This window comes from Treponema primitia (assembly GCF_046533075.1).
GTDB classification, from domain to species: Bacteria; Spirochaetota; Spirochaetia; order Treponematales; family Breznakiellaceae; genus Termitinema; species Termitinema primitia_B.
On sequence record NZ_JAJQRB010000089.1, the window covers coordinates 1 to 47,178 of the forward strand.

The following is a 47,178-nucleotide window of genomic DNA, read 5'->3' on the forward strand; positions in this document are numbered from 1 at the left end:
TTTTATCGGCTCCCTTCTCCTTCTTCTTGAGATTTTAGTAAATGCTTTTGCCCTGTCACTTCTCCTCGGGCCGTGGCGGGAATGGTAGGTTTGTGGTATAGTTGAGGATATGGGTTTGAAAATAATTGATTCGGCGCGGAAGCATGGGGTCAGTGATGCGGACATCATCTATGTTATTGAGCATGCCATTGAGGTCATCGAGCTTGAGGATGAACCGCAGAAGCTCCTTTACATAGGCTTTGACCGATCCTTGCGGGCGCTGGAAGTGGTTACCGTAGTAAAGATTAACGGCGAGGAGATTGTCATCCACGCCATGAAAGCGACTAAGAAAGTTATCGACATACTGAAAAAATTGCAACGGGCCGATTGGTCCGAGGGAGGTCCGGATGAACACGATTAAAACACTGGATGATGGCACGCCGATTACCGACGAGGTGGCCGATAAGCTGGTGGCCGATGTGTATGCCGCGCTGGATCGAGGGGCGTACCGGGCCATCCCAAACCCCCATGGGCAACGCGGCGGTACAAAACCCCGGAAGCTGGACGCTTCGGCGCGGTCTGCGTTACAAGCGGCGTTGGACGCTGCGGATGTATGACGTAGCTAATGCGGAGTGAGGAACCATCCCCAAATTCCTCCGTCCTCTCCCCTTGCAACTCCCCTTTATATGGCGTACTATAAATATTGATACGCTATATGTATGGCATAAAGGATGGGGTTATGAAAATCCAACGCTTGTTTACGGATCCGCAAAGCGGACCTTATAAAGATATTCAGTGGGAAAAACGGCGCAGCGAAATCCGTAACCCCGATGGGAAGGCTATTTTTGAAGAGGATACGGTGATCGTCCCCTCTTTTTGGAGCCAGATCGCTACGGATATCATAGCCCAGAAGTACTTTCGCAAAGCCGGGGTCCCGGTGGACAAGGGGGCGGAGTGGAAAAAGTGGGCCGCAGGCGGCGCAGCTAAAAAAATCGCCGAATTTCCCCTGCCCGAAGACGGCGCGGAGCACGACAGCCGCCAGGTTTTCCACCGCCTGGCCTATACCTGGATGGACTGGGGCCGGAAAAGCCGCTACTTCGACAGCGAGGAGGATGCCCGGGCCTTCTACGACGAGACCTGTTACATGCTGGCCCGTCAGATTGCCGCCCCCAACAGCCCCCAATGGTTCAATACCGGGCTTTACGCCGTGTATGGTATAGACGGCCCCGCCCAAGGGCACTACTACTTCGACCCTGAAGACAATAAACTCAAGCAATCCGACAGCGCCTATAAACGGCCCCAGGTACACGCCTGTTACATCCTTTCGGTGGAGGACGACCTGGTGAACGACGGGGGTATCATGGACCTGGTTACCCGGGAGGCGCGGCTCTTCAAGTACGGCTCCGGTACGGGGTCCAACTTTTCCCGGATTCGGGCGGCGGCGGAGGGACTCTCCGGAGGGGGCGTTTCCTCGGGGCTCCTGTCATTTCTCAGGATTGGGGATAGGTCCGCTTCGGCGATTAAGTCCGGGGGTACTACCCGGCGGGCGGCCAAGATGGTCACCCTGGATATAGACCACCCGGATGTGGTGAAGTACATAGACTGGAAGGCTGGGGAGGAACATAAGGTAGCTTCCATGGTAACCGGTTCGGCGGTGGTGAAAAAAAACCTGGACGCCCTTAAGAAGGCCCTGGCGGATTGGCGGGGACCCGAGGAGGATAAGTTTAACGCCGAAAAAAACCACGAGCTTGCCGCAGCCCTGGGGAATTCCCTGAAGGAGAAGGTACCCCCCACCTACCTCTACCAACTCTTGCGCCGGCTGGAGCAGGGTGATAGCGATGTGAACCCTCGGCTCTTTACCACCGCTTGGGACGACGAGGCGTACAATACCGTTTCCGGGCAGTCCTCAAACAACAGCCTGCGGGTGAGCGACGGATTTATGCGGGCGGTGCTGGACAACGAGGACTGGGAGCTTTCAAACCGGATTGACCATACGACCGCCCGAACCGTGAAGGCCCGGGATCTTTGGGCCCAGCTTGCCCGTTCCGCCTGGCAATGCGCGGACCCGGGGCTCCAGTACCATACTACAATCAATGACTGGCATACCTGTCCCGCGGGCGGGGAAATCCGGGCTTCCAACCCCTGCTCGGAGTATATGTTCCTGGATGATACGGCCTGTAACCTCGCTTCGATAAACCTGGCCGCCCTTTACGACAAACAGGGTAAAACCTTCAATATAGAAGGTTATCTCCACGCCATCCAAATCTGGACCACCATCCTGGAAATATCCGTGGTCATGGCCCAGTTCCCGGCGCCGAAGATTGCCCAGCTTTCCTACGAGTACCGTACCCTGGGCCTGGGTTACGCTAACCTGGGTACCCTGCTCATGCTCATGGGCCTGGCCTATGACTCCGCCGAAGGCCGGGCCGTGGCGGCATCCCTTTCCGCCCTGCTTTCCGGTGAAGCCTATGCCCAGTCCGCCCGCATGGCCGCCGGTCTCGGCCCCTTCCTCCGCTACGGCGAAAACCGGGAGGCCATGCTCCGGGTGATCCGTAACCACCGCCGGGCGGCCCACAATGCCCCTGCGGCGGAGTACGAGCAGGTGCACACCCCGCCCAAGGGTATAGAGGCTGAAGCCTGTCCCGCCTACCTTTTGGAGGCGGCCCGGGCTGCCTGGGATCGCGCCCTGGACCTGGGGAACGCCCACGGCTACCGGAACGCCCAGGTCAGCGCCATAGCCCCCACGGGAACCATAGGCCTGTTGATGGACTGCGATACCACCGGTGTGGAGCCCGATTTTGCCCTGGTTAAGTTTAAGAAACTCGCCGGCGGCGGGTATTTCAAGATCATCAACCAGTCGGTTCCCCCGGCCCTGGAAGCCCTGGGCTATACCCCGGAGCAGATCGACGGGATCATCGCCTACGCCACGGGCCGGAAAACCCTGGCCGGGGCGCCGAAGATTTCCCTGGAGGACCTGGAAGCCAAGGGCTTTAGCCCCGCCGCCCTGGCTGCCGTGGAGGATGCGGTAAAGACTGCTACCGGCTTGGAGGGGGTCTTTAACCCCTGGATTTTAGGCAAAGCTTTTGTAGAAGAAACCCTCCGGGTGCCGGAATCCACCTGGTCCCTGCCGGGGTTTAGCCTGTTGAAGCACCTGGGTTACAGCCCCGCCGATATTGACGAGGCGGAAGTCTACGCCTGCGGAACCATGGGGCTGGAAGGGGCGCCCTATCTTAAAAAGGAGCATTTAGAGGTCTTTGACACCGCCAACCCCTCGGGGAAAAATGGCAAACGTTCCATAGCCTGGACCGCCCATATCAGCATGATGGCCGCGGCGCAGCCCTTTATTTCCGGGGCCATTTCCAAGACCATCAATATGCCCAACGACGCGGGCTATGAGGATGTGAAGGGCGCCTATATGCTTTCCTGGAAGAGCGCCCTCAAGGCGGTAGCCCTTTACCGGGACGGTTCCAAACTTTCCCAGCCCCTGTCCGCCCTTGCCCCCGGTACGGATCCCCTGGCAGATACCATCCTGGCCCTGGAGCGGGGACTGGAAAGCCCGAACCACGCCATCGAAAGCCGGGCCGACTACAAGACCGTTGCCCCAACCGATGTCCGGGGCCGCCGCCGTTCCCTGCCGAACCGCCGGGTGGGGTATACCCAGAAGGCCAAGCTGGGGGGGCACTCCATCTTTATCCGCACCGGGGAATACGCCGACGGTTCCCTGGGGGAGATCTTCCTGGATATGCACAAGGAAGGGGCCGCCTTCCGGAGCCTTCTCAACAGTTTTGCTATCGCCGTCTCCCTGGGGCTCCAGTATGGGGTACCCCTGGAGGAATACGTGGACGCCTTTATCTTCTCCAAGTTTGAACCCAACGGTATGGTCCAGGGCCACGATTATGTAAAACTGGCCACCAGCGTCATCGACTTTATCTTCCGGGATCTGGCCATCAGTTATCTCAAACGTACCGACCTGGGCCAAATCAAGCCCGAGGATCTGCTGGATAACAGCCCCAAAAATGAAGTCCCGGAAGCCAAGCATCCCGGCGCCGCCCGCCACCTCCGCGAAAAATCCGCGCCTTTTACAACGAAGTTCCCTGTCCACAAAGAAGGGCCGGCGAAAACTGCTAAGGACGCGCCTTCCGCCGCCGAAAGCGATGCCGCCAAGATCGCCCAGGCCCGTATCAAGGGTTACGAAGGCGACCCATGCCCTGCCTGCGGCTCCTTCACCCTGGTACGGAACGGCACCTGTATGAAGTGTGATACCTGCGGAGGAACCACGGGGTGTAGTTAACAATACGGTTGTTTTAGCATAGAGTAGGGGAGAAAAAAGGAGATTCCATGATTGAGTTTATGCTTGATACCGCCAACTTGAATGCCATAACCCGGTGCGTTGATTTATTCCCCATTGCGGGGGTAACCAGTAACCCCAGCATTCTTGAAGTTGAAGGAAAAATTGATTTTTTCTCCCACCTAAGGAAGATTCGGGAAATAATCGGTCCCGACCGGTCCCTGCATGTTCAGGTTATTGCCGAAGACGCCCAGGGTATCATTAAGGAAGCGGAAACCATCCTAAAAAAGATCGACGATCGGGTATTTATCAAGATTCCCTCCACCGAGGAAGGCTTTAAGGCCATGGGGTATCTGCGGAAGCGGGGCGTACGAATCACCGCCACCGCCATCTATACCCAGATCCAGGGGCTCATGGCCGCCGCCTGCGAGGCCGATTATATCGCCCTGTACTATAACCGCATGAAGAACATGGACATTGATGCGGACCACTCCATCCGGACCCTACGGCATGTGCTGGACCGGGAAAAAATGAATGCCATGATTCTTGCCGCCAGTTTCAGGAATATACGCCAGACCGCGGATGCCATGGCGTCCGGGGCCCACAGCGTAACCGTTTCGGACCACATACTCCACGACGCCTTCGGTATATCGATCATCAAAACTGCGGTTGACGATTTTCATAAAGCCTGGGTTTCGATACAGGGAGATGTTTCAATTACGGAACTTTAGGGGTATACTCTATAAAAGGAGAAATCATGAAAAAAACAGGAATATGTCCCGCAATGGCGCTTACCCTTGCATTTGTCCTTGCTATTCTTTTGACCGGCTGCGCTTCCACACCTTCACCTTCGGGTAAAGCGTCTACGCCCCTGGATCAGCTTAGCCCCTACGATTATTACGATCCCCTCACCGATGAAAGATGCACCTTTATATTTGAGGGCAAAACCTGGTCCCTGGAAGTAGATGGGGTTCCCCTCTACGCGGGTGTTTTTACCTACGGGGATACGGAATCTGTTTTAGAGATCACCCGGATGTACGTGGCGGAAACACAAAAATGGGTAGGCACAAGGGCAAAACCGCCCATAACCCTGGTCTATGAGCCCAATCCACTTACCATAACGATAAAGCACTAAAAGCCCATGCCCTTAAGCGGGGTAGTTCAGGTTTTCCTTCCCCGCTTTTTTCAGCAGCGCCCCGTACCGGGCGGCTTCCCACTTGGCCATATTCAGGTTTTGTTCCGAGTAGTTGCCGCATTCCCCAGGGGCGGCCCCGGGGATGTCCCCCTCAAAGGCCTGGATCCAGTCCATCAATTCCACGATCAGGGGCAAAACCTCGACAGAACTCCGTTTCCCTTCCAGAATCACATAGAATCCCGTGCGGCATCCCATGGGCCCGAAATAAACGGTTTTGTTCGCCCATTCCTTATGGGAGCGCAGGAAGGTCGCCCCCAGGTGTTCAATGGTATGCAGGGCCGGCATATCGATCACCGGTTCCTTATTTGGTTGTTTAAAGCGCATGTCGAAGGTAGTAAGTATGGTATCCCCGAACTTATCCTGCCGGGATACATAAAGCCCCGGTAGAAGGCGAATATGATCCACCTGAAAACTAGCAATTTTTTCCATTATGATATCTCCTATAGGGATAATAATCTACGATATTTCATTTTAGTTCCAGTCCCGTACGATACGCCGCACAATTTCCCCCGAGTGCTTTGACGCAATGGGCAGGAATTCGTCGTGGGTAACCGGCGATTCCGCGCCGGCGATATCCGAAATGGCCCGGATGATCAGGCCCGGGACCGAAAAGAGGTGGCAGGCCTGGGCTATGGCGGCCCCCTCCATCTCCACCGCCCGTATGGCGGGGAAGGTTTTACGGACCCCGTCGATCCGATCCGCCTCATGCATAAACACATCCCCGGAACCGATGAGACCCCGCACGTGGTTAAATTCCGGCGGCAGTAGCCCCTCCTGTTTCAGGCTGTCCACCGCCGCTTCTCCCCGGCGTATCAGATCCTCGGGAACCGTAAATACCGGGGGCATACCCGGAAGCTGGCCCGGGGCATAGTTAAAAGCGGTAACGTCCACATCGTGTTGGACCAGCCCGTTGGAGATCACCGCATCCCCAAAGCTGAGTGAGGGGTCGATGCCCCCGGCGGACCCGGTGTTGATCACCAGTTCCGGCTTGTAGTGGTCTATAAGGAGTGCGCAGCCCACCGCCGCATTCACCTTGCCGATACCGCAACGTAGAAGCACCACCTGCTTCTTCTCCAGAACGCCTGAGTAAAATTCATAGCCCCCGATAATTTCGGTGTGGATATCCACCATTGCGGATCGAAGCAAGATTACCTCATCCTCCATAGCGCCAATAATACCAATCATAGTTACCTCGTGATATAATTAGGTGATGGAGAAATGATCCGCCAGGGACTTCCGCCATTCCGCCCGGTTTTCCTTATTTTCCCATTCAAATATTTTCTTGATTGTAAAACCCCGGGTATCGTTGGGGTTGGTAAAGTGAACTACGCCGAAACGGCCGCCGCCAAGGTAGGTAACCGCGTCCCCCTGTTCCAGCCTTTCGTTTTCCGCCAGCCTGGTAATCACACAGTCAAAGTGAACCGCCTCCCCGCTGGTCTTATCGCTTAGGGCCGCAGAAAGATCCTTGATAGGCTTTCCGCAGTAGGGGCAGTCGGGAACCGGAATCGGTTCGGTAGACACAACAGGCGGGACCCACTTGGGCCGGTCAACCATGATACCACGGGTTTTATCGAAACGGAGATTATCGCCCCCCTTCTTCTTCCCGTCTTTAGCCCAGTTTTCCTTCTCTTTATCCTTACCACGCCGAAAACCCCGGCGATTATTTCCTCCCTTTCCGCTGCCGCTCATGAAACATCCCTCCATGCGGAATACCCAGGAGTTCATTACTTATGATCTGCGCCATGCGCTGAATCGCTTCGTAAAGATAGTCCTCACTATTTACCTTGGCTCTTAACAGCTCTAATCGTGAGGTTCCTGCCTGGTTCTCCGGCTGACTTACCAGCGAAGTTCCCCGCTGTACCCTTATCATACACGCTCCATAAACGCTGATGCAAGATGGACAATATCCGTAGGGCTTATAAAAACCACATCAAATCTGATACCCATTCCATTATATTTTCGATGTTCCAGAAGGAAATACTTAGCTGTTTCTATGATTCGGCGTTGCTTTTTTTCATCTATCCCTAAGCGAAGGTCCTCAAACCCATAGTGGGCCCAGGTTTTTACCTCTACAAATACGATTGTCTCATTTTCCTGGGCGATAATATCGATTTCTCCGGTTCGGGAACGGAAATTCCGGGCAATGATCCGCATACCCTTCCTTTCCAGGACTTCCGCCGCTTTGTTTTCCCCCTCCCGGCCCTTGGAACTTTTAGATGGCATCCTTTGTCAATTCCTTGGGGTTGATTGCCCGGACGATAAAAAGATTTTTTTCGTTTAGTAAATCGATAAGCTCCTCCTGGGACTGCTTATAAACCTTTCCCGTCGCGTCCACCAGTACGGCGATCTTCGGCCGGAGGGGGGCGTCTTTCCGGACTTCCACAACCCGGGCCATGGAGCCGTTATTCAGAAGGATGATGGACCCTATGGGGTAAACCCCCATGATCTTGATAAATGCATTGAGCTCATCCGGACCAAAACGCCGGGAATTGTCCGCCAAAAGGTTTTTCATGGCCTGATAGCCCAGCATGGAATTACGGTAGGGTTTTTGGCTGACCATGGCCTCAAATGCGTCCGCCACAGAGACGATCCGGGCGCCGAAGTGTATTTCCTCACCCGCCAGTCCCTGGGGATAGCCCGATCCGTCCCAGTTTTCATGGTGCTGTAATACCAGGGCCCCCATTTCTTCGGGGTAGGCCAATTCTTCATGGACGATTTTATAGGAGTACAGGGTATGGCTTTGTATATGGTGGAGTTCTTCCTTTGAAAGGTTCCCCGTCTTATTGATCAGATCCGGAGGAAGTCTGAGCATCCCCACATCGTGAAGCAGCGCTCCGGTGATGGTCTGTATAATCCGGTGGTTGGGAAACTTCATTTCCATGGCAATGTGGGCGCAGAGTATGGCGGTATTGACGGAGCTTTTGGCAAATTCATGGCCCCGTACCTCGCCGCCCAGAATATAGGTGATAAAACCATCCCGCTCTTCCCGGACTGTTTTGAGTATCCGCTGGGTAATGCCGTCTATAAAACGGATATCCATAGGAACCTTTCTGGAAATGTAGGAGAACACCCGGGCCAACCAGGAGATAAGCCCGGTATAATTGCGATAGGATCCGCTGGGCTCCTTTACATCCGCCAGGGACAGGATCTTTTTAGGGTCATCCCGCATGGCGGCCCGTTCCGCATTGCTTATGGCCGAAGTATCCTGGTTAAGCGGCGGGGAAGGGCGCTCCGCCAAATCTTCCCCCAAGGGCGCTCCTTCGGTTTCCACTACCTCGATGCCCCAGTCCTGGAGCCGGTCGATATCCTTTTGCCGCACCGCCATTCCCGCGGGTACAACCATACTGGTTTTTTCGATATAGATGGGGTGCGAAAATACCAGCCCTTCCCGTAAATCATGTACCGCGATTTGTTTCATCTTTTTTCCCTCGCGATCACAAATGCTAATATCTTCGCCACCGTATCCCAGCACCATTCGGGTATATAGTCCCCGGTTTTTCCGGCATTAAGCAGCGCCTCCAGGCCGGGATCCTCCACCACGGTAATCCCCGCTTCCCGGGCTATGGCGATGATCTGCTCCGCTTCCCTGCCCCGTCCCGATGCAATGATCCTTGGGGCGGGCATATCCGGAGAGTAGGCTATGGCGGATGCTTTTTTCACCGGAATTATACCTCTTCAACCAGGGTAATTTTCTTCGCAACGGTTCCCAGTAATTCCTGTAATTTCCCCTCTAAGGCTGCGGGATGTTCCGGGGGAGGGTAGACACTAACAAGAGCCCGGGCAAAAACCGGAGCCCCGCTGCCAATATTCGCCGGAAGCGCCGCATCCTCCAGGGTAAAGGCCCAGCGGTTTTGGATACCATCGTGTCCGGCCGTCACATTCAGGGCGATACATTCCGCTTTCCAGGGAACAGCGTTACTATCGGCTAATAATATTCTCAACGATACCCTAAAATCAACACCCCCGGCGTTGAACGAAAAGGGCAAGACAATCCAGCGCCGCCCGTCTTTCCCGGGAAGTTTATTCAGAATACCCAAAAGGGGATTCTCCCCTTCAATCCCCTCCACCATATCCCGCAACTGCTCAGGGTTCAACCCGTCCCGGTCCTTGTGCTTCGTTCCGCTGTTCAGCCCGGTTTCACCGCCTCCCTGCCCATCCCGGCCGGTCCCGCCACCCTGATTCGCGCCATCCTCCGGTTCAGTCCCGCTATCGCCGCCGTCATGCTCATCGCCGGCAATAGCGGCGGAATACTTCGCCAGGGCTTCTGCGCTAAGGGCAACGCCTTTAGCTGCGGCTGCGGCGGCAGCCTGAGCGCCGGACCGGGCTTGGGCAAGTTTTAGGGACAGTACTTCCTGACGGAATTGTTGGATCAGCTTAGGGTCCAGGGGTAAGGAAAAAAACTTTATAAAAGAAAGCAGGGATGATGTAAGTTTGTCCTGGGGAAACCCCAAGGAAAGGGCGAGCTCCTTAAAACCCGGCGCAGCAATCCGGACCATGTCCGGAGGGGACCCTTCGGCGGAGACTCCCGAACGGGGCGCTTCGGCATTTCCGATACGTCCTTCGGGGTGTCCCGCTACTTGCAACGGAGTTTCCCGCGCTACTTGCAACGGAGTTTCCCGCGCAGCAAATTCCGGCCCACCGAGCTTCATACTAGGGAATTCTCCTTCACCATCCCGGCAAAGCGGGAGGGCTCTAGTACTCTGTAATATCTAAAAATAATAAAACCGCGAGGCGCATAAGGCGAAAAAAGAAGGTGTAGAATTCCTATTGTGTTATCTGTCTTAGACAGAACACTAGCTCTGGGCGCTTTCAGTTGCCGCGGGTTTCTCGGGTACAGCCTCATCGGTCTTGGCGTGTTTTTTGACGATAAGTTCCCGAATCTTGGCAGCCTTACCGATCTTGTCCCGAATATAGTAGAGCTTGGCTCGGCGTACCCGGCCAGCGCGGGTCAGTTCCACCCGGGTAACCCGGGGTGAATGAATGGGGAATACCCGTTCAACCCCAACGCCGTAGGAATTTTTCCGCACCGTAAAGGTCCTTCCTACCCGGGAATTTTTCATGGCAATAACCAGGCCTTCGTACACCTGGATACGCTCTGTCTTTCCTTCAACGATCTTAAAATGAACCTTAACGGTATCACCGACCTTGAAATCGTCCAATTCATCCTTCATCTGGGAGGCTTCTATGGCCCGTATCTCGTTCATCCTTCTCCCCCTAGTTCCTGTATAAGTTTACGGGTCTCCCCATCGAAGAGGCCAATCTCCTCCCCCCGGCGGATTAAATCCGGCCGCAGGGCAAGGGTTTTTTCGACCCGTTTTCTCAGGCGCCAACGCCGTATATTTTCATGGTGCCCCGAAAGCAAAAGCTCCGGAACCCGAAGTGTATCATAAATCTCCGGCCGTGTATACTGGGGATACTCCAGGAGACCCCCGGAAAAGCTTTCCTCCTCCAGGGACTCCGCCGTTATTACCCTATCCACCAGCCGGTACGTGGCGTCTATCAGCGCCAGGGCTGCCACTTCCCCGGAGGAAAGCACGTAGTCCCCGACGGAGATTTCATCATCCACATAGGTGTCGATGATACGCTGATCTATCCCCTCGTACCTGCCGCAGAGGAGGATCAGCTCTGCCTCCCGGGACAGCTCCACAGCCACATCCTGGGTAAAAGGCCGGCCGCCGGGGCTTAAATATATAACACGGCCTGAACTTCGTCCGGCGCTGCCTGCCCCCGCTGATTCTACAAAACGTTGCCTGGCGCCTGCGGATTCCAGGGCGCGGCCCAGGGGCTCCGGCAGCATCAACATCCCCGCACCGCCTCCGTAGGGGGCATCGTCGCAGGTTTTATGCTTATCCAGGGCAAAATCCCGGATATTTACCGGCCGGTATTCCACAATACCCCGGCTTACTGCCTTGGCCATGATGGAACTGGCAAAATAAGCGTCGATAATCTCCGGAAAGAGGGACAGTACCGTATATTTCATTCCAAAATCCACTGTTCCAGCAGAACCACCCGGCGATTTTCCGTATTCACTTCACCAAAAAATTCTTTTCTAAAGGGGACCAGCCGGAGTTCCCCGCCGCTAAGCTTCAGTTCTATCAGCTGGCCCCCGCCGCCTTCAAGTACATCCCGAATTTCCCCAAGCACCGTACCCTGGGGATCCGTAACCGGTATGCCCCGCAGATCCTCAACGTAGTATTCATCCTTACCCAGAGGCGCCGCATGGTCCCGATCGGCAAGCATTTCCGCCCCGGAAAGGGTCCTGGCAGCTTCCGGCGTATCAATTCCCCGGAATTTTATTGCCAGGGAAGCGCCGATAATCTGTGTTTCTTCTATGTAAAACAGGGTTTCGTGATTTTCCCGGCGGAGAACAACCGTTTCAAGTTGTTCCAGATGTTCCAACTCCCCCGAAAGGGGCTTTGTTTTTACAAAGCCCTTAACACCAAAGGGGGCGCCCACCAGGGCTACCACAAATTGTTCAGTCATTTCCGGTTTGGATGCTGATATCAGTCCAGGATTTCCAGAACCGTATGTTTCCCGTCTTTAGCGGTGGCGGCCTGGAGAACGGTCCTTATTGCCTTGGCGATACGGCCATGTTTACCGATAACTTTACCGATATCCCCCGCTGCTACCCTCAGTTCCAGGATGGTAGACTTTTCGCCCTCTACCACCGTCACTTCAACCGAAGTGGGATCATCAACCAGGGATTTTACGATGTACTCAACCAGATCCTTTTCCATAGGCACTCCTCAAGGTCCCTGGGACTAAAGTCCCTCAAAGAACAAAAATTATAAAGAGATGTTCTTCTTGTTCAGGATCCTGCGAACCGTATCAGTTGCGGTAGCTCCGTTTTGAAGCCAAACCTTAACCCTATCCGCATCGAAAACAATCTGCTTATCTTCCGCTTCAATGGGGTGATAATATCCCAATTCTTCGATTGTTATGCCATCCCGGGGCGCCCGTTTATCAATAACTACAATGCGGTAATAGGGGCGTTTCTTAGTACCGAATTTCTTGAGCCGTATTCTGGCGCTCATGAAGATCCTCCTGCTATGTTGCCCTCTATTTGAGAGCGTGAAGTGTCATTATACGAAGCGGATCATTTTTAGTCAATTGCGTTATGCCGGACCGAATTAACGCCCTTGACGCTCCCCATTTTCTGGACTATCCATATACTAGCCCATGATACAAATGTTGTTTTCTTTACGATACCAGTCTCAACTCCGCCGTACCAGATCAAATCTGATCACTTCCCTGGAAAACGCCATTATTCGGGCTGCGGAGGCATCCGGAGCCAAAGTTCGGGCGGAATACCGCTGTATCACCGCTTCCTTTGATGAGAATACCATAGGTTTTGGTTTAGATATACGCCTGGTCTTGGAGGCTGTTCTCCAGGCCCTTAAAAAGGCTGATTCAGAACTTTATGGACATACCTGTATCTTTGGCCGGGATATCACCGAGGATGGACCGGCCCTTCTCCGCCAACTGCCCCGCATTTCCGGCGGTACCGGGATCTGGTGTTCTGAGATCCTGCGGCGCTATCTGGACCCCTATGTGGTTTTTGACGAGTCCCCTGGTAACGATGCTCCGGAAACATCGTTTTCCGCTTATCGGCAGATACGGGAGCTAAAAACTTTTATTCGGCTTGGGGCCTTAAATTCCCCGTACAGCGAAAAGATCCAATCCGTCCTAAGCTCGGGTAATAGCCGGAGGGCGGTGCTGATGGGTCCAGGCTATATTGGTAAGCGGGAGGCCCTTTCCCGGTTTGCCGGGACTATCCTGGGCGATTATCCCCCCCTGGTTATCCGTTTCGGTTCCGGCGGTACCGGTTTGAGTTGTTTCACCGATGCCCTAAGCCCTCCTATCCGGGGACTTATTCCCCCAAAATCCCTGGAAACCCTGGATACCATTGGGGTTTTTATTTTCAAGGAACGTCTTGAAGATGAATTTACCCCCTTTGCGATCCGGAAAACGGGTCATTTTTTACGAATACTCCTGGAAAATTATATCAGCCTTGCCTTAAACCGGGGAATTAGCCCGGTGATCCTCCTGGAAAACATCCACCTGGCGAATCCGGTGGCGGCAAAGGTTTTTATCGATTGTTTCGCGGGGAACTTCGTTGCAAGTAGCGGTGTACATATTTACGGAACCTGCTCGAACGAGCCGGTATCGGTATTGGGGAACTGGGAAGTAGTTTTCCCCCGGATATTGCAGGTTTCTCCGGAATTTTTGGCGCCTCCGGCAGATTCTTCACAGATCCCGCAGGATTTGTGGGAGATAGCCTATGCGGTATCCCTTTTTCGGCAATATTTCCCACCCGCTCTGTTTCTCCGGCTTTTTGAGGAGGAAGGAAAAAATCCTGTTATGATTTCCCGGGCGCTGGATATGATCGCCTCCATGGGGCTACTTGAAATTACGGAGGACCCTCTGCGGGGAGCAAGGAGACTGGGAGACGGCAAGGACCGGATACAGAAGATGGTACGGAACCGTCTCCTAGACTGGGTTAAGGCAGGAAAACTGCGCCCCGGTTTTAAGCTGCTCCAAGCCTTGGCGGATCTGGGGATCCCGGCTCCCGAGGAACTGGTTTTGGAAGCTCTTCGGCGGGATTTGATAAACGGAACCTGTAGTACCCTGCGAAGAACTATTGAGGAATCCCGTTTTGCGGAACTTGTCGGGTCCTCCCACATACCGGCGCTGCTCTATATTTTTCGGACTTTGGAAAGCCTGCTCCGGGGAAATGATGGAGATATAGCCGCTGCTTTTGCGGAACTGCCACCGGAGGAGGAAGTTCCATCTTATAAGGTGCGTCTCCTTTCCTACATGGCCATATATAAGTTGGGGATCCACGATACAGACAAGGCCGCAGAACTGATCAAGGACGCTATGCACATAAGCCAGGGACAGTCCGGCAACAGGGGGCTCGCCCAGGCATACCGTGTGTTTTCCCTGGTGAACCTATCCAAAGGGCGGCTCTCCGATGCTATAGAGTATTTTTCCTTTTCCATGGAACAGGCGGAAAAATCCGAAGACTTTGAGGAATATGCCCTATCCGCCTATTATGCAGCAGCAGCGCAATTTCTTTTTGGCAATATCGCCAAGGCGGAACGCCTGGCTCTCAAGGCGGAGGAGACCGCCCTAAATGCGGGGCTCTCCGCTTGGGCGGACCGGGCAAGGTTTCTCCGGGGGAAACTCCTCTTTGAATCAGGCCGGTATAAGGAATCCCTGGATATGTTCACCGAGCTGCAGCACAATTCGTTTGGTCTCCACCCGGCGGCGGCGGATACCCTGGAAGCTTGGGCCTATCGGTCCGCAGTTTTTCTTGGAAGCGATGAATTTCCCGCGCAACTTGCAACGCAGTTTCCGAATACTGACGCCCGTTTTTTTGAAATTGAAGCTTCCTATTTGGCGGAGGATTATCAAAGAACCGTAGAACTTTCGGATAAGCTCCTGGGCGAATTGCCGGATCAGGAATTTCTCTTTATCGAGCAGCCCGACTGGCGGAGCGGTTTTTCCCAGGGAGAATTGCTGCTCTTTTCGCTAAAGGAATTCCGGTCCTCCATGATTTCCGCCTACCGCGCTCTTGCCCTCTGCCGTCTGGACAAGGCCGGCCATGCGGATGCCCGCCGCAGTATAGAGCTGATTATCCGGGATGAACGGCTTTCCGATATGGACCCTAACAGCGCCTTTTACTTTTTCGCCTATTACTGCATACTCGGTGAATCCGGGGCCCATGAGGTAGACATGGACACCGCGGTCAGCATGGCCTACAAGCGTCTTCAGCGCAGGGCCAGCCGCATTGACGATGCGGAAATAAACCGGTCGTTCCTCTCCCGTCATTACTGGAACGGAGCGCTAAGCCGGGCCGCGAAGGAACATAAGCTGATATAGCGGGGCATGACATATGTCATGTTCCTAACGAAAATCCTTGCTTTTCCCCCTTTTTTCAGTATAATCAAACCATGTCAGAAGTTGATAGCAATAGGGGGTATCGTGATGGGAACCGTAAGCGCAGAAATAACCTTGAAAAACGCCGCAGATGTGGCTAATGTTCAGCGTGGGTATATTAGGGAGGAAGAGGTCCGTCAAATAACGGTGCGGGCGCTCGTTGATACCGGTGCGGGGACGCTTGTTATTAACGAAGAAATCCGGCAAAAACTGGGGCTTTCCATACGGGGACTACGGAGCGCTTCCCTCGCCAATGATGTTGAGGAAGTTTGCAAAGTAACGGAACCGGTAGAAATTCATTGGAATGACCGCGAAACGGCGTGTCCTTCCCTGGTAGTATCCGGCCAGGGTTGTGTTCTTCTCGGCGCTATCCCGCTGGAAGATATGGATTTAATTGTGAATCCGAAGGGGCAGGAATTAGTAGGCGCCCACGGTAATGAAGTAATAACACTTCTCTGTGGAATAGGAGCGTAGCCCTTCCCGGCTAGTCCTGTTTAAAAAACTTCATCGTATAATCAAGCTGTTTGATGCCCAGTTCCCGCTCCGCCTGGGCCAGGCAGGAGGCAAATGAAAACACCAGGGTCATCATATCCCGGCCGCTCCCGGCATTGAACCGGTGTTCCGCATCCTGTTCCCGGATACCGCTCAACCAGACTTTAAAATCGGGAAACTGTACGATTCCATACACAATGTCATTCACCAGATCCTTGCGGTACAGAAGTACTATCTCCTCACTCTTTTCGTAGGAAATCGCGGGAATCGAGGACCATTGGTAGCCGTCCTGGGTGATTCTGCGGAGCAGGTCGCTGAGGACAAAGATAAGGTCGCTGTATTTGATATGGCTTAGATAATGGTACTCTTCGATTTTTTCCGCCGTCCGTATTTCCACATAATCCGCTTCGTTTCTGTCATCGTAATAGACCGTCATTTCAGGATCAATGTCCATGACGAGATCCTCATCATCAAAATCTTCATCCGCCGGGCTTGCAGATTCCAGTATGGTATCCAGCAGTGTATTCGTGTCTGACGGATTTGTCGGATCCATCGGATCCGGAGGATCCACTGCAAAAACGAAGGGGGTCAGGAAAAACCATATGAGGATACCGAAGACCGGTTTAGTCTTAGTCATCGCCTACTCCATTATAGTATGTTGAACCTAAGCCCAACGCCAAATCGCCAGCCCTCGATAGACGGCAGGGACTCGCCGGTCCAGAGACGGTAGGCCGGGAACCAGACCCGGGTGTCTAACCCCATGCGTAATTTTTCGGTTAAGTTAAAGTCCAGGCCTGCGCCGATAACCGGCATGAACCAGTGGCCCCGGTCCCAGAAATAGGCGGAGATGTCACTGGTCTGCTTAGAGGCATCCTTTTCATCCTCGCCCTCAAGACCGTCCGCGACTAGGCAGATGCGCAGATCCGCTGCGGGGCCGCCGTAGGCACGGAGCCGCAGGGTATCGGAAAGGGGGAAGGTCTTTAAGGCCTGAACGCCCAGAATAGAACCGATCACAAAGGCAGAACGGTTATCCGGAATAGCCGGGACGGGCCGATCCAGCTTGTAACTGTAGGCGTAATAGACGCCGTAAAAATCCAGGGACAGCTCTATTTGAAAGGACTTAACCAGAGTCCAGGCCGCCAGAATACCGAGGGAAGGTAGGATAGGTCCGGAATCCGAGTCCAGGCCGTTATCCTCGGGAAAGGCAAGAACAGAGCCCTGCAAAGCCAGGGTAAATTTTTCCGCGGGGAGCTTCGCTGGAAGTTCTGGAACGGTCTGTGCCCCCAGTGGAAGGGCGGTAAGGACAGAAACAAAAAACACCGCCAAAAGAGTTGTTCGGGGAACGGATCTCATAGCTTTAGTATAACACATCCGTACCGGCGAGAACAAACCCTGCGGCGCCCACATTCCAGCCATCCTGTTCTTCCCAAGTTCCCAGTACCGCCCGGGAGGGGGTCTCATCGGGGAGAGTCAGGGTGATCAACGCGGCGCCGGTATAGACAAAGCCCTGGGGCAGCGGGGGGAGGGCAAATTCCCGGAGCATAACATTATCCCCTATCGTTGCTCCGATAAAACCTTCTCCGGCGGGACTGATAAGTAGGGCGATAGCTTCGTTGTCACCGCCCTGGTAGTAACCGGGATATATCAGGACATTCTCCCGGATATTTTTCATTGCCGCAGGTGTTGCGTAATAACGGAGGCTGGAGAATCCCGGGGAAACTACCCCGGCTATTCCAGGGGACGCTCCGCTTCCCAGGGATGCTTCAAGGATCTGTCGCAACGGGGCCGGGGCCTGTTCCAGCGTGCGGGGTTGGAAGGCGCTCTGTAAGGCTCCGGGCGAGGACGGTTCTCCGGCAAGGGAAAGGTTGGCGGTACGGAAATATCCAAGCCCCCGGACGGTTCCTCCCTTCTTTATCGCCCGGTAATACCACCGTTCATCCGGTCCTTCTTGCAGATCTTCCAGATCCCAGCCGTCCTCCGGGGGAAGGTCCGCAAAAGCGGGGATATCCAGTTCCCCTATTCCGACACCGGGTTTCAAGCCCCAGACCCGGGGCGAAGGCGGCGGGATGTTAGTATCAATAAAATAATCGTTCCGGTATATCATGGCTGCAGGGGTATCATTAAAGAAGAAAAGGGACTCTACGGAATAATTTTTCCAATAAGTACTGTTATCAATGCGGTACAGGGCTATCCCTGCATTCTCCATCCCTGTCCAGGGTACAAAAACCAGGAAGCCCTCCCGGTTTATTCCCAGGATGATCCGGTCTTCCCGGGCAAGAATACCTGCGATCCGCAGGGACAGGGGCCAGGGAATAAAGGGACTCAAGAACGCTTCCTCCGGAGAGGGGATTAGCGTCGGTCCATTTTCACCCAATTCAAACCAGAGGGGATTCTCTCCGCTCTGCAAAAGCGCCAGGGGATACTGGCCGTACTCAGCAGAGGGCATTTCAGGCAGCGTCGGTTCCGCCAATACCGGAGCCGCTATAGGCGGTTTTGAACAGGAGAGAAGGGAGAGAAAAAACAATATGGGTAGTACCATACTTTAATTACGGTATAAATTACGAAAACTATTAACAAGGTATTATGGATTCCATATCCATACCCCCCTGCTTACCCGGAGTATGCCCTCGGCGGAAACGTAGGTATCCGAGCGGGAGGTGACTCTAAACCGGAATCCCACCCCTGGCTCCGGGATCATGGGTTTAGCGAAGGGGGATGGCCCGGCGAAGGGGCCTTCCGGTCCGTGGTCCCCGATTTTAGCCAGAGTATTCCTGGGTACCAGAAGTTCCTCCCCTTTCTGGGCTGTGATACGCCGCCGGTCAAAGCCGGATTGGACCGTGCGGATCGCTATATCATGCCAGTCCGCCCGCCAGGGATCCTCCCGGATCGCCTCGGGTACCGCATCGCTATCCATGAGGGACCGGAACCGGGGCCAGTCGAAGTATTCCGGCCGCCGCTTGTTGAGCGCCGCGGTATCGACGGTTCCGGCTGCGGTATTTCCGGCCGCGGCCAGTTCCCGGTAGAACCATGCTTCCGCGCCGCCCTGCCAGCTGAGCTGCAGCGTGCTTCCCGAAACGTCGAAGGGTAGTATTCCCCCGGCGGGACGCATTTCCCCGGGAAGTATGCCCCGGCCGGGCCAGTAGGGGAAAGCCAGAACCGGGGTAGCCCATTCCGAGACCGTGGTGATGGCGATTTTACCTCCCGCACCGGTTTCCAGAGTTTGGGGGATACCCTGGGGGTTTGACCAGACCAGGCGCCAGTGGGGGCTTCCCAACATTTCCTGCCATGGAGCCGGAAGGGAGGGCAAATTCACCGCATATTCCGAAGGAATAACCGGATCTGCACAGGCTCCCAGGGCCAAGCTTAGGACGAAAAACAGAAATCTATTATTTCCTTTCATACAAGGCTTATGTATCACTTCAGAATTTTGCATTACCGAACTTATTCATTGCTTAAATTTTTTATTTATTGCATAATGCTTATAGAATGGCTGGTGATAACGATTATCTAAAGACACTTACCGAGGTTTTGGCTGCCCGGGCAGACTGGCTTGAAAAATCGGAACTGCCCAAATTAAAGGAAGAATTCCGTACTTTTCATACGGCGTTTGTGGCGCTTTATAAGCTGTTCCTTAAAAAAGGGCTGATCATTGAGGATCCTTATAAAAACGAGGTAAAGATTGGGGAGCTTGAGGTGCCGGATACCGCCCCCTTCGCCGAGAGTGACTATAAGGATGAGTACAGTCTTCGGCTGTCCTCCTACGATAATCAGCTTGACTTTCTGGTTAATTTCTATCAGTTCAGCGTTGATTTTCTCACGGTGGAGAAAATAAAGCGTATCCTGGGGTTGGTACGGTTTATTGACTGGACCAGGCTTAGCAATAACAGCGAAGTGCCTAATAACAAGGCCATGATGGAGATCTTAAATGCGGCAAAGGCCGGAGCAGATCCCCTGTCCGCCAGTATCATCAATGAATCTCTGTCCAACTTGTCTAAAACCACCGGAAGTATCCTCTCCTATCTCAAGTTGGTGTCCGATTACAACCGGGAAACCTATAAACTCGAACTGCGAACCACCGTACTTAGTACTCTGACGGAGTCGGAAGCTTCGGTATTACCCACCATACGGAAAAAATTCGCCACCGCCATGCCGGGCAAGCCCTTTTATCCGGATTTGGTGGCGGAGATTGTTAAGGAAAATTCCAATACAGGAAAGCCCCTGCGGGATGAGGTCATTAAACAAATGACGGTGCCGGATACGAGGCCGAAAACTGTTGCTCCCCAGATTATTTTTAAAAATATCCTGATCGAAGGGCTTAACGCTATCGGTTCGGTTGGTTCGTTCCTGAATGAGGTGGGGGTAAAGTTGGATGAAAACGCCGCCCTTATGGAAAACCGGAAAAACGGCTTCTGGGACAAACTCAAACGGGTTATTCAGCAGATGCTGAATAAGGAACCGGACCCGACCGTCTTCGATGTGGAGTATATGGATCCCGTTAAGGGGGCGCCGGTCAGGGAAAAGATAGACTTTGCCCAATTTAGGGGTGAAATGGATCGGAAGACCCGTACCCTCACGGCCCTGGCATCCCGGAGCGGCGGCGCCTTTGATAAGATGCAGTCCATGAACGAGAACCAGCTCATGGGGATGTTGGAAAAAAACATCCGGGAAATACAGACCATTCATAAAGTTTTAGGCGCCCTGGATGATTTTTTTAAGATCGAAGCGGGCCGGGAAGACCGGGATAAGGTGAAGGGGATAAAGCCGGAACTGGCTACCATGAAAAATGCTATTGTTAAGGCAAACCAGCGACGCCACGAGTACAGCGCCCAGAAGGAAGAAGAAGAGCAAATGAGGAAGCTGGGTATCTCCTCCGGTGAATAAGGAGCATAGGACATGAAAAAAACAGGAAAGCTATATAGGGTGTCTTTAATCAGCCTCGGTCTTTTTCTTTTGGCTTCGGTGTGCATCAGCGCCGCGCCCATACGGGATGATCCGGGACGCGGGAGCCTGCCAAACCTGACGGAACAAACTCCCCCTGCTGTTGAGCCGCCGGAGGCTGAACCGAATAGGGCTGCTCCCGAAACCGACCGGGAATTGCCGGATTTTGCCGAATCCCGGCCTCAGATTGTAAACCGGGAAGAGCTGACCATGGCGGTTTCCAAGGGCGAAGTGGAATTGGATTTTCGGAAATCCTATCTGGCCAGTGAAGCCCAGCTTTATACCGCCCTTTATGAGGGGCTTTTTTCCTATCACCCCTTTACCATGGAACCGGTTCCGGCTGCTGCCAGCGCTTGGACAGTGTCGGAAGATAAGAAGGAATGGACCTTTACTATCCGGGAGAATGCCCGGTATTGGAACGGAGATCCGGTTCGGGCGGAAGATTTCCGCGCCTCATGGCTTTCTCTGTTGAATCCGGAAAAACAGTCTCCCTATTCCTCCCTTTTTGATATCATCGAAGGGGCGCTGGATTATCGTTTGGGTAACAACAACGATCCGGACAAGGTCGGTATCCATGCGCCGGAGCTGAGGAAGCTGGTGGTGCGCCTGAATAATCCGGCTTCCTTCTTTCCCAGTATGCTCTGCCACCATTCTTTCAGTCCCGTCCATCCCGCTATGCTGAAAATTGATGACTGGTCCCAGGGCGTCCCGATATCCAACGGCCCCTTCTATATGGTGGAGCAGACCGATGACATCATCGTGCTTACCCGGAATGAACTCTATTGGGATGCGGCCCGTACGGCTCTAAAGAAGATCTCCCTCAAGTTTGTTGAAGACGGGGATGAAGCCACGGCGCTCTGGAATTCCGGAGAGGTCCGGTGGATAGCCGGGGAGTTTAATCCCGAAACCCTCACCGACCGCAGCGGTATCGTGGTGACCCCCATGTTTGCCACGCACTATTACTACATCCGTTCTACCGCCAAGCCCTGGACCGATTACCGGGTTCGTCAGGCCCTCTCCAAAGCCTTACCCTGGGACCAGATCCGCTTAGGCCATTCTCTGCCCGCCAAAACCCTCATCTATCCCATCCAGGGCTATCCCGAAGTTGAAGGTCTGGATACCACGGACATTGATGAGGCCAAACGCCTTTTAAGCGAGGCCGGCTACCCCGATGGTATGGGTCTGCCGGAACTGGTGATCCGCCTGACCCCGTCCCCCGAGGCTGCCCGGATTGGCGGCCTTATGGCTACGACCTGGAAGGAAGAACTGGGTGTACCGGTTAAGGTAGAGGTGATCCCCTACCGGCAGTACTTTACGGCCCTTAAACAGAATGATTATCAGGTAGCCTTTTCAACCTGGATTGGCGATTTCCCCGACCCCTACACCTTCCTGCAGATGTGGCGCCGGGATTCCAACCTGAACGACGCCCGTTACAACGATGCGGATTACGAAGAACTGATGGACAGATCCATGACGGAGGAGGGCAAGACCCGTATGGCGACCCTTGCCGCCGCAGAAAAACTGCTCCTGGACCGCGGCGCGGTGCTTCCCATATCCTACAGCCCTGCGGTGAATATTGTTGATACCGATGAGTTGGAGGGGTGGTTCCCCAATGCTTTGGATATACATCCGGTTAAATATTTTTCTTTTAAGGCGTTTCGGCCGTTGCCGGGAGTAGTGCTGCTGACGAAATAAGGTTTTGTTAAAAAGAGTACACAGGTCATTCGAAAAAACGCCGGTGGGGGCGGGGAATCCCCATCGCGGGATGCTTGTAGAGTCTGCTTGCGGAGCCCAGTAGGTCTCCTCCAGCAGGGAATTCCAAATATCCCGCGCTGTGGCTCCCCCGCCCCCACCGGCGCCTGTTCGTAGGGGTTTGGTTCCGGTTACCCTGCTTTGCTTTATGATACTGAATTGTGTGACAGATCTTCCCCCTGGCCCTACCGGCGCCTGTACGATGGGCCTGTGTTTGAGCGCATTTCCCGAGGGCCTTTAGGCCCGAAGCGTATACAGACCTTGCGCTTTTAATTTCTGCTACGTTAGCCGCCCGCATGGACGCGGGTGGTCTTTATTTTATTCCAATATTTTTTTTAATTCATTTGTTTTTATTATTTTTGCAAATGTTCCTTGCAATCCAGCCATATATACATTATGGACAGTTTCTGCCGGGATATTTTTATTATTCCATATTAAATCTTTTGTTGTACATGCGTCACTTAAAACTATCGTTTCATAAGAATAGTCTTTTGCAGCCCGAACAGTTGTATCTATACACATATGAGTCATCATTCCACATATTATTAATTTCTTAATACCAGTTTTTGAAATACATTCATGCAAACCAGTTTCAAAAAAACTATTTGGTTTATGTTTAACCAATACTGTTTCACCTTCATTGGGTTTAACAGTTTTATTTATTTCATTTCCAATCGTATTTGGTAAAAAGAATGTTGCTCCTGTCTGTAAACTAATATGCTGAATATGAAATATAGGAAGTTTCTTTTGTCGAAAAATTTGAAGTGCCATACTTGCATTTTTTGCGGCTTCTTCCGTTTTATATAATGTATTACTCCCACCTGGGAAATAGTCATTTTGAATATCAACTAAAATCAATGCAAAGCTCATATAATTTCTCCTATGTTTTATATATCAAAAGTGTAGGCGCAGAGTCTCACTGACAAAGGCGGGAGGAGGGATGCCCTTCCCTCCTCCCGCCTTTGCCACTTTGGTAAGGAGCGACTATTTAATGAACGATTCTTCGTCCGTGTGGTTAGTGTGGTTTACCTTACGGGAGTTTTCCATACTTGGCTTTCTTCAAATCCATGTATGGACTTGATCAGCGCCAGCCAGTAATCCGCTTCGTTCTTTGAGGTATACGGCCCGACCCGTACACGGAAGAAGGTCTTGCCGTCTACGTCGCGGTTTTCGATGAGGGACGTGATGCCCTTGGAGGCCAGGGTGTCCTTGACTCCTTCGGCACGGGCTATGGTGGAAAAGGAGCCGGTCTGTACCCAGAAATTCTCGCGGGACTTTGACTGGGTGGGGGCGGCGGCTTTGGGAGCAGCAACAACTGCAGCCCGGGGAGCGGCAGCTGGTGTTTGCCGGGCCGGGGTCGGTCTGGCGGCAACCCGGGGCGCGTCAGGAACCGCTGCGGTAATGGGGCGGGGTACATCTACGATTAGCCGGTTACTGGCGCCTGATGTACCGCGATCCACCGTTACGGTCTCACCGGGATTTTCGCCGTAAATATAAAAGACATTCTCCTGAGCATTGTCTTCGGGAGGGGTTTGGAGACCCTGGATGTTTACAGAATTTCTCACCAATTCTACCGCGTCCAGCGATGCCGGCAGATTGGGGTTGCCTATTCCTTCAGGGTTCCCTGCAGGAATAGGCTTTATCGGTTTTGCCGCCGCTGCCGCTGCCGGAGATGGGTTCCGGGGTGAAAACACCAGAATTGAAGCTCCTATCACAATGACAAGAAAAACACCTACAGAAATCGCTACGAGCAGTAATTTCTTTTTTTCCATGATACCTACGCCATCCCCACCCGGGAAAGAATATTCTTTAGCTGGTTATCTATACGCCTCCGATACAAGGAGGCGCAGAAACCAAAATATCCCCGGTTTTCTATTACGTATATATCGGCCTTTTTTTCGAAATATTGAGCGGTGAATTTTTTTTGGCTTCCAAACCGGCGCAGGAGCTGTCCGAAGCTTAGACCGTCCCGTTTCCGGGCCCGCAGGAGCCGGGTCAGGGTTGGGGCCTGCACCAGGATGATACAACTTAGCTGCGGGAAGGCGGAGGACCGGTGGAGCAGCGCCGCGTTGATTACGCAGGGCTTGCCTCCCTGTTCGTCCCTTTGGGCGGCTATCCATTCTGCGGTCATTCGGTTGGCCGCCGGGTGGACTATCCCCTCCAGGGCCGCCAGGTTTTCGCTCTTGCCGAATACCTTCTCTCCCAGGAGCCGTCGGTCTATGGCGCCGTCTATTCCCAGGATATCCTCCCCAAAGCGTTCCAGGATGGCCTCCCTCTCGGTTTCGATAGCCCGGTGTCCCAGCTTGTCCACGTCCAGTACCGGCAGGCCCCGTTCCTCCAGGAGCCGGCCTATGTAGTTCTTCCCCGCGCAGTAGGTTCCGGTGAGACCGATGATTTTTTGCTGATTTGTAGTATTTCCCACGTTATGTATACCGGGGGCCTAAAGGGCTTCGTCACCCTCGGCGGTGAGCTCTTCAAACTCTTCTTTTTCGAGTTCCTCGGTTTTTTTGATGATCTGTACCGCTACCTTCTTCCCAACTATACCGGGCCGGCAGAGGTACTTCTTTTTATTGCCGATGTTGAGGGAGAAGGTATCCCCCACCCGGACATTGTAGAGCCGCACCACATCCCCGGTACGCAGGGATAGAACATCTTTAATAGGAATATTTATCCTGCCGATTTCCGCTACGATGGTAACGTCCACGGTGGAAAGTTTTTCCTTGAGGGTATTGAGATTTTCGTTCGTAGCCGCCCGCCGGGCCGACGAATACCAGAACTGGGCGGATAACTTACCGATGATGGGCTCTATGGTCAGGTAGGGTATGCAGAAGTTCATCATCCCTTCGACTTCGCCCACCTTGGTCTCCAGGGTTACCAGAACCACCATGTCCGTGGGCGGTACGATCTGGGCAAACTGGGGATTGGTCTCAATTTGGCCCAAGCGGGGCCGGAGGTCGATTACCTGGGCCCAGGCTTCCCGCATATTTCCCAGGATACGGACTATCATCCCTTCCATAACCGCCGCTTCAATATCCGTCAATTCATGCTGGGACTTAGTCCCCTCACCGGTACCCCCGAAAAGGCGTTCGATGATGGAAAAGGTGATTGCCGGGTCTATTTCCAGGATGGCGTTCCCCTTGAGGGGGTCCATATTGATAACCGCCAGGGTGGTGGGGGTAGGGATGGAACGGATAAATTCTTCATAGGTAAGCTGGTCCACCGAGGCCACATGGACATGGACCATGGAACGGAGATTGGCGGACAGGGCGTTGGTGGTAAGCCGGGCAAAGGTCTCGTGCATGATCGAAATGGTCCGGATCTGTTCCTTGGAGAACTTATCAGGCCGTTTGAAGTCGTAGATCTTGATTTTCCGGGTATCTGCGGCGGGCTTGAAGTCCTCCGGTTCGGTTTCCCCGGCGTTGATAGCAGTAAGCAGCTGGTCTATTTCATCCTGGGACAGGACTTCGGTCATTTTCTACGCTCCGATATTAGTATAACATCGGCATATTATCTTATCAATATGCAAATAAATAAGGAAATAGGATGTTATTTGCGTGATTCTTCACTCTATCTTGAATTTCGATACTTCCCTGACCAGGACGCCGATATTGTCACTGTTTTGGTCACTTATCTCGTTAACCCGGTGAACCGCCTCGTTAACCTGCTCGGTTCCGGTTACCATCCCGTTCATGCCGTCGCTAATCCGGGTAGTTACACTTTCAAGGTTTCTGCTCTCCGTGATTATCTGCCTGGAACCTTCCAGCATTTCCTGCGAACCGTTTTTGACCATGGTGGTTGTTTCGTTCAGCTCCCCTATGGCGTCTAAAATCTGCTTGCTCCCCGTGCCCTGTTCTTCCATGGCGTTTATAATATTCTCAGTCTGATCCGATACGGTCCTGACTCCGACATCTATGGCTTCAAACTTGTCTAAAACCACATTGGCGGATTTGGTGATCTTGTCAATAGAACCGTGGATCTTTTTAAGAACCGCCGAAATGGTCTTGGACTGTTCCCCCGACGACTCGGCCAGCTTTCGTATCTCGTCGGCGACCACGGCGAAACCCTTCCCGGATTCCCCCGCATGGGCGGCTTCGATGGCGGCGTTCATGGACAAAAGATTGGTCTGGCTGGCAATATTCTGCATGACCGCATTGATCTCAAACAGACCTTCGCTTTCCCGGGAAATTTCCTGAATATCCGCAGATACTTCCTGAAGTCCGGTCTTACCCACCTCGGAAGCCTCCGCAAGGTTCTTCACATCGGCGCTGTTTTTTATCAGCGTTTGTGTTACCGAGTGAATATTGGCAAGCATCTGTTCTATCGCCGATGAAGAACGGGCCACGCTGGAACTCTGACGGTCCACATACCCATTAACCTTATCAATAGTAAGGGTAATCTGTTCCATGGTCGCGCTTGTTTCGGTAACCGAAGCGCTTTGGTTGATCACCCTGTCCTTGATCTCCTGAATATTCCCGGTAATTTCGTTCATCGCCCCGGCGGTCTTGGTCATATTGGATGCGAGTTCGCCTCCTATTTCCGAGAGGGACGCAGTCTGTTCCTTGATGGTGCGCACCATTACTTTGATCTTCTCCAGGGTTTGATTAAAGTAATGCCCCAGGGCGCCGATCTCATCTTTGGACTTCCCCTCGATCCGCTTGGTAAGGTCCCCTTCTCCTTCGGAAATATCCTTGAGGGTATCGGCGACCCTGGTAATAGGCCGGGCTATGGAGCGGGCGATGAGGTAGGCGATTAGAATCCCTACCAGCACAAAGGCCGCCACAAAGAGGATGATGAAAAACCTGAGCTGCACTATTCCCGCCATAAGCTCCACCCGCTCTATGGTAACAAAGAGAATCCAGGGAAAGGTATTCATGGTGGTAAAGCCCACGACTATTTCATTGTTATCATAGACACCCCGGCCCTGTTTCAGGGCGGCGTTAATAGATTCGATCAGGTTTTTTTTGGAGGGGTCCTGGGCGTTTTCCGATTCAGGGCTGAACTGACTCAAAACCAGTTCGGCGTCATTATGGGAAATAACGACCCCCTTATTATTGGTGATAAAGGAATATCCCGATTCGCCAAGTTTTACATTTTTGGTGATATCATTCATCATCCCGTTCAGGGTTGCCCCGTCTCTGCGGCCGACTAGGGCGCCCAGCACCGCGCCGCCTTCGCCCGTAATGGGAACCGCGTACATGATCACCGGCTTTCCGATAACCCGGCTGATCAGGACATCCGAAACAGCCTGCTGCCCGGACAGGGCCTTTTTGATATAGTCCCGATCCGCCAGATCAGAAGTGGAATCATCCCTGATATAGTGGGCCTTGCCGTCCAAGCCGACTATGGCTAAATCCATATAACCGGTGCGGTCCACATCGGGCAGTAAGCTTAAACGCTGGACATCCCAATCCATGGATTTGGTCCGTTCCCGGTTCGCCAGCTCCTGGATGGTATTCAGTTGGCCCTGTATGACGTTTTCAATCAGGTCCACCCCGGAAATCGCCTGGTGGAGCAGGGAAACATAGGCGTTTTCCTCAACAATTCTGGAAGAAATCACTATAGCGGTAAGCCCGATACTCAGTGAAACGACCAATACTAAAATTCCGATGAGAAGAGATACCCGTATGGATAATTTCACCATAGCCTCCTGTCATAGCAAAAAGTAATGTAATCACCATCAAGGGACAAAATTTTTAACTATCGAAGGCATCCTGGTCTAAAAATGGCTAACCGAATGAACATAACGCGCCATCCGTTCTCGGACAGGTTATTATATTATGACCCCTAATTGCTTTTCTTGCAAGGGGATATAAGGCCAAGGCTCCTGCATTTGCCTTTATCGGGAAACTGGCTGCCGCCTTGAACATTGAAGTCTACCAATTGTTTTACGATGAAACGGGGGCACAGAGTGAAAAACCTTCGCAAACAGAATATGTTGAATCAAAAAACGGAATTTCTTGAAAAAATGGCTCGTGAGCTTGATTCAGTTATTGACAAAATGAAAAAGTAACTTGAATAATTGACAAAATTTGGGTATAAGGTGAAGGGGATACGGTGATTATGGACATGGAGACCTATAGCCGCCGGGAGGAGGATTTAGCTCTTGCGGAGCGGCTTTTTGAAGCCGAAAGAGATCGTCTGGCTGGAATCAAGGGCTATTCAATTGACGAATTTAGGAAAAATATGAAAAAGGCAATTGCCGATTAGAGGAAGATTAAAAAAGGGATGAAGGGAGTATTATTCGGAAGCAGCCAAATCGCGGCGGACAAAGCTGGCGACCAGTTCTGCGGGGGTTTGGTGGGTGGCATTTGCCTTGGCGTTGATGTACCGAACGATCTTTTCGTCCAGGAGGATCATCTGCTGGCGTCGTTCGGTCAGGAATCCGCCTTTGCCGCTGGCAAGGGCAGGGGTGGTGCGGGTAAAGAGATCGTCCCAGTATTCCGCTTCTTCTTCGGACATAGGTGCGCCTTTGGGGCTCGCTTCGGACGGGAAATTGCGCAGAGTATCGGCCATTGGTTCCTCCTACTGATTGGCAAGGCCGCGCCACGCAGGGCGGCACGGCATGGCGTGGAACACGTTCATAGTGTTCTCGCCAACACGGTTATACATGATTTCAAGCAGATTGGCGTTATGGTCAAAGCCAAGCATAAGGTACTTATTGACGTACCCTTCCACAGGTTCATCATAAATGAATTCCTTAACCGCCTGGTAGATGGCTTCTTTGGTAACTCCGTGCTTGAAAGCCGTCTGGGTAAAGGTGATTGCCTCATCCATGGTTCTAGTTTACCGCAAAAGATGAATTTGAGCAATGAAAATACCGGCAAAACGCTGTTTTGCCGGTATTTTAAGCAAGCAATTTCAACTTCCCTATTTGGCGGCAGCCCCGCTGGTATTGGCGGACATACCCGTATAGCAGGGCTTTAAGGCCGTTTTATTGTATAAATCTAATCAACGCCAGCGGGCTCGGAGTATTGGAGGCGGTAAAAAAACCGGAGGGATAGAATGGGTAAATTAGCGCGTTTTCTGCTGCAGGACCACTGGAAGAAAACAAAGCGGGAAGATGACAGGCGGATCGCCACCCTAACCCCAACAGCAGGAGTCGCGGAGGATATTGATATCCCATACCGGGATGACGGAAACCCCCTGCATCTCCTTGATGTGTATTATCCCGAAGGAAGCCCGGGATTGCTTCCCACAATTATTGATATCCACGGCGGCGGGTGGATGTACGGCGATAAGGAGCTGAACAAATATTACTGCCTCTATCTGGCCTCTCAGGGCTTCGCGGTACTTAATATGAGTTACCGGCTTTTACCGGAAACGGATCTAAAGGGGCAGGTTCAGGATATCTTCGATTCCCTGCATTGGCTTGAGCGTAATGGCGAACAGCATCACTGCGATACTAAACGGGTGTTTCTTACCGGAGATTCCGCGGGGGGGCACCTCGCCGGCCTGACCGCCTGCATTCAGCTCAGTGGGGAGCTTCAAAATCTCTACGGGGTTGCCCCTGCGTCCTTTGCCATTTCCGCCATGGCCATAAACCATGGGGTATGCGATCCCGCCGACCATGGCATCACGGGGTATCAATTTACCAACCGGGAAATGGATCGCATGTTTTTCGGGAGAAATCCAACACAGAGCCCCCTCTATACTAAAGCAAATTTTCAGGATACCGCGAAGGGCCTGTCCCTGCCGCCCATACTGCTCGTAAGCAGCGAGGCGGACGACTATCACAGCCGCTCCCTTGCCCTGAAAGCCCATCTGGACGGCATTGGCGCATCCTCCCAAGTATTGTTTTGGACCAAAGCCCAGGGGGAAAAGCTGGGCCATGTGTTCAACATTTTATACCCCCATTGGCCGGAAAGCGTGGAAACCAATAAGGCCATAAGCACCTTTTTTACCGCTTCAGCATAGCCCTTGCCCCCTATTGCAAAACAACGCAGTATCCGGCACAATGGAACCAAGAAAATCTACCATTCAGGAGGTCATAATGTCCGATTCGGACGGTGGCAGTAGTAGCCGCCATAGACAAAGTCCAAACATTTTTCGGCTTATGGCCCTGCCCTGCTAAAAACATAACCTTCGGGTTTCTTTTACGGCATAGTGGCGGAAGCCATCGGACCAGAGGGAACCTATTATGGAAAAAGAAGCAATTTTAGAACTCCTCAACGAAAGCCCCATGAGGGTGGCGGAACTGCATTCAATTTTTTCAGAGATGAATGTGGTGAATATCGCGGATATTTTTAAGGACGAAAATAAAGAAACGGACCTGCGGATCTTCCGGCTTTTGCCCAAAAGTATTGCCTCCGAGGTGTTTTCCTACATCGATCCCGACGAACAGCAGATGCTCATAGAAGCCCTTTCTGATAATGAAGTCAGGGACATTATGAGTAAGCTCTTTGTGGACGATGCGGTCGACCTGATTGAAGAAATGCCCGCGGATGTGGTAAAGCGGGTTCTCCAGAATACTCAGAATGAGAAAAGAAAGATCATCAACCAAATGCTGAAGTACCCCGAGGATTCTGCGGGCAGCATTATGACCACCGAGTACGTGGATTTAAGCGAGGACGCCACGGTTAATGAGGCCTTTGACGAAATACGGAAAAACGGAATCAACAAAGAAACTATTTACACCTGTTACGTAATACGCCGGGACAGATTGCTTGTGGGGGTGGTATCTGCAAAAACACTGATGCTGTCAAAACAAGGCGACAGAATTGGTGATATAATGGATGCCGCCGTTGTGTCCGCCCATACGACGGATGACCAGGAATTGGTCACCCAGCAGTTCAAAAAATACGGCCTCCTGGCAATGCCCGTGGTGGATACTGAAAACCGCCTGGTGGGGATTATCACCGTTGACGATGTGGTACAGATTATCGAAGAGGAAAACACCGAGGACTTTGAAAAAATGAGCGCCCTCAAACCTTCGGAGGAACCTTACCTGAAGACCGGTGTTTTTACCCAGGTCCGTAACCGTATTGTGTGGCTTCTCTTTTTAATGCTCTCCGCTACCATAACCGGCGGGATCATTGCGAGCTTTGAAGATGCCCTGGCGGTTCTCCCGGTTCTCATCGCCTTTATCCCCATGCTCATGGATACCGGCGGCAATGCGGGAAGCCAAAGCTCAACCCTGATAATCCGCGGTATGGCCCTTGGGGAAGTCGGGTTCAAAGATATTGCGGTGGTACTCTGGAGGGAAGTCCGTATCGGTTTTCTCTGCGGTATTATCCTGGGGTTTATTAACTTTATCCGTATTTATCTGACCAACGGGAGAAACAGCCTTTTGGCCGTGACCGTAACCCTTAGCTTGATGCTTACCCTTATGATAGCAAAGAGCCTCGGCTGTTTTCTGCCCATGGTGGCCAAGAAGTTAAAGGTAGATCCGGCGATCATGGCGGCGCCCCTTATCACTACCATTGTTGACGGCGCTTCATTGTGGATCTATTTTGTCATCGCCAAAATGATGTTCAAGCTATGATTTGCGTTTAATTGACTATTCCGGCAATCTGTTGTATCATATCGGGAAAGTTACTTTTAAAAGCCAAGGAGTTTATGTGGCGAAAGAAGAAGCAATAGAGGTTGAAGGGGTTGTCCGGGAAGCCCTTCCCAATACCATGTTCAGGGTAGAACTTGACAATCAGAACGGACACCTTATACTGGCCCATCTTTCCGGAAAGATGCGTAAACATTACATCCGTATTGTCCCCGGCGACCGGGTACGGATTGCCCTATCCCCCTACGATTTAAGCCGCGGCCGGATCATCTACCGCGAGCGCTAAACCCATTACCCCTTCAAAATAACCCAGGTAGACCCGCTTCCCCCCTCGATGGCCGGGCTTTGACCGCTTTCCCCGGCAAAGGGACAGCGTTCGATAAAATCCCGGACGGAGCGCTTTAATACCGATTCCCCTTCGGAATGATTTCCTTTTCCATGGACGATGAGGAGTTTTTCCAATTCCTGCTGCCGGCTGAGCTTAAAAAAGTTATCCAGAGCAAGCCAGGCTTCATCACGGGTGAGGCCGTGGAGGTCGATTGTGGCGTCCGGTTTTTTGGCCAGGAGCCTGCGGCGGCGTTTCCCGGGGGGAACAGTGGCCTTGGCGATTTCGGCATCCTTATCGTTCACGCCGTATATCCGTAACCATGCGGTGAGGGGATCAACACTCTCTGAACCGGAGGCTGCGGGATCTTCCTCAAGCCGCTGCTTGGCCGCCTTTTTGCCCGCAGGTTTCTCTGTTTCGCGATCCCATTGATCCAGAATATCACCAAAATCCATTATTCAGCCTTTAGTAAAAAATAAGATTATCCTGACGCACCCACCCGGCATCTCCATCGGCGCTCTCCGCATAGGCCCAAGGCTTTGAGGCAGCGCGGACCCTTACCGGTTGGCCTTCCATCCAACGGGCACTGATTGCCCCCTGGCTATCCGGCACGCGATAAGCCGCAGAGGCGCGAAGTACCGCACTTTTCTGCGGGCTTTTTTCTGTGCCCCCATAGGAAGACGCGAGACCGGCAATACCAAGTCCCAAAATACCGATCAAAAGTAAAATTACAACTCTATAACCCCGGAAAAACAGGGAAGTTACGCTCTTTTTTGGCAGCCATATGGCCAGTATCAATAAACAAAAACTAAGGACAATCAGGATTAAAAAGAAATTCCGGGGACGCCATTTTTCATCCCCGGTCATAGAAAGTCCAAGGGACTGTTCCGCTGCCCGGCGCGTGGAGACCAGATTTGGGCCCCCTAAGAGGTCCCGTTCCCCCCGGCGAAGTTCTCCCAGAGCTTCGGCATAGAGAGCCAGGCTCCAAAACTCCCGGGCTTTCTTTAGCGTTTCTTCGTAGGCCTTGCGAAAAGGCGGAAACGGTTTCTCCCGGATTTCGGGAAACGTCAACGGGGGTTTCTGTGGCAGGGCGGCTTCGGATAATGCCTCCGCGGGAAGCTGCGCTGGAAGTACCGGGACGGCGGGAATGGCGTTACCGGGGGCCGGTGGGTTTAGCCGTATCGAGATAGCCGGAACATCCAGGGTAAGGGTATCAAAATGAAGAAGGAAGGGCTGGAGGGAAACTCTGGTTCCCTCCAGGGGGATCACACGAAGCCGCAATACCCGGCCTTGATCCAGATCCTCCTTTGTCAGGGGGAGTTCCTCCAGAAGCGCCTCCGCCGGAGCGGTACCGCGGAACGGCGGTGGGCGAAGGGCCTTTCCCGGATCCCAGTTGAGGATACGAAGGATTAATTCCGCCTCTTCTCCTATGGTCAGGGCAGCGGGAAGGGTATCCCAGACCAGACGGGGGTGGTATTCCTCCCTCATTCCCTCCTGGGCTGTCACATAGGTCTGCAGATTCCTGGTAGTGGTTTTGAATCCCCGGACACTTACCTCAAAGGCCCCCAGGCTTATGGTCCCCGTTCTCTGGGGAACAAACAAAAACTCCACCAGGGTCCAACGGGTTCCCTCTTCGGGGGAAGTCCTGATGAGCCGGGTTTCTTTCCGGGACTGGGCAAAGGTGAGGGATGAAGGCAGATCCGGCGGGATGACCGTCACTTCCTCAGGGACCGGATGATCCACCAAGATAGAAATCCGCCAGGAACCGTCGAGGACCGGGCGTTCCGGGAAGCTTTCCACCAGCACCACCGGTTCTTCCCCGGACTGTCCAAAGAGGCGGGGTGAGAAAAACAGGGGGACAATAAGCGGGATCAGAACTAGTAATCCGGTCCTGCAGAATCGGTGTCCGCGGACCATTCCCGGCTTTTCCATAGGTCTTGCTCCTTCCGGCGAATATAATCAAAAAGAACCTGGGGGCCCTTTTGCTGTTCCTGAAGATTCAAAGAAAGGGTAGATGATGCGCCGGAATTTTGATGGGACAGGGAAAGGAGACTTAGCTCCAGGTTCCGTTTTGCCTCGATGCGGCTGCCATCGGTTTCCAGGGCGGTTCGGAACTGATCCACCGCAGCGGCAAAATCGCCGGCATGGAAGCGGACCACCCCCCTGTTGTAGTAGATCCGGTAGATCAGCTCCCGGTGATCCTCCCGCATCAGATCCGTCAGACCTTCTTCGGCGGCGGCGAAGTGCTGAAGAGCCGCAACGCCCTCGTCCAGGGAAAGGTACACCAAACCCAGGCCGTATTCGGCATAGGGCGCGGTTTCGGCAAATTCCAGGGCTTCCAGGTAGGCGAGTATCGCCTCGGTATACATGCTCTGGGCATTAAAAAAGTTACCCCGCAGAAGCATGAGCTTCCCCGAAATCCGGCTTCCAAAGGAAACCCCGGAACAGGATGTCCCCAACAGGAACAGTAATGCTAACAGGCAAAAGAACCCCGCCGGGTAAAACGGACATTTTTTTTGAAGGGGCAATGGTTCAACCATGTTTTCGCCTCCCCTTCTCCATGATTTTTGAAATGCCCAGAAAGATAAGGGCGGCGATGACAAAAATATAACCCAGATCCCTGGTTTCCCGCCGAAATCCCTTTACGGTAGTTTCGGAACCCAAGCCCCCCGGGGCGGCCAGGGACGCCAGGTAATTCGCCAGCTGGGAGGCAGCGTTACTCCGGTTTCCATTCACATAGATACCCCCGGTACGTTCCGCAGCATTCCTGAGGGCTTCATCCTGTAAATAGCTGATCACCGGGAGCCCATCCTCCCCCTGCAGGGTAGCGTTTCCCAGGGGAACCACACCGCCCTCTTTGGAACCGAGCCCCACGATGATAAGGGAGATTTCCGCAGCCGTTGCTCTGTCCAGGGCATCACCCAGGGAACCCCCCAGGGATTCTCCGTCCGAAAGGAGTATGATCCTGCGCCGGCTGGGGAAGGCGTCCTGAAAAGCCCCGGCGGCGGCATCAATGAGCGACTCCAGGTTGGTTCCCCTGCCGGTAATGGCGGAACCGGAGAGGCTCGATAAAAAGCCCAGGATCGCCTCAGTATCTTCTGTCAGGGGGAGGGCCAACACCCCTTTGCCCTTGCCTATGGCCGCCCCAAACCGGACCCCCGAGGCGCCGCCGCCTAAATTCCGGTTGGTAAACCAGGGATTGTTTACCAATTCTACCACCAGCGATGTTGCCCGGCTGAGCCGCGAGGGACCGCCCGGGCTGATGTCCCGTACATCCATGCTGCGGGACAGATCGATGGCAAAGACCACGTCCACCCCCCGGCGGGTTTCGCTCACCAGCCGGGTACCGCCCCGGGGTTCCGCCAGGGCGATGATCACGCAGGCCAGGAACAGGGTAAAGGCTGCGGCGGAGACAAGGTAACGGAAGCGTAGGTTAGAAACGAGGTTATCCCCGGCATCCCGGGAAAGGAAGCCCAGAACCGCACGGCGTTTACGGTAGTGGAAAAAGGCCAAAAAACCTGCGGGGATCAGCAAAAAGAGGACAAAAAGCACCCTGGGATTATCGAAGCTCATAGGAAGGCTCCAAGTATATACCGCCGGATAAATCGGGCGGCGCAGATCAGGATCAGGGCGGTAATCATCAGGGGGATTCGGAAACTCCGGGTCCGGTTTATCGTACCGGAACGGCGTATGATCATTTCTCCCTCGTTGATACGGGAAAATGCCAGGGAGAAAGCCTCCGCAGAGGGAGCGGAAATATATTGACCATCCCCGCTTTGGGCGATGGATCTGAGGCTTTCGGAATTAAACCGGGAATCGAAGGTACCGGTCCGGCGTATCCTGGTAACCGGATCCACATAGTCAATGGGGATTTCTCCGCCGCCGCCCACTCCGATAACCCAGAGGGAGGCTCCGGTATTTTGAAGGGCCGCCGCAGCAGTTTCCGGATGAATCGCCCCGGCGTTGTTTTCCCCATCGGTGATCAACGCCACAGCCCGGCGCGGGGCTGTGGAATTTTGCAGGTGCAGCGCCGCAATCCCCAGGCCCATCCCCAGAGCGGTACCATCCCCCAACTCGCCGATACGCAGGGATTCGAGGCGGGAAAACAGGGCGCTCCGGTCAATTGTTGGGGGCACCAGGAGGCTTGCATCGTTTCCCACAGCTACCAGCCCTATGGCGTCGGAGGGCCGCTCTGCGGCAAAGTTCCGGACCAGATCCCGGGCGACGTCAAAACGGCTGCGGCCATTCATGTCGATCCCCGCCATGCTGGGACTTACGTCCACCACAAAGAGAATATCCGCCCCCCGGTTAAGCCACACCAATTCTGTGCTGATAAAGGCTGGGCCGGCGGCGGCGAGAAAAAGAGCAAAAATCCCCGCCATGTCCAGAACGCGGATTGTCCGTACCAGGAATTCCACGTTGAAGGGAGGCTTGAAAGGACTTCCTCCCGGGGGCCCCAGTGGGATTACCAGGGTAAAGGCGCCTTTTAAAAAACGGGAAATGACAAAACACAGAAACACTATTACTGCACCGGCAAAAAGAAGGATAGGCCGCTCAAAACCGATATTCATTTAACGCCTCCCGGCTTACGATCCGGTTCCGGCGGCCGGTCATGCTGAGGCTGTCGGTTCCGTTCTTTTTCGGCAGCCTCCAGAAGATCGGTAAGTTCCTTAAATTCGTCCAGAAGTCCGGATACCGGATCCCGCGCAATGTTTTCCCCGCTGAACCGGAGGGTATCGCAGCGGCGGAAGAGATCCGAAATTGCGGCGGGGGAAAGGCCATCGGCGGTTCCCAGAGCGGGGAGGGCGAGCAATTCCCGGGGAACCATGGCCCGGCAATTGGTTCCCGTAAGTATCCCCAGGAAGCTGCGGAATTCTCCCGAGAGGGCTTCCAGGGTTTCCCCCTCCTTGTCCGCTCCGGCGTTCCGCAGCCGCCGCAGGCTTTTCCCCATGGCGCGGATAACCCGCCGCCGCTTGAGCCGTTCGGCAAAATTTCCCAGTCTGTTTTTCCCCCAAAAACCGCCCAGGGTCAGGGCAAGGAGCAGGAGGATGATCCCCAGGATGGTTCCGTAGATCATCACCGCGGTGCCAGGGGCAGTCAGAGGTTCCGCGGGCCCCGAAAGGACCATCCCCCGTTGTTCCACCGACAGGATGGAGCTGATATTAACCTCAAGGCCCGTAAAGGTATGGGAGGCGATTTCTATGGGGGGCAGTAATATTAGTCCCGGAACATAGGCTTGGAAATCGACCAGGAGCCGGACAGTGGTTCCCCGGCGTTCCAGTTCTACCCGGGTGATTACCAGATCATTGGACCGGGGCAGACCGGCGCCTTGGATTACGGCGCCTTCGGTTCCCGCAAAGGCGGAACCAAGGGGAAACACCAGCCGCCCCTTATCGCCTACGAAAATCGTCTGAGGAATTATGTAGGGGGTGTTATCTCCGGAAATGCCCGAGGGGTGATCCTGGGAAAAACCCGGAAAAACCGGCAGGACCAGCCAGGCAAGGAGGAGAAGCCGCCTCATGATCTGCGCTCCCCAAAGAACCGGGTCAGTACCGCAGGAGCGTCTTCGGCGGTGGAAAGCTCCACGTAGGAGGCGCCGCAGCGGCGGCAGAGGGATTTCCAGAGCTTAGTCCGGTCGCTGTGCCATTCAGCCCAGGCGGAACGGAAGGAGGAAAACCCCGTGGGAGCATGGAGCACCGTCCCGGTTTCGGGGTCCCCCATGGTGAGGAGTCCCAGGTTGGGGATCTCCTTATCCAGAGGGTCGGTGATCCCTATGGCTATCACATCGTGCTTAGCGCAGAGGTAACCCAATTCTTGTTCCCAGTTAATGCAGAGAAAATCCGAAAGGATCACCACCAGGCTGCGCCGCTTGAGGAACCGGCCGGCGCCCTCCAGGGCAAGACCCAGGTTGCTTCCCTTCCCCCCTTCACTTACCGAAAGGAGCCCGCTGATGATGCTCATAATATGAGATCGCCCCTTACGGGGGCTAAAAACCCGGGTAATTTCCTGGTCGAAACAGACCGCGCCGATCCTTTGCCCCGCCCGTTCTGCGGAAAAGGCTACCAGGGCAGCCGCCAGAATAGCCTGATCCCGGCGGCGCATATCGGCGGCGAACATGGACGCCGATTCATCCAGGACCAGACAAACCGTCAATTCCCGTTCTTCCCGGTACATCTTTACATAGGGGGTTCCGAACCGGGCGCTCACGTTCCAGTCGATGGAACGTACATCATCCCCCGGTTCATAGTGGCGGACCTCATCGAATTCGATCCCCTGACCCTTAAAAATCGAGCGGAAATCCCCGGAGAGCAGATCCTCCGCAAGACCCCGGGCAACCAGGGGGAAAGTGGCGATTTTTCGAAGAAGCTCGTAGCGGTCCACAGTCTCAGGGTACCGGAACAAAGGCCAGGATACGGGAAACCACCGCATCCGGGTCCAGCCCGTCCGCTTCAGCTTCGTAGGAAAGGACAATACGGTGCCGCAGTACCGGCAGGGCCGCGGTCTTTACATCCTCGGGGGTAACGAAGAGGCGCCCGTCGAAGAGGGCCAGGATACGGCAGCAGCGGTACAGGGCGATGGAGGCCCGGGGGGAAGCGCCGAAGGAGATATACCGGTACAGCCCCTCCCGTCCGGCCCTTCCGCTGCCGGCGCCTTCCGCAGGCCGCGATCCTCCGCGGGATCTGGGGTTTGACGGCTTTGTTGCGGACGGCCTGGTAGCCGAAACCACGGAAACAATGTATTCCCCTATCTTATCGTCAATGCGGATCGCCTCCGCGGCGGTCCGGAGGCTCTCCAGTTGGGAAGGTCCGAGGATCGGCTTCAGGGCCGGGACGTAGGTATTATGGGGATTCAGGATGCGGAGTTCCTCCTCCGGACTGGGGTACCGTACCAGCAGTTTGAGGAGGAACCGGTCCAGTTCCGCCTCGGGCAGGGTATAGGTTCCCTCATGTTCAATGGGGTTCTGGGTAGCCAAAACGAAGAAGGGATCCGGTAGGGGGTAGCTCTCCTCCCCGATGGTAACCTGATGCTCCTCCATGGCCTCCAGCAGGGCGGACTGTACCTTGGCAGGGGCTCGGTTAATCTCGTCCGCCAGGATCACATTGGCAAAAACCGGCCCACGGCGTACGGAAAATTTTCCCGTAGCCTGTTCCCACACCAGGGTCCCGGTTACATCCGCGGGGAGCAAATCCGGGGTAAACTGGATACGCTTAAAGTCCAGCCCGGTAATTTCCGCCAGACTCTTCACCGCCAGGGTTTTTGCAAGCCCCGGCACCCCCTCCAACAGGATATGCCCCCGGGCAATCAAGGCCATGAGGAGACCGTCGATCATCTCCCGTTGCCCGATAACCCGCTTGGCCAGTTCCTCCCGGCAGGAATCCAGCAATTTCTGCGCCCCGGCTAACAGGGCTTCCGTATCCGATACATCCAAATTAAGTTGAGCCATGATCCTATTGTACTCTGCGGCGTTCGCTGGGGCAATATATTGATGAAGGGGCAATGCGATATATTGACGCACCCCCCCATTTCCATAGATACTTTAGCCATATGAATCCACTTGCAGTCGAACTCAATACCGTTTTAGACGGTTCTATCACAGGCCGCCTTCTGTCACCCCTTGGGCACCGCCTTTTTTTTCCCCGGGGAATCATCGCTCAGTCAAACGAGGCGAAACAGCTGGCTCCGGCAAAAAACGCCACCATAGGCATGGCTTTTCACAATGGACAGCCCCTGATTTTATCCGCCATAAGCGATAGTATGCCCACCCTTACGGCGAAAGAAGCGGTCACCTATGCCCCAACCGCGGGGGTTGAGGATGTTCGCAGGGCCTGGAAGGATTCCATGGCCAAAAAAAACCCTTCGATGAAGCCCGATGAGGTTACGCTCCCTGCCGCAGTCCCGGGGATCACCGCGGGAATCTCCTACGTGGCGGATCTTTTTCTTGACAAAACCAGTACCATCATAGCCAGCGATCCCTGCTGGGATAATTACAGCCTGATCTTTATGGAACGCCGGGGCGCCAAGATCCGGGGCGTACCCTTCTTCGGAACCGGTCCCGGGCTGGATCTTGCCGCCATCGGCGCAGCCATCCGGGAGGAAGCCAAGACCGGCTCGGTGCGGATCATCTTCAACTTCCCCAACAACCCAGCAGGTTACTCCCCAACCAAGACGGAAGCGGATGCCCTGGTAAACATTATCCGGGAAACCGCTCAGGGCGGCGCCGATGTCTTAGTAATCTGCGATGACGCCTATTTTGGTCTTTTTTATGAGGATGATATTTCCCGTGAATCCCTCTTCGGCCGCTTAGCCTCCCTGCATGAAAAGGTCCTGGCCGTAAAAATTGACGGCCCCACCAAAGAAGACTACGTTTGGGGTCTTCGGGTGGCCTTCATCACCTTCGGTTCTCCGGGGCTGAAGAAGGAACACCAGGAAGCGCTGGACAAAAAACTTATGGGGGAAATCCGTTCCTCCGTATCCTGCGCCAACACCCCAGCCCAATACCTGATCCTCAAGGTCCTCTCGGACCCCCGGACCGGGGGCGAAAAACAGGCCTACTACGAACTGCTCCGGGACCGTTACCGGGCGGTACGGGCCTTTATCGCGGGAAACCCTGCCCACCCCAAACTCAGCCCCATGCCCTTCAACTCCGGCTACTTCATGAGCTTCCGCTGCAATGGTATAGACGCCGAAGTCCTGCGGAAAAAGCTCCTGGCGGACCACGGCATCGGCGCCATAGCCCTGGGCCCCGGCATACTCCGGGTAGCCTTCGCCGCCCTGGAGAAAGAGCAGGTACCGGAGATCTACCGCATCATCTACGATACCGCAGAAAAACTGTAAATGTGATTGTAACCGTATGGTGAATCAGTTGATTACAAATGAAATGCCGGTGTAGGATAACGCTGCCATGATACCGCGGTTTCTCCGATATACTTCCTCGGGGCACATCATGATACTTTCCCAGGACGATCCCCATGTCATTGTCGACGCCATGCTGGCGGTGGACTATGACGAGGAATTCTGTCTGGCCCTGGAATTCGATCCCCCCTTTGTTGCCCGGCTTATGAAGGCGGGCTTTTTGGTTATGTCCACATTCCTGGACGAGGAAGCGCAATACATCCTGCTTCCCAAGCTCCACCTGGAACGTTCGGTATTGTTCTTTCCGGAGCTGCACGTCAAAAAATCCATCCGCCCGTTTCTGTCCCGGTATGAACTGCGGGTGGACGGGGTTCCCGCATCGGAACTGCGGGACATGCAGTCCTTGTTTACCCTGTCTGCCGGCGCAGCTTCGGACTTTGGTTTTATCATGGAACGCTGTGTGGAGGTCCACGATGACGCTTGGCTTACCGCGCCTCTGCGCCGGGCCATAGGGCAAATACACGCCGATCCGGCTCTTCCGGTACGGCCCATTTCCTTCGGGGTATACCGGGACGGCCTCCTCAGGGCGGGCGAATTCGGCATCCTCGCAGGAAAGGTGTACACCAGCTATTCCGGCTACTACGATGAGGATAACGCCGGGATGGTTCAGATGGTTCTTACCGCAAAATACCTCGAAAGCCTGGGTGCGCCCTTCTGGGACCTGGGTATGCCCCTGGATTATAAGGATTTTCTCGGGGCGCGGAATGTCAATCCTTTTCAATTTGTTGAGCTATTCCGAAATGGGCAAATGTGATATAACTAAAAAATGGCATTTGGACATAGAAGCGTGGAAATAGGCAAAGCCCTTCCCTTGGGCGCCGAGCTGACCGAGACCGGGGTGAATTTTTCTATTTTTTCCCGGAACGCCACCGCGGTAACCCTGATCCTCTTTGAGTCCGACTCTCCGGACAGCGCCTACGAAGAGATCTCCCTGGATAAACGCAAGAACAAGACCGGGGACATCTGGCATTGCCATATCAGGGGGCTTGAGGCGCTTACCCAGTATCTATACCGGGTGGACGGTCCCTATATTCCGGAAAAGGGGTTCCGCTTTAATGCCAATAAGACCCTGCTGGACCCCTATGCCAAGGCTCTAACCGATCTCTCCAGCTGGGATATGGCTGCCTCGGTGGCCTATAACGCCGATGGAGTTTCCAATGACCTGTCCTTCTCTTACACCGATGATATTCGTACCAAGCCCCGGTGTATTGTCGTTGATAATACCTTTGACTGGCAGGGCGATATTCCCCTTAACTATCCCCTGCGGTTCAGTGTCCTCTACGAAACCCATGTCCGGGGCCTGACGGCTCATCCCAATTCCGGGGTTAAACATCCGGGAACCTACCGGGGGGTTATTGAGAAGATACCCTTTTTCAAGGAACTGGGAATAACCAGCCTGGAATTTCTCCCCATCCAGGAATTTTACGAAGGGGAACTTTCCCGGAAGAACCCCCGGACCGGTAAAACCCTGGTGAATTACTGGGGCTATTCCACCGTAGCTTTTTTTGCCCCCAAGGGTTCCTACGCCTGGGATAAAAGCCCCGGAGGCCAAGTTCGGGAGTTTAAAGAGATGGTCAGGGAACTCCACAAGGCGGGTATCGAGGTGATCCTGGATATCGTGTTCAACCATACCGCCGAGGGTAACGAGTGGGGGCCCAGCTATTCTTTCCGCGGCCTGGACAACACCCTCTACTATATGCTGGATGCAAATAAACGGTATTACAAAAACTATTCCGGCTGCGGCAATACGGTAAACTGTAACCATCCGGTGGTGCGTACCTTTATTATCAGCTGCCTTCAGTACTGGGTTACGGAGATGCACGTGGACGGCTTCCGCTTCGACCTGGGTTCCATCCTGGGGCGGGACCAGAATGGCCAGCTTATGGAGAACCCCCCCCTTCTGGAGCGTATCGCCGAGGAGCCCGTGTTGAGCAGCACTAAAATTATCGCCGAAGCCTGGGATGCCGGCGGCGCTTATCAGGTAGGCTGGTTCCCCGGCGGCCGCTGGGCCGAATGGAACGACCGCTACCGGGACGAAGTGCGCCGGTATTGGCGGGGGGACCCCCATCATGTGCGTCACCTGGCTACCCGGCTTTCCGGCAGCTCCGACCTGTACCTTAGGGACGGGAGGAAGCCCTTCCATTCGATAAACTTCCTCACCAGCCACGATGGTTTTACCCTGCGGGATCTGGTGTCCTACAACGGCAAGCACAATGACGAAAACGGCGAGGAAAACCGGGACGGAGGGGACAATAATTCCAGCTATAACTACGGCGCCGAGGGACCAAGCCGGGATCTGAACATAGAAAACATTCGGGAACGGCAGCTTAAAAATTTTGTGGCCACCCTGATGATCTCCATCGGGACCCCCATGCTGTTAGGGGGCGATGAGTTCGCCCGGACCCAGGGGGGAAACAACAACGCCTATTGTCAGGATAACGAAATCTCCTGGTACGACTGGACTCTGATGGAAAAGAACAGCAGCATCTTCCGTTTTGTAAAGGAGATGATAGCCTTCCGCCTGCGTCACCACGGTTTTATGCGCCCGGAATTCTACACCGGCCGGGACGGCAACTACAACGCCATTCCGGATATCTCGTGGTTCGACGAAAAGGGTGTTGAGCTGGATTGGGAAAAAACCGATCCCTGCCTGGCGCTGCGTATGGACGGCAGCCGCGCAGATATACTGGCGGACCGGGACGATAATGATTTCTTTATCATGTTCAATTCCGGGGCTAAGCAGGTCAAGTTTAAGGTCTGTGAACCCATGGCGGGGAAAAAATGGTACCTTGCGGTGGATACCAGCCTGCCCAGCCCGGACGATTTTCTGATCCCTGGCCAGGAACGGCTCCTGCCGGATCAGGATGAATATTTTTTGCAGAGCCGCAGCATGGTGATTCTCCTGTCTAAGGTAATGTAAGAGGTTTTCTGATAATATGGACGAAAGTAGTTTTATTATAGGGGTGGATCTTGACGGCGTGGTAGGCGATTTCTACGGCGCCATGCGTCGTATCGCTGCGGAATGGCTGGACAAGCCCCTGGAGTCCCTGCCTGCAGAAGTAGGCTTCGGCCTGGACCAGTGGGGTATCGCCGAATTCGGCGGCTACGACAAGCTGCACCGTTTCGCCGTAACCCAGCGGAACCTCTTCCGGGACATGCCCCCTATCAAGGACGCTCCGGCGGTATTACGGAAGCTCTCCATGCATGGTATCCGGATTCGTATCATCACCCACCGGCTCTTCCTCAAGTATTTCCACAAGACTTCGATTACCCAAACCGTGGACTGGCTGGACTCCTACGACATTCCCTATTGGGACATCTGTTTCATGGCCGACAAGGGCGCTGTGGGCGCCCACGTTTATATCGATGATTCCCCGGACAACGTTACCCGCCTGCGGGAACAGGGCTGTCGTACCATTGTTTTTAGCAATTCTACCAACCGGGACCTAAGCGGCCCCCGCGCCGACACATGGCAGGACGTGGAACGCCTGGTGATGGACGCCAAGGAAGAGTGGACCACCGGCACCCTGGATTTATTCGGCGCCACGGGGTTCCGGACGAAATAGGAAAGGGGAATGAAGTTATTGATAACAGCCAAAGTTTCGAGTATGCTTAGTAATGGGTAAGATCATTCCGTTTCCGTTGCGGGAAGAATTCCAAGCAGAATGGGATGATCTGGTGGACTATTTTTCAGCATTGATACATGAAGAGCTGTCCAAGGTTTCCGGAGTTGAAGTTTTTACCGCCATAAGCTTGCAAGTCCAACTTGATGCGGTGATAGGGAATTATGTATTTTTGAAAGATAGCGTAGAGTACCGGTTGTCCTTCGTAATGCCTATTGCGTATGAAGGGAATTATTTGACGGTCAGTTTGTATATGGGAACGAGGTTTCTTATGGAGTGTCATTTTACTTCATTTCATGATTTTCGTACCTATTTTGTATCTTGGTTTGAAAATTTACCGTTGTGGGGAGGAAAATAGTATGGCTAAAGTAATTGGCAATCCTGGGATAACATTTCCATCAGAACAAGAAATCACAGAGAAAGGAGCCAAAGAGAATCTGCATAATTTGAAGCAAAAAGTCCAGGAGTTGCGGGAATCCTTCCACAATGATAAAATTTTCCTGCCTTTGGCACAAAATCCTCCAAGTTTGGATAAAGTAGTTGAGAAGTAGCCCAGGCGGGGCTCTTCATAGCATAATTGCCCGACATAATCCTCTCCACCATAAACGCCAAGTGGATCCACCCCTCCCTGGCCCTGCGTCTCCTCAAGGCCAACCTGGGCGCCCTGGAGCCCCGCGCTGCAATCCTGGAATTTGCCCTGCGCCAGCCCCTGTCGGAAAAGACCGGCCCCATCCTGGCTGCCCGGCCCCGCATTTTAGGCCTCTCGGTCTCCATCTGGAACCACACCGCCACAGTAGAACTGCTGGAAGCCCTGGCTTCGGCCTGGGCTGGTGAAGGTTCCTCCGGCGAAGGCATCCCCCGCCCAATCATTGTTCTGGGCGGTCCCGAGGCATCGACTCTCCCGGAGGATGCGGCACTGTTCCGGCACGCTGATTATGTTATACGCGGGGAAGGGGAGGCGGCTTTTCAGGAACTTTGCGAAACAGCGCTGGATTTGACCCCATGGAAGAAGGTCCCGGTGGGGTTCCCGGACGTTCCGGAGACGTCTCTCGTACCACCTCGGGTTACCAAATTTATCGATGCCCCTCCTGTGGATCCTGCGCTCATCGATCCGGGGTACCGGCTCTACACAGCGGAGGACCTGGGGCGGAAGCTCACCTATGTGGAAGCCGCCCGGGGCTGTCCGTTTGGCTGCGAATTCTGTCTGAGTAGTGCGGTTCCGAAGGGTGATGAAACATCACAGGGCGGTTTAGGAAAGCGGGTGCGGGAATTCCCCTTGGAGCCCTTTTTGGCGGAAATGGAGGGGCTTATCCGGCGAGGAGCGCGGAGTTTTAAGTTTTTGGACCGGACTTTTAACCTGGATATAGAACGGGCAGGGCGGATCCTGGAGTTTTTTTTGGAACGACTGGAACCGGGCATGTACGTTCACTTTGAGATGGTCCCCTCACGGTTCCCCCGGGAACTGCGGGAAGCGCTTACCCGGTTTCTTCCGGGAACTCTCCGTTTGGAACTGGGGATACAGACCTTGAACAGGGAAACCGCGGCCCGTATCGGCAGGCCGGTGGATCCGGAACGGGAACTGGAAGTTTTGGATTTTTTGCGCCGGAAAACCCAAGCCATAGTTCACGCCGATCTTATTGCAGGGCTCCCCGGAGAAGATATGGCATCCTTCGCCCAGGGCTTCGACAGGCTCTGGCAGGTCCGTCCCACGGAAATCCAGCTTGGCATCCTAAAGTGTCTTCCCGGAACCGCCATGAGCCGGCACATCGAACCCTTTGGGATGCGTTTTAACCCCGACCCGCCCTACGAAGTTCTGGAAACTGCGGTAATGCCCCCAGAGGATCTGGATCGGATCAAAAATTTCGCCCGGTTTTGGGAGCTCATCGTCAACCGGGGTGTTTTTGCCCAAGAGTGCAGCGCGCTGTTCCCGGAAGGAGCCCCAATATTTGCCCCCTTCATGGCCCTTTCGGACCGGCTCTTGGAGCGGTTCGGCCGGAATTGGGGCATAGACCGCCGGGACCTCCAAAACGCCTTGGGCGTTTACTATCCCCTATAATTTTTCAACCTCTTCGGCGGAAAGGCCGATATCCTCAATTATTTGATCCATAGGGCGCCCCCGTTTTTTCATGTTCCGGGCTATTTCATATTTAGCATCCTTGATACCCTGTCGTTCCCGGCCTGCCTGGTCCATACGCTGTTTCCACTGGGCATCGGCTATCAGCCTGGCCCGCTCGT

52 protein-coding genes and 1 pseudogene are annotated in these 47,178 nt (G+C 53.9%); 20 read left to right on the forward strand and 33 right to left on the reverse strand.

Translation table 11 applies throughout. The features are described 5' to 3' along the window. Nucleotides 1-109 precede the first annotated feature (109 nt). The 5 genes from LQZ19_RS18550 to LQZ19_RS18570 all read left to right on the forward strand — a co-directional run bounded on the left by LQZ19_RS18550 (nucleotide 110) and on the right by LQZ19_RS18570 (nucleotide 5,402). Nucleotides 110-400 carry a hypothetical protein gene (locus LQZ19_RS18550; protein WP_411049182.1) on the forward strand — a complete coding sequence of 97 codons (291 nt, stop codon included), beginning with the start codon at nucleotides 110-112 and terminating at the stop codon, nucleotides 398-400. Further along, entirely contained in the window at nucleotides 387-596 is a 210-nt protein-coding gene (locus LQZ19_RS18555) for a hypothetical protein (RefSeq protein WP_411049183.1), read from the forward strand. The genes LQZ19_RS18550 and LQZ19_RS18555 overlap by 14 nt, the downstream gene beginning before the upstream one ends. Nucleotides 597-718: 122 nt before the next feature. Continuing rightward, nucleotides 719-4,270 carry an adenosylcobalamin-dependent ribonucleoside-diphosphate reductase gene (locus LQZ19_RS18560; protein WP_411049184.1) on the forward strand — a complete coding sequence of 1,184 codons (3,552 nt, stop codon included), beginning with the start codon at nucleotides 719-721 and terminating at the stop codon, nucleotides 4,268-4,270. 47 nt (nucleotides 4,271-4,317) lie between these two features. Continuing rightward, nucleotides 4,318-4,998, forward strand: a complete 681-nt coding sequence (locus LQZ19_RS18565; protein ID WP_411049185.1) for a fructose-6-phosphate aldolase — start codon at nucleotides 4,318-4,320, stop codon at nucleotides 4,996-4,998. Nucleotides 4,999-5,024: 26 nt separating this feature from the next. Beyond that, nucleotides 5,025-5,402: a hypothetical protein gene (locus tag LQZ19_RS18570; protein WP_411049186.1), complete on the forward strand. Its 378-nt coding sequence runs from the start codon at nucleotides 5,025-5,027 to the stop codon at nucleotides 5,400-5,402. 12 nt (nucleotides 5,403-5,414) lie between these two features. On the opposite strand, the gene LQZ19_RS18575 is transcribed toward LQZ19_RS18570, so the two are convergent. The 13 genes from LQZ19_RS18575 to rpsP form a co-directional block, all read right to left on the reverse strand. Next, nucleotides 5,415-5,891 (reverse strand): S-ribosylhomocysteine lyase, encoded by a 477-nt coding sequence (locus LQZ19_RS18575; RefSeq protein ID WP_411049187.1) that lies wholly within the window; start codon nucleotides 5,889-5,891, stop codon nucleotides 5,415-5,417. 42 nt (nucleotides 5,892-5,933) lie between these two features. Continuing rightward, complete coding sequence (gene mtnN, locus LQZ19_RS18580; protein ID WP_411049188.1) at nucleotides 5,934-6,647, reverse strand: 5'-methylthioadenosine/S-adenosylhomocysteine nucleosidase; 714 nt, start codon at nucleotides 6,645-6,647, stop codon at nucleotides 5,934-5,936. An 18-nt stretch (nucleotides 6,648-6,665) separates the two neighbouring features. Then, the gene (locus LQZ19_RS18585) at nucleotides 6,666-7,151 is read right to left on the reverse strand and encodes a hypothetical protein (protein ID WP_411049189.1); all 486 of its coding nucleotides are present in this window, start codon (nucleotides 7,149-7,151) and stop codon (nucleotides 6,666-6,668) included. Continuing rightward, nucleotides 7,123-7,332 carry a hypothetical protein gene (locus LQZ19_RS18590; protein ID WP_411049190.1) on the reverse strand — a complete coding sequence of 70 codons (210 nt, stop codon included), beginning with the start codon at nucleotides 7,330-7,332 and terminating at the stop codon, nucleotides 7,123-7,125. Before LQZ19_RS18590 ends, LQZ19_RS18585 begins: the two co-directional genes overlap by 29 nt. Then, a complete protein-coding gene (locus LQZ19_RS18595) occupies nucleotides 7,329-7,685 on the reverse strand; it encodes a YraN family protein (RefSeq protein WP_411049191.1) in 357 nt (118 codons plus the stop codon). Before LQZ19_RS18595 ends, LQZ19_RS18590 begins: the two co-directional genes overlap by 4 nt. Then, nucleotides 7,675-8,880: an HD-GYP domain-containing protein gene (locus LQZ19_RS18600; RefSeq protein WP_411049192.1), complete on the reverse strand. Its 1,206-nt coding sequence runs from the start codon at nucleotides 8,878-8,880 to the stop codon at nucleotides 7,675-7,677. Before LQZ19_RS18600 ends, LQZ19_RS18595 begins: the two co-directional genes overlap by 11 nt. Next, on the reverse strand, nucleotides 8,877-9,122 hold the full coding sequence (locus tag LQZ19_RS18605) for an EscU/YscU/HrcU family type III secretion system export apparatus switch protein (RefSeq protein ID WP_411049193.1): 246 nt from the start codon (nucleotides 9,120-9,122) through the stop codon (nucleotides 8,877-8,879). Before LQZ19_RS18605 ends, LQZ19_RS18600 begins: the two co-directional genes overlap by 4 nt. Before the next feature lie 5 nt (nucleotides 9,123-9,127). After that, nucleotides 9,128-10,111, reverse strand: a complete 984-nt coding sequence (locus tag LQZ19_RS18610) for a hypothetical protein (RefSeq protein ID WP_411049194.1) — start codon at nucleotides 10,109-10,111, stop codon at nucleotides 9,128-9,130. Nucleotides 10,112-10,255: 144 nt separating this feature from the next. Then, nucleotides 10,256-10,666: a 50S ribosomal protein L19 gene (gene rplS, locus LQZ19_RS18615; RefSeq protein ID WP_411049195.1), complete on the reverse strand. Its 411-nt coding sequence runs from the start codon at nucleotides 10,664-10,666 to the stop codon at nucleotides 10,256-10,258. Further along, entirely contained in the window at nucleotides 10,663-11,442 is a 780-nt protein-coding gene (trmD, locus tag LQZ19_RS18620) for a tRNA (guanosine(37)-N1)-methyltransferase TrmD (RefSeq protein WP_411049196.1), read from the reverse strand. The genes rplS and trmD overlap by 4 nt, the downstream gene beginning before the upstream one ends. Next, nucleotides 11,439-11,945: a ribosome maturation factor RimM gene (gene rimM, locus LQZ19_RS18625; RefSeq protein ID WP_411049197.1), complete on the reverse strand. Its 507-nt coding sequence runs from the start codon at nucleotides 11,943-11,945 to the stop codon at nucleotides 11,439-11,441. The genes trmD and rimM overlap by 4 nt, the downstream gene beginning before the upstream one ends. A 20-nt stretch (nucleotides 11,946-11,965) precedes the next feature. Beyond that, nucleotides 11,966-12,199, reverse strand: a complete 234-nt coding sequence (locus LQZ19_RS18630) for a KH domain-containing protein (RefSeq protein WP_411049198.1) — start codon at nucleotides 12,197-12,199, stop codon at nucleotides 11,966-11,968. Between the two features lie 48 nt (nucleotides 12,200-12,247). Continuing rightward, a complete protein-coding gene (gene rpsP / locus LQZ19_RS18635) occupies nucleotides 12,248-12,496 on the reverse strand; it encodes a 30S ribosomal protein S16 (protein ID WP_010257848.1) in 249 nt (82 codons plus the stop codon). A gap of 145 nt (nucleotides 12,497-12,641) precedes the next feature. Between rpsP and LQZ19_RS18640 the strand changes: the two genes are divergently transcribed. Together LQZ19_RS18640 and LQZ19_RS18645 are read left to right on the forward strand one after the other, a co-directional pair. Continuing rightward, a complete protein-coding gene (locus LQZ19_RS18640) occupies nucleotides 12,642-15,347 on the forward strand; it encodes a hypothetical protein (protein WP_411049199.1) in 2,706 nt (901 codons plus the stop codon). A gap of 105 nt (nucleotides 15,348-15,452) precedes the next feature. Continuing rightward, nucleotides 15,453-15,878: an aspartyl protease family protein gene (locus tag LQZ19_RS18645; RefSeq protein WP_411049230.1), complete on the forward strand. Its 426-nt coding sequence runs from the start codon at nucleotides 15,453-15,455 to the stop codon at nucleotides 15,876-15,878. 10 nt (nucleotides 15,879-15,888) lie between these two features. Here LQZ19_RS18645 and LQZ19_RS18650 read toward each other — a convergent pair whose 3' ends face one another. Genes LQZ19_RS18650 through LQZ19_RS18665 form a run of 4 tightly spaced genes read right to left on the reverse strand, consistent with a single transcriptional unit; the run spans nucleotide 15,889 to nucleotide 19,296 of the window. After that, nucleotides 15,889-16,533, reverse strand: a complete 645-nt coding sequence (locus tag LQZ19_RS18650) for a hypothetical protein (RefSeq protein ID WP_411049200.1) — start codon at nucleotides 16,531-16,533, stop codon at nucleotides 15,889-15,891. 11 nt (nucleotides 16,534-16,544) lie between these two features. Beyond that, the gene (locus LQZ19_RS18655) at nucleotides 16,545-17,249 is read right to left on the reverse strand and encodes a hypothetical protein (protein ID WP_411049201.1); all 705 of its coding nucleotides are present in this window, start codon (nucleotides 17,247-17,249) and stop codon (nucleotides 16,545-16,547) included. Nucleotides 17,250-17,253: 4 nt separating this feature from the next. Continuing rightward, a complete protein-coding gene (locus tag LQZ19_RS18660) occupies nucleotides 17,254-18,435 on the reverse strand; it encodes a DUF8086 family protein (protein ID WP_411049202.1) in 1,182 nt (393 codons plus the stop codon). A gap of 42 nt (nucleotides 18,436-18,477) precedes the next feature. Beyond that, complete coding sequence (locus LQZ19_RS18665) at nucleotides 18,478-19,296, reverse strand: hypothetical protein (protein WP_411049203.1); 819 nt, start codon at nucleotides 19,294-19,296, stop codon at nucleotides 18,478-18,480. 86 nt (nucleotides 19,297-19,382) lie between these two features. Between LQZ19_RS18665 and LQZ19_RS18670 the strand changes: the two genes are divergently transcribed. Continuing rightward, on the forward strand, nucleotides 19,383-20,777 hold the full coding sequence (locus LQZ19_RS18670; protein ID WP_411049204.1) for a TP0584 family protein: 1,395 nt from the start codon (nucleotides 19,383-19,385) through the stop codon (nucleotides 20,775-20,777). A gap of 12 nt (nucleotides 20,778-20,789) precedes the next feature. Continuing rightward, a complete protein-coding gene (locus LQZ19_RS18675) occupies nucleotides 20,790-22,529 on the forward strand; it encodes a peptide ABC transporter substrate-binding protein (protein WP_411049205.1) in 1,740 nt (579 codons plus the stop codon). Nucleotides 22,530-22,904: 375 nt separating this feature from the next. Here LQZ19_RS18675 and LQZ19_RS18680 read toward each other — a convergent pair whose 3' ends face one another. The 5 genes from LQZ19_RS18680 to LQZ19_RS18700 form a co-directional block, all read right to left on the reverse strand. Further along, nucleotides 22,905-23,456, reverse strand: coding sequence for a cysteine hydrolase family protein (locus LQZ19_RS18680; protein WP_411049206.1), 552 nt, complete (start codon nucleotides 23,454-23,456; stop codon nucleotides 22,905-22,907). A 155-nt stretch (nucleotides 23,457-23,611) separates the two neighbouring features. After that, on the reverse strand, nucleotides 23,612-24,358 hold the full coding sequence (locus LQZ19_RS18685; protein ID WP_411049207.1) for an SPOR domain-containing protein: 747 nt from the start codon (nucleotides 24,356-24,358) through the stop codon (nucleotides 23,612-23,614). Between the two features lie 5 nt (nucleotides 24,359-24,363). Beyond that, nucleotides 24,364-25,008, reverse strand: a complete 645-nt coding sequence (gene coaE / locus LQZ19_RS18690; RefSeq protein WP_411049208.1) for a dephospho-CoA kinase — start codon at nucleotides 25,006-25,008, stop codon at nucleotides 24,364-24,366. 18 nt (nucleotides 25,009-25,026) lie between these two features. After that, nucleotides 25,027-26,058 (reverse strand): flagellar motor switch protein FliM, encoded by a 1,032-nt coding sequence (fliM, locus tag LQZ19_RS18695; protein ID WP_010257877.1) that lies wholly within the window; start codon nucleotides 26,056-26,058, stop codon nucleotides 25,027-25,029. A 90-nt stretch (nucleotides 26,059-26,148) separates the two neighbouring features. After that, nucleotides 26,149-28,227 (reverse strand): methyl-accepting chemotaxis protein, encoded by a 2,079-nt coding sequence (locus LQZ19_RS18700; protein ID WP_411049209.1) that lies wholly within the window; start codon nucleotides 28,225-28,227, stop codon nucleotides 26,149-26,151. A 413-nt stretch (nucleotides 28,228-28,640) separates the two neighbouring features. Here LQZ19_RS18700 and LQZ19_RS18705 point away from each other — a divergent pair, with 413 nt between their 5' ends. Beyond that, a complete protein-coding gene (locus LQZ19_RS18705; protein WP_411049210.1) occupies nucleotides 28,641-28,793 on the forward strand; it encodes a hypothetical protein in 153 nt (50 codons plus the stop codon). Nucleotides 28,794-28,823: 30 nt separating this feature from the next. On the opposite strand, the gene LQZ19_RS18710 is transcribed toward LQZ19_RS18705, so the two are convergent. Next, nucleotides 28,824-29,099, reverse strand: a complete 276-nt coding sequence (locus tag LQZ19_RS18710; RefSeq protein ID WP_411049211.1) for a hypothetical protein — start codon at nucleotides 29,097-29,099, stop codon at nucleotides 28,824-28,826. Between the two features lie 9 nt (nucleotides 29,100-29,108). Then, on the reverse strand, nucleotides 29,109-29,360 hold the full coding sequence (locus tag LQZ19_RS18715) for a hypothetical protein (protein WP_411049212.1): 252 nt from the start codon (nucleotides 29,358-29,360) through the stop codon (nucleotides 29,109-29,111). 228 nt (nucleotides 29,361-29,588) lie between these two features. On the opposite strand from LQZ19_RS18715, the gene LQZ19_RS18720 reads away from it, so the two are divergent. The 3 genes from LQZ19_RS18720 (at nucleotide 29,589) to infA (ending at nucleotide 32,368) form a co-directional block, all read left to right on the forward strand. Continuing rightward, nucleotides 29,589-30,500, forward strand: a complete 912-nt coding sequence (locus LQZ19_RS18720) for an alpha/beta hydrolase (protein WP_411049213.1) — start codon at nucleotides 29,589-29,591, stop codon at nucleotides 30,498-30,500. A gap of 223 nt (nucleotides 30,501-30,723) precedes the next feature. Further along, the gene (gene mgtE, locus LQZ19_RS18725; protein WP_411049214.1) at nucleotides 30,724-32,067 is read left to right on the forward strand and encodes a magnesium transporter; all 1,344 of its coding nucleotides are present in this window, start codon (nucleotides 30,724-30,726) and stop codon (nucleotides 32,065-32,067) included. Nucleotides 32,068-32,143: 76 nt separating this feature from the next. Further along, nucleotides 32,144-32,368 carry a translation initiation factor IF-1 gene (gene infA, locus LQZ19_RS18730; protein ID WP_010257891.1) on the forward strand — a complete coding sequence of 75 codons (225 nt, stop codon included), beginning with the start codon at nucleotides 32,144-32,146 and terminating at the stop codon, nucleotides 32,366-32,368. 5 nt (nucleotides 32,369-32,373) lie between these two features. Here infA and LQZ19_RS18735 read toward each other — a convergent pair whose 3' ends face one another. From LQZ19_RS18735 to LQZ19_RS18770, 8 genes are read right to left on the reverse strand one after another with little or no spacing between them, the layout of a single operon-like run. Continuing rightward, on the reverse strand, nucleotides 32,374-32,862 hold the full coding sequence (locus tag LQZ19_RS18735; RefSeq protein WP_411049215.1) for a Smr/MutS family protein: 489 nt from the start codon (nucleotides 32,860-32,862) through the stop codon (nucleotides 32,374-32,376). Between the two features lie 10 nt (nucleotides 32,863-32,872). Next, nucleotides 32,873-34,339, reverse strand: coding sequence for an SH3 domain-containing protein (locus LQZ19_RS18740; RefSeq protein WP_411049216.1), 1,467 nt, complete (start codon nucleotides 34,337-34,339; stop codon nucleotides 32,873-32,875). After that, a complete protein-coding gene (locus LQZ19_RS18745; RefSeq protein ID WP_411049217.1) occupies nucleotides 34,285-34,947 on the reverse strand; it encodes a tetratricopeptide repeat protein in 663 nt (220 codons plus the stop codon). The genes LQZ19_RS18740 and LQZ19_RS18745 overlap by 55 nt, the downstream gene beginning before the upstream one ends. Beyond that, nucleotides 34,940-35,980, reverse strand: coding sequence for a vWA domain-containing protein (locus LQZ19_RS18750; protein ID WP_411049218.1), 1,041 nt, complete (start codon nucleotides 35,978-35,980; stop codon nucleotides 34,940-34,942). Before LQZ19_RS18750 ends, LQZ19_RS18745 begins: the two co-directional genes overlap by 8 nt. Then, a complete protein-coding gene (locus tag LQZ19_RS18755; RefSeq protein WP_411049219.1) occupies nucleotides 35,977-36,978 on the reverse strand; it encodes a VWA domain-containing protein in 1,002 nt (333 codons plus the stop codon). The genes LQZ19_RS18750 and LQZ19_RS18755 overlap by 4 nt, the downstream gene beginning before the upstream one ends. Beyond that, nucleotides 36,975-37,928: a hypothetical protein gene (locus tag LQZ19_RS18760; RefSeq protein ID WP_411049220.1), complete on the reverse strand. Its 954-nt coding sequence runs from the start codon at nucleotides 37,926-37,928 to the stop codon at nucleotides 36,975-36,977. The genes LQZ19_RS18755 and LQZ19_RS18760 overlap by 4 nt, the downstream gene beginning before the upstream one ends. After that, the gene (locus LQZ19_RS18765; RefSeq protein WP_411049221.1) at nucleotides 37,925-38,788 is read right to left on the reverse strand and encodes a DUF58 domain-containing protein; all 864 of its coding nucleotides are present in this window, start codon (nucleotides 38,786-38,788) and stop codon (nucleotides 37,925-37,927) included. The genes LQZ19_RS18760 and LQZ19_RS18765 overlap by 4 nt, the downstream gene beginning before the upstream one ends. A 4-nt stretch (nucleotides 38,789-38,792) precedes the next feature. Further along, the gene (locus LQZ19_RS18770; protein ID WP_411049222.1) at nucleotides 38,793-39,851 is read right to left on the reverse strand and encodes an AAA family ATPase; all 1,059 of its coding nucleotides are present in this window, start codon (nucleotides 39,849-39,851) and stop codon (nucleotides 38,793-38,795) included. A gap of 101 nt (nucleotides 39,852-39,952) precedes the next feature. Between LQZ19_RS18770 and LQZ19_RS18775 the strand changes: the two genes are divergently transcribed. From LQZ19_RS18775 to LQZ19_RS18805, 7 genes are all read left to right on the forward strand, one after another. Beyond that, on the forward strand, nucleotides 39,953-41,242 hold the full coding sequence (locus LQZ19_RS18775) for an aminotransferase class I/II-fold pyridoxal phosphate-dependent enzyme (RefSeq protein WP_411049223.1): 1,290 nt from the start codon (nucleotides 39,953-39,955) through the stop codon (nucleotides 41,240-41,242). A gap of 109 nt (nucleotides 41,243-41,351) precedes the next feature. After that, nucleotides 41,352-42,074 carry a leucyl-tRNA--protein transferase gene (locus LQZ19_RS18780; protein WP_411049224.1) on the forward strand — a complete coding sequence of 241 codons (723 nt, stop codon included), beginning with the start codon at nucleotides 41,352-41,354 and terminating at the stop codon, nucleotides 42,072-42,074. A 12-nt stretch (nucleotides 42,075-42,086) separates the two neighbouring features. Further along, a complete protein-coding gene (gene glgX / locus LQZ19_RS18785; protein ID WP_411049225.1) occupies nucleotides 42,087-44,240 on the forward strand; it encodes a glycogen debranching protein GlgX in 2,154 nt (717 codons plus the stop codon). Nucleotides 44,241-44,256: 16 nt separating this feature from the next. Further along, the gene (locus LQZ19_RS18790) at nucleotides 44,257-44,886 is read left to right on the forward strand and encodes a 5' nucleotidase, NT5C type (protein ID WP_411049226.1); all 630 of its coding nucleotides are present in this window, start codon (nucleotides 44,257-44,259) and stop codon (nucleotides 44,884-44,886) included. A gap of 52 nt (nucleotides 44,887-44,938) precedes the next feature. Next, nucleotides 44,939-45,301, forward strand: coding sequence for a hypothetical protein (locus LQZ19_RS18795; protein WP_411049227.1), 363 nt, complete (start codon nucleotides 44,939-44,941; stop codon nucleotides 45,299-45,301). 1 nt (nucleotide 45,302) lies between these two features. Next, nucleotides 45,303-45,494 carry a hypothetical protein gene (locus tag LQZ19_RS18800; protein ID WP_411049228.1) on the forward strand — a complete coding sequence of 64 codons (192 nt, stop codon included), beginning with the start codon at nucleotides 45,303-45,305 and terminating at the stop codon, nucleotides 45,492-45,494. Nucleotides 45,495-45,520: 26 nt separating this feature from the next. Continuing rightward, nucleotides 45,521-46,999: a B12-binding domain-containing radical SAM protein gene (locus LQZ19_RS18805; RefSeq protein ID WP_411049229.1), complete on the forward strand. Its 1,479-nt coding sequence runs from the start codon at nucleotides 45,521-45,523 to the stop codon at nucleotides 46,997-46,999. Here LQZ19_RS18805 and LQZ19_RS18810 read toward each other — a convergent pair. Further along, nucleotides 46,994-47,178 (reverse strand): annotated as a pseudogene (locus tag LQZ19_RS18810) (Rpn family recombination-promoting nuclease/putative transposase); the annotation flags it as partial. The gene LQZ19_RS18805 and the pseudogene LQZ19_RS18810 overlap by 6 nt on opposite strands.

Coding starts and splice junctions, on each gene's coding strand:
- LQZ19_RS18550 (WP_411049182.1), top strand. CDS start 110: ATGGGTTTGAAAATAATTGATTCGGCGCGGAAGCATGGGGTCAGTGAT.
- LQZ19_RS18555 (WP_411049183.1), top strand. CDS start 387: ATGAACACGATTAAAACACTGGATGATGGCACGCCGATTACCGACGAG.
- LQZ19_RS18560 (WP_411049184.1), top strand. CDS start 719: ATGAAAATCCAACGCTTGTTTACGGATCCGCAAAGCGGACCTTATAAA.
- LQZ19_RS18565 (WP_411049185.1), top strand. CDS start 4,318: ATGATTGAGTTTATGCTTGATACCGCCAACTTGAATGCCATAACCCGG.
- LQZ19_RS18570 (WP_411049186.1), top strand. CDS start 5,025: ATGAAAAAAACAGGAATATGTCCCGCAATGGCGCTTACCCTTGCATTT.
- LQZ19_RS18575 (WP_411049187.1), bottom strand. CDS start 5,891: ATGGAAAAAATTGCTAGTTTTCAGGTGGATCATATTCGCCTTCTACCG.
- mtnN (WP_411049188.1), bottom strand. CDS start 6,647: ATGATTGGTATTATTGGCGCTATGGAGGATGAGGTAATCTTGCTTCGA.
- LQZ19_RS18585 (WP_411049189.1), bottom strand. CDS start 7,151: ATGAGCGGCAGCGGAAAGGGAGGAAATAATCGCCGGGGTTTTCGGCGT.
- LQZ19_RS18590 (WP_411049190.1), bottom strand. CDS start 7,332: ATGATAAGGGTACAGCGGGGAACTTCGCTGGTAAGTCAGCCGGAGAAC.
- LQZ19_RS18595 (WP_411049191.1), bottom strand. CDS start 7,685: ATGCCATCTAAAAGTTCCAAGGGCCGGGAGGGGGAAAACAAAGCGGCG.
- LQZ19_RS18600 (WP_411049192.1), bottom strand. CDS start 8,880: ATGAAACAAATCGCGGTACATGATTTACGGGAAGGGCTGGTATTTTCG.
- LQZ19_RS18610 (WP_411049194.1), bottom strand. CDS start 10,111: ATGAAGCTCGGTGGGCCGGAATTTGCTGCGCGGGAAACTCCGTTGCAA.
- rplS (WP_411049195.1), bottom strand. CDS start 10,666: ATGAACGAGATACGGGCCATAGAAGCCTCCCAGATGAAGGATGAATTG.
- trmD (WP_411049196.1), bottom strand. CDS start 11,442: ATGAAATATACGGTACTGTCCCTCTTTCCGGAGATTATCGACGCTTAT.
- rimM (WP_411049197.1), bottom strand. CDS start 11,945: ATGACTGAACAATTTGTGGTAGCCCTGGTGGGCGCCCCCTTTGGTGTT.
- LQZ19_RS18630 (WP_411049198.1), bottom strand. CDS start 12,199: ATGGAAAAGGATCTGGTTGAGTACATCGTAAAATCCCTGGTTGATGAT.
- rpsP (WP_010257848.1), bottom strand. CDS start 12,496: ATGAGCGCCAGAATACGGCTCAAGAAATTCGGTACTAAGAAACGCCCC.
- LQZ19_RS18640 (WP_411049199.1), top strand. CDS start 12,642: ATGATACAAATGTTGTTTTCTTTACGATACCAGTCTCAACTCCGCCGT.
- LQZ19_RS18645 (WP_411049230.1), top strand. CDS start 15,453: ATGGGAACCGTAAGCGCAGAAATAACCTTGAAAAACGCCGCAGATGTG.
- LQZ19_RS18650 (WP_411049200.1), bottom strand. CDS start 16,533: ATGACTAAGACTAAACCGGTCTTCGGTATCCTCATATGGTTTTTCCTG.
- LQZ19_RS18655 (WP_411049201.1), bottom strand. CDS start 17,249: ATGAGATCCGTTCCCCGAACAACTCTTTTGGCGGTGTTTTTTGTTTCT.
- LQZ19_RS18660 (WP_411049202.1), bottom strand. CDS start 18,435: ATGGTACTACCCATATTGTTTTTTCTCTCCCTTCTCTCCTGTTCAAAA.
- LQZ19_RS18665 (WP_411049203.1), bottom strand. CDS start 19,296: ATGAAAGGAAATAATAGATTTCTGTTTTTCGTCCTAAGCTTGGCCCTG.
- LQZ19_RS18670 (WP_411049204.1), top strand. CDS start 19,383: ATGGCTGGTGATAACGATTATCTAAAGACACTTACCGAGGTTTTGGCT.
- LQZ19_RS18675 (WP_411049205.1), top strand. CDS start 20,790: ATGAAAAAAACAGGAAAGCTATATAGGGTGTCTTTAATCAGCCTCGGT.
- LQZ19_RS18680 (WP_411049206.1), bottom strand. CDS start 23,456: ATGAGCTTTGCATTGATTTTAGTTGATATTCAAAATGACTATTTCCCA.
- LQZ19_RS18685 (WP_411049207.1), bottom strand. CDS start 24,358: ATGGAAAAAAAGAAATTACTGCTCGTAGCGATTTCTGTAGGTGTTTTT.
- fliM (WP_010257877.1), bottom strand. CDS start 26,058: ATGACCGAAGTCCTGTCCCAGGATGAAATAGACCAGCTGCTTACTGCT.
- LQZ19_RS18700 (WP_411049209.1), bottom strand. CDS start 28,227: ATGGTGAAATTATCCATACGGGTATCTCTTCTCATCGGAATTTTAGTA.
- LQZ19_RS18710 (WP_411049211.1), bottom strand. CDS start 29,099: ATGGCCGATACTCTGCGCAATTTCCCGTCCGAAGCGAGCCCCAAAGGC.
- LQZ19_RS18715 (WP_411049212.1), bottom strand. CDS start 29,360: ATGGATGAGGCAATCACCTTTACCCAGACGGCTTTCAAGCACGGAGTT.
- LQZ19_RS18720 (WP_411049213.1), top strand. CDS start 29,589: ATGGGTAAATTAGCGCGTTTTCTGCTGCAGGACCACTGGAAGAAAACA.
- mgtE (WP_411049214.1), top strand. CDS start 30,724: ATGGAAAAAGAAGCAATTTTAGAACTCCTCAACGAAAGCCCCATGAGG.
- LQZ19_RS18735 (WP_411049215.1), bottom strand. CDS start 32,862: ATGGATTTTGGTGATATTCTGGATCAATGGGATCGCGAAACAGAGAAA.
- LQZ19_RS18740 (WP_411049216.1), bottom strand. CDS start 34,339: ATGGAAAAGCCGGGAATGGTCCGCGGACACCGATTCTGCAGGACCGGA.
- LQZ19_RS18745 (WP_411049217.1), bottom strand. CDS start 34,947: ATGGTTGAACCATTGCCCCTTCAAAAAAAATGTCCGTTTTACCCGGCG.
- LQZ19_RS18750 (WP_411049218.1), bottom strand. CDS start 35,980: ATGAGCTTCGATAATCCCAGGGTGCTTTTTGTCCTCTTTTTGCTGATC.
- LQZ19_RS18755 (WP_411049219.1), bottom strand. CDS start 36,978: ATGAATATCGGTTTTGAGCGGCCTATCCTTCTTTTTGCCGGTGCAGTA.
- LQZ19_RS18760 (WP_411049220.1), bottom strand. CDS start 37,928: ATGAGGCGGCTTCTCCTCCTTGCCTGGCTGGTCCTGCCGGTTTTTCCG.
- LQZ19_RS18770 (WP_411049222.1), bottom strand. CDS start 39,851: ATGGCTCAACTTAATTTGGATGTATCGGATACGGAAGCCCTGTTAGCC.
- LQZ19_RS18775 (WP_411049223.1), top strand. CDS start 39,953: ATGAATCCACTTGCAGTCGAACTCAATACCGTTTTAGACGGTTCTATC.
- LQZ19_RS18780 (WP_411049224.1), top strand. CDS start 41,352: ATGATACTTTCCCAGGACGATCCCCATGTCATTGTCGACGCCATGCTG.
- glgX (WP_411049225.1), top strand. CDS start 42,087: ATGGCATTTGGACATAGAAGCGTGGAAATAGGCAAAGCCCTTCCCTTG.
- LQZ19_RS18790 (WP_411049226.1), top strand. CDS start 44,257: ATGGACGAAAGTAGTTTTATTATAGGGGTGGATCTTGACGGCGTGGTA.
- LQZ19_RS18795 (WP_411049227.1), top strand. CDS start 44,939: ATGGGTAAGATCATTCCGTTTCCGTTGCGGGAAGAATTCCAAGCAGAA.
- LQZ19_RS18800 (WP_411049228.1), top strand. CDS start 45,303: ATGGCTAAAGTAATTGGCAATCCTGGGATAACATTTCCATCAGAACAA.